Origin of the sequence: Saccharophagus sp. K07 (genome assembly GCF_014336955.1) — a bacterium.
In the GTDB taxonomy this organism is placed as follows: Bacteria; Pseudomonadota; Gammaproteobacteria; order Pseudomonadales; family Cellvibrionaceae; genus UBA5868.
Map to the genome: position 1 here is coordinate 285467 of NZ_QRAI01000002.1, position 56848 is coordinate 342314.

Annotated in this window: 53 protein-coding genes, 2 rRNA genes and 1 pseudogene (2 of these 56 cut by a window edge); 27 read left to right on the plus strand and 29 right to left on the minus strand. The window is 50.1% G+C overall.

What is annotated here, in order from left to right; translation table 11 throughout:
- The 4 genes from DWB84_RS07775 to DWB84_RS07790 all read left to right on the plus strand — a co-directional run.
- A 23S ribosomal RNA gene (locus tag DWB84_RS07775) occupies positions 1–2132 on the plus strand; it begins 747 nt to the left of the window's first position.
- 221 nt (positions 2133–2353) lie between these two features.
- Positions 2354–2469 (plus strand): 5S ribosomal RNA (gene rrf, locus DWB84_RS07780).
- Between the two features lie 511 nt (positions 2470–2980).
- Positions 2981–3694 (plus strand): trehalose-phosphatase, encoded by a 714-nt coding sequence (gene otsB / locus DWB84_RS07785; protein ID WP_187409209.1) that lies wholly within the window; start codon positions 2981–2983, stop codon positions 3692–3694.
- 78 nt (positions 3695–3772) lie between these two features.
- Positions 3773–5161, plus strand: coding sequence for a trehalose-6-phosphate synthase (locus DWB84_RS07790; protein WP_187409210.1), 1389 nt, complete (start codon positions 3773–3775; stop codon positions 5159–5161).
- A 13-nt stretch (positions 5162–5174) separates the two neighbouring features.
- Here DWB84_RS07790 and DWB84_RS07795 read toward each other — a convergent pair whose 3' ends face one another.
- Positions 5175–6464 carry a cation:proton antiporter gene (locus DWB84_RS07795; RefSeq protein ID WP_187409211.1) on the minus strand — a complete coding sequence of 430 codons (1290 nt, stop codon included), beginning with the start codon at positions 6462–6464 and terminating at the stop codon, positions 5175–5177.
- A 179-nt stretch (positions 6465–6643) separates the two neighbouring features.
- Here DWB84_RS07795 and DWB84_RS07800 point away from each other — a divergent pair, with 179 nt between their 5' ends.
- The 3 genes from DWB84_RS07800 to DWB84_RS07810 are packed head-to-tail and all read left to right on the plus strand — an operon-like array spanning position 6644 to position 9847.
- A complete protein-coding gene (locus tag DWB84_RS07800; RefSeq protein WP_187409212.1) occupies positions 6644–7606 on the plus strand; it encodes a hydrogen peroxide-inducible genes activator in 963 nt (320 codons plus the stop codon).
- Positions 7600–9135 (plus strand): tryptophan halogenase family protein, encoded by a 1536-nt coding sequence (locus DWB84_RS07805; RefSeq protein WP_255428896.1) that lies wholly within the window; start codon positions 7600–7602, stop codon positions 9133–9135. The genes DWB84_RS07800 and DWB84_RS07805 overlap by 7 nt, the downstream gene beginning before the upstream one ends.
- 34 nt (positions 9136–9169) lie before the next feature.
- Positions 9170–9847, plus strand: coding sequence for a hypothetical protein (locus DWB84_RS07810; RefSeq protein ID WP_187409213.1), 678 nt, complete (start codon positions 9170–9172; stop codon positions 9845–9847).
- Here DWB84_RS07810 and DWB84_RS07815 read toward each other — a convergent pair.
- From DWB84_RS07815 to DWB84_RS07835, 5 genes are all read right to left on the minus strand, one after another.
- Positions 9822–10448: a methyltransferase gene (locus DWB84_RS07815; protein WP_187409214.1), complete on the minus strand. Its 627-nt coding sequence runs from the start codon at positions 10446–10448 to the stop codon at positions 9822–9824. The two genes, DWB84_RS07810 and DWB84_RS07815, sit on opposite strands and share 26 nt — an antisense overlap.
- A 98-nt stretch (positions 10449–10546) precedes the next feature.
- Complete coding sequence (locus DWB84_RS07820) at positions 10547–10756, minus strand: cold-shock protein (RefSeq protein WP_187409215.1); 210 nt, start codon at positions 10754–10756, stop codon at positions 10547–10549.
- 261 nt (positions 10757–11017) lie between these two features.
- Positions 11018–11689, minus strand: coding sequence for a monofunctional biosynthetic peptidoglycan transglycosylase (mtgA, locus tag DWB84_RS07825; RefSeq protein WP_187409216.1), 672 nt, complete (start codon positions 11687–11689; stop codon positions 11018–11020).
- Positions 11690–11821: 132 nt separating this feature from the next.
- Positions 11822–12844: a hypothetical protein gene (locus tag DWB84_RS07830; protein WP_187409217.1), complete on the minus strand. Its 1023-nt coding sequence runs from the start codon at positions 12842–12844 to the stop codon at positions 11822–11824.
- Between the two features lie 123 nt (positions 12845–12967).
- A complete protein-coding gene (locus DWB84_RS07835; protein ID WP_187409218.1) occupies positions 12968–14572 on the minus strand; it encodes an L-lactate permease in 1605 nt (534 codons plus the stop codon).
- Positions 14573–14722: 150 nt separating this feature from the next.
- Here DWB84_RS07835 and tcdA point away from each other — a divergent pair, with 150 nt between their 5' ends.
- The 3 genes and pseudogenes from tcdA to DWB84_RS18995 all read left to right on the plus strand — a co-directional run bounded on the left by tcdA (position 14723) and on the right by DWB84_RS18995 (position 17366).
- Positions 14723–15529 (plus strand): tRNA cyclic N6-threonylcarbamoyladenosine(37) synthase TcdA, encoded by an 807-nt coding sequence (gene tcdA / locus DWB84_RS07840; RefSeq protein WP_187409219.1) that lies wholly within the window; start codon positions 14723–14725, stop codon positions 15527–15529.
- A 627-nt stretch (positions 15530–16156) separates the two neighbouring features.
- A complete protein-coding gene (locus DWB84_RS07845) occupies positions 16157–16474 on the plus strand; it encodes a hypothetical protein (protein WP_187409220.1) in 318 nt (105 codons plus the stop codon).
- A gap of 128 nt (positions 16475–16602) precedes the next feature.
- Positions 16603–17366: pseudogene (locus tag DWB84_RS18995) on the plus strand (complement resistance protein TraT).
- Between the two features lie 31 nt (positions 17367–17397).
- Here the strand turns inward: DWB84_RS18995 and DWB84_RS07855 are convergent.
- Both DWB84_RS07855 and DWB84_RS07860 read right to left on the minus strand, forming a co-directional pair.
- Positions 17398–18705 carry a HAMP domain-containing sensor histidine kinase gene (locus DWB84_RS07855; RefSeq protein WP_187409221.1) on the minus strand — a complete coding sequence of 436 codons (1308 nt, stop codon included), beginning with the start codon at positions 18703–18705 and terminating at the stop codon, positions 17398–17400.
- Entirely contained in the window at positions 18695–19435 is a 741-nt protein-coding gene (locus DWB84_RS07860) for a response regulator transcription factor (protein WP_187409222.1), read from the minus strand. Before DWB84_RS07860 ends, DWB84_RS07855 begins: the two co-directional genes overlap by 11 nt.
- Positions 19436–19609: 174 nt before the next feature.
- Here DWB84_RS07860 and DWB84_RS07865 point away from each other — a divergent pair, with 174 nt between their 5' ends.
- Positions 19610–20104 (plus strand): Spy/CpxP family protein refolding chaperone, encoded by a 495-nt coding sequence (locus tag DWB84_RS07865; protein ID WP_187409223.1) that lies wholly within the window; start codon positions 19610–19612, stop codon positions 20102–20104.
- Positions 20105–20249: 145 nt separating this feature from the next.
- On the opposite strand, the gene DWB84_RS07870 is transcribed toward DWB84_RS07865, so the two are convergent.
- Genes DWB84_RS07870 through DWB84_RS07880 form a run of 3 tightly spaced genes read right to left on the minus strand, consistent with a single transcriptional unit; the run spans position 20250 to position 22845 of the window.
- On the minus strand, positions 20250–20675 hold the full coding sequence (locus tag DWB84_RS07870) for a SufE family protein (RefSeq protein ID WP_187409224.1): 426 nt from the start codon (positions 20673–20675) through the stop codon (positions 20250–20252).
- Positions 20676–20679: 4 nt separating this feature from the next.
- The gene (locus DWB84_RS07875; protein WP_187409225.1) at positions 20680–21483 is read right to left on the minus strand and encodes a TatD family hydrolase; all 804 of its coding nucleotides are present in this window, start codon (positions 21481–21483) and stop codon (positions 20680–20682) included.
- A 42-nt stretch (positions 21484–21525) separates the two neighbouring features.
- Positions 21526–22845: an NAD(P)/FAD-dependent oxidoreductase gene (locus DWB84_RS07880; RefSeq protein WP_187409226.1), complete on the minus strand. Its 1320-nt coding sequence runs from the start codon at positions 22843–22845 to the stop codon at positions 21526–21528.
- Positions 22846–23093: 248 nt separating this feature from the next.
- Here DWB84_RS07880 and uxuA point away from each other — a divergent pair, with 248 nt between their 5' ends.
- A complete protein-coding gene (gene uxuA, locus DWB84_RS07885) occupies positions 23094–24284 on the plus strand; it encodes a mannonate dehydratase (protein WP_187409227.1) in 1191 nt (396 codons plus the stop codon).
- A gap of 85 nt (positions 24285–24369) precedes the next feature.
- Positions 24370–25014, plus strand: a complete 645-nt coding sequence (locus tag DWB84_RS07890) for a hypothetical protein (protein WP_187409228.1) — start codon at positions 24370–24372, stop codon at positions 25012–25014.
- A gap of 48 nt (positions 25015–25062) precedes the next feature.
- On the opposite strand, the gene DWB84_RS07895 is transcribed toward DWB84_RS07890, so the two are convergent.
- Positions 25063–26028 (minus strand): hypothetical protein, encoded by a 966-nt coding sequence (locus DWB84_RS07895; protein WP_187409229.1) that lies wholly within the window; start codon positions 26026–26028, stop codon positions 25063–25065.
- A 190-nt stretch (positions 26029–26218) separates the two neighbouring features.
- On the opposite strand from DWB84_RS07895, the gene DWB84_RS07900 reads away from it, so the two are divergent.
- The 3 genes from DWB84_RS07900 to DWB84_RS07910 are packed head-to-tail and all read left to right on the plus strand — an operon-like array spanning position 26219 to position 27840.
- Positions 26219–26677 carry a YaiI/YqxD family protein gene (locus DWB84_RS07900; protein WP_187409230.1) on the plus strand — a complete coding sequence of 153 codons (459 nt, stop codon included), beginning with the start codon at positions 26219–26221 and terminating at the stop codon, positions 26675–26677.
- Positions 26678–26681: 4 nt separating this feature from the next.
- Entirely contained in the window at positions 26682–27398 is a 717-nt protein-coding gene (locus tag DWB84_RS07905; protein WP_222868086.1) for an NYN domain-containing protein, read from the plus strand.
- A 13-nt stretch (positions 27399–27411) separates the two neighbouring features.
- On the plus strand, positions 27412–27840 hold the full coding sequence (locus DWB84_RS07910; RefSeq protein ID WP_187409231.1) for a thioredoxin domain-containing protein: 429 nt from the start codon (positions 27412–27414) through the stop codon (positions 27838–27840).
- 36 nt (positions 27841–27876) lie between these two features.
- On the opposite strand, the gene DWB84_RS07915 is transcribed toward DWB84_RS07910, so the two are convergent.
- Entirely contained in the window at positions 27877–28704 is an 828-nt protein-coding gene (locus DWB84_RS07915) for an MBL fold metallo-hydrolase (RefSeq protein WP_187409232.1), read from the minus strand.
- Positions 28705–28898: 194 nt separating this feature from the next.
- On the opposite strand from DWB84_RS07915, the gene DWB84_RS07920 reads away from it, so the two are divergent.
- Positions 28899–29276: an SRPBCC domain-containing protein gene (locus DWB84_RS07920; RefSeq protein WP_222868087.1), complete on the plus strand. Its 378-nt coding sequence runs from the start codon at positions 28899–28901 to the stop codon at positions 29274–29276.
- A gap of 119 nt (positions 29277–29395) precedes the next feature.
- Positions 29396–29716, plus strand: coding sequence for a helix-turn-helix transcriptional regulator (locus DWB84_RS07925; RefSeq protein ID WP_187409233.1), 321 nt, complete (start codon positions 29396–29398; stop codon positions 29714–29716).
- 104 nt (positions 29717–29820) lie between these two features.
- On the opposite strand, the gene DWB84_RS07930 is transcribed toward DWB84_RS07925, so the two are convergent.
- The 3 genes from DWB84_RS07930 to DWB84_RS07940 form a co-directional block, all read right to left on the minus strand.
- Positions 29821–30234: a CBS domain-containing protein gene (locus DWB84_RS07930; protein WP_187409234.1), complete on the minus strand. Its 414-nt coding sequence runs from the start codon at positions 30232–30234 to the stop codon at positions 29821–29823.
- 128 nt (positions 30235–30362) lie between these two features.
- Positions 30363–30785: a DUF2934 domain-containing protein gene (locus DWB84_RS07935; RefSeq protein ID WP_187409235.1), complete on the minus strand. Its 423-nt coding sequence runs from the start codon at positions 30783–30785 to the stop codon at positions 30363–30365.
- Between the two features lie 203 nt (positions 30786–30988).
- Positions 30989–31483, minus strand: a complete 495-nt coding sequence (locus DWB84_RS07940; RefSeq protein WP_187409236.1) for a hemerythrin domain-containing protein — start codon at positions 31481–31483, stop codon at positions 30989–30991.
- Positions 31484–31817: 334 nt separating this feature from the next.
- Here DWB84_RS07940 and DWB84_RS07945 point away from each other — a divergent pair, with 334 nt between their 5' ends.
- Complete coding sequence (locus DWB84_RS07945) at positions 31818–32201, plus strand: general stress protein (protein WP_187409237.1); 384 nt, start codon at positions 31818–31820, stop codon at positions 32199–32201.
- 187 nt (positions 32202–32388) lie between these two features.
- Here DWB84_RS07945 and glgX read toward each other — a convergent pair whose 3' ends face one another.
- The 7 genes from glgX to DWB84_RS07980 form a co-directional block, all read right to left on the minus strand.
- On the minus strand, positions 32389–34572 hold the full coding sequence (gene glgX, locus DWB84_RS07950) for a glycogen debranching protein GlgX (protein WP_255428897.1): 2184 nt from the start codon (positions 34570–34572) through the stop codon (positions 32389–32391).
- Between the two features lie 29 nt (positions 34573–34601).
- Entirely contained in the window at positions 34602–34964 is a 363-nt protein-coding gene (locus DWB84_RS07955; RefSeq protein ID WP_187409238.1) for a hypothetical protein, read from the minus strand.
- Positions 34961–37789: a malto-oligosyltrehalose synthase gene (gene treY, locus DWB84_RS07960; RefSeq protein ID WP_187409239.1), complete on the minus strand. Its 2829-nt coding sequence runs from the start codon at positions 37787–37789 to the stop codon at positions 34961–34963. Before treY ends, DWB84_RS07955 begins: the two co-directional genes overlap by 4 nt.
- Before the next feature lie 51 nt (positions 37790–37840).
- Entirely contained in the window at positions 37841–39607 is a 1767-nt protein-coding gene (treZ, locus tag DWB84_RS07965; RefSeq protein ID WP_222868088.1) for a malto-oligosyltrehalose trehalohydrolase, read from the minus strand.
- Positions 39608–39639: 32 nt separating this feature from the next.
- Positions 39640–40026, minus strand: a complete 387-nt coding sequence (locus DWB84_RS07970) for a Rho termination factor N-terminal domain-containing protein (RefSeq protein WP_370589690.1) — start codon at positions 40024–40026, stop codon at positions 39640–39642.
- A gap of 48 nt (positions 40027–40074) precedes the next feature.
- Positions 40075–40779, minus strand: a complete 705-nt coding sequence (locus DWB84_RS07975) for a DUF4142 domain-containing protein (RefSeq protein ID WP_187409240.1) — start codon at positions 40777–40779, stop codon at positions 40075–40077.
- 249 nt (positions 40780–41028) lie between these two features.
- Positions 41029–41802, minus strand: coding sequence for a Crp/Fnr family transcriptional regulator (locus DWB84_RS07980; RefSeq protein ID WP_187409241.1), 774 nt, complete (start codon positions 41800–41802; stop codon positions 41029–41031).
- Between the two features lie 617 nt (positions 41803–42419).
- Here DWB84_RS07980 and DWB84_RS07985 point away from each other — a divergent pair.
- Positions 42420–43301 carry an SDR family oxidoreductase gene (locus DWB84_RS07985; protein ID WP_187409242.1) on the plus strand — a complete coding sequence of 294 codons (882 nt, stop codon included), beginning with the start codon at positions 42420–42422 and terminating at the stop codon, positions 43299–43301.
- A 159-nt stretch (positions 43302–43460) separates the two neighbouring features.
- On the plus strand, positions 43461–44207 hold the full coding sequence (locus DWB84_RS07990; RefSeq protein ID WP_187409243.1) for a dienelactone hydrolase family protein: 747 nt from the start codon (positions 43461–43463) through the stop codon (positions 44205–44207).
- A gap of 86 nt (positions 44208–44293) precedes the next feature.
- On the opposite strand, the gene DWB84_RS07995 is transcribed toward DWB84_RS07990, so the two are convergent.
- The 3 genes from DWB84_RS07995 to DWB84_RS08005 all read right to left on the minus strand — a co-directional run bounded on the left by DWB84_RS07995 (position 44294) and on the right by DWB84_RS08005 (position 47171).
- On the minus strand, positions 44294–45556 hold the full coding sequence (locus DWB84_RS07995) for an integrase core domain-containing protein (RefSeq protein ID WP_222868089.1): 1263 nt from the start codon (positions 45554–45556) through the stop codon (positions 44294–44296).
- Between the two features lie 101 nt (positions 45557–45657).
- Complete coding sequence (locus DWB84_RS08000) at positions 45658–45975, minus strand: hypothetical protein (RefSeq protein ID WP_187409244.1); 318 nt, start codon at positions 45973–45975, stop codon at positions 45658–45660.
- Complete coding sequence (locus DWB84_RS08005; RefSeq protein WP_187409245.1) at positions 45972–47171, minus strand: helix-turn-helix domain-containing protein; 1200 nt, start codon at positions 47169–47171, stop codon at positions 45972–45974. Before DWB84_RS08005 ends, DWB84_RS08000 begins: the two co-directional genes overlap by 4 nt.
- A 279-nt stretch (positions 47172–47450) precedes the next feature.
- Between DWB84_RS08005 and bglX the strand changes: the two genes are divergently transcribed.
- Positions 47451–49715, plus strand: a complete 2265-nt coding sequence (bglX, locus tag DWB84_RS08010; RefSeq protein WP_187409246.1) for a beta-glucosidase BglX — start codon at positions 47451–47453, stop codon at positions 49713–49715.
- A gap of 350 nt (positions 49716–50065) precedes the next feature.
- On the opposite strand, the gene DWB84_RS08015 is transcribed toward bglX, so the two are convergent.
- The gene (locus DWB84_RS08015) at positions 50066–51007 is read right to left on the minus strand and encodes a nucleotidyltransferase family protein (RefSeq protein WP_222868090.1); all 942 of its coding nucleotides are present in this window, start codon (positions 51005–51007) and stop codon (positions 50066–50068) included.
- Positions 51008–51146: 139 nt separating this feature from the next.
- Here DWB84_RS08015 and DWB84_RS08020 point away from each other — a divergent pair, with 139 nt between their 5' ends.
- The gene (locus DWB84_RS08020) at positions 51147–51881 is read left to right on the plus strand and encodes a metallophosphoesterase (RefSeq protein ID WP_187409247.1); all 735 of its coding nucleotides are present in this window, start codon (positions 51147–51149) and stop codon (positions 51879–51881) included.
- Positions 51882–52014: 133 nt separating this feature from the next.
- Here the strand turns inward: DWB84_RS08020 and htpX are convergent, their stop codons facing one another.
- Positions 52015–52896: a protease HtpX gene (gene htpX / locus DWB84_RS08025; protein WP_187409248.1), complete on the minus strand. Its 882-nt coding sequence runs from the start codon at positions 52894–52896 to the stop codon at positions 52015–52017.
- A 206-nt stretch (positions 52897–53102) separates the two neighbouring features.
- Positions 53103–53924, minus strand: a complete 822-nt coding sequence (locus DWB84_RS08030; protein WP_187409249.1) for a glutaminyl-peptide cyclotransferase — start codon at positions 53922–53924, stop codon at positions 53103–53105.
- Positions 53925–54293: 369 nt separating this feature from the next.
- On the opposite strand from DWB84_RS08030, the gene DWB84_RS08035 reads away from it, so the two are divergent.
- From DWB84_RS08035 to DWB84_RS08050, 4 genes are all read left to right on the plus strand, one after another.
- Positions 54294–55118, plus strand: coding sequence for a class I SAM-dependent methyltransferase (locus tag DWB84_RS08035; protein WP_187409250.1), 825 nt, complete (start codon positions 54294–54296; stop codon positions 55116–55118).
- A gap of 93 nt (positions 55119–55211) precedes the next feature.
- Complete coding sequence (locus tag DWB84_RS08040; RefSeq protein WP_187409251.1) at positions 55212–55724, plus strand: hypothetical protein; 513 nt, start codon at positions 55212–55214, stop codon at positions 55722–55724.
- A gap of 124 nt (positions 55725–55848) precedes the next feature.
- Positions 55849–56544, plus strand: a complete 696-nt coding sequence (locus tag DWB84_RS08045) for a response regulator transcription factor (protein WP_187409252.1) — start codon at positions 55849–55851, stop codon at positions 56542–56544.
- A 254-nt stretch (positions 56545–56798) separates the two neighbouring features.
- Positions 56799–56848, plus strand: the beginning of a protein-coding gene (locus tag DWB84_RS08050) for a DUF2218 domain-containing protein (RefSeq protein ID WP_187409253.1). It continues 313 nt past the right edge of the window; the window shows 50 of its 363 coding nt (coding positions 1–50); its start codon is at positions 56799–56801; its stop codon lies beyond the right edge, outside the window.

The window sequence follows — 56848 nt, forward strand, 5'->3', positions numbered from 1 at the left end:
ACTTGTGGATCGGAGTGAAAGGCTAATCAAGCTCGGAGATAGCTGGTTCTCCCCGAAAGCTATTTAGGTAGCGCCTCGGACGAACACCCAAGGGGGTAGAGCACTGTTTGGGCTAGGGGGTCATCCCGACTTACCAACCCCATGCAAACTCCGAATACCTTGGAGTGATATCCGGGAGACACACGGCGGGTGCTAACGTCCGTCGTGAAGAGGGCAACAACCCAGACCGCCAGCTAAGGTCCCAAATGTTAGTTAAGTGGGAAACGATGTGGGAAGGCATAGACAGCTAGGAGGTTGGCTTAGAAGCAGCCATCCTTTAAAGAAAGCGTAATAGCTCACTAGTCGAGTCGGCCTGCGCGGAAGATTTAACGGGGCTAAAACTAGCAACCGAAGCTGCGGATGCACGTAAGTGCGTGGTAGGGGAGCGTTCTGTAAGTCTGCGAAGGTGAGTTGAGAAGCTTGCTGGAGATATCAGAAGTGCGAATGCTGACATGAGTAACGACAATGAGGGTGAAAAACCCTCACGCCGGAAGACCAAGGGTTCCTGTCCAACGCTAATCGGGACAGGGTTAGTCGGCCCCTAAGGCGAGGGCGAAAGCCGTAGTCGATGGGAAACGGGTTAATATTCCCGTACCGTTTGTTGCTGCGATGGAGTGACGGAGAAGGCTAGGCGAGCGTGGCGTTGGTTGTCCACGTTTAAGCTGGTAGGCTGGGGACTTAGGCAAATCCGGGTCCCTAAGGCTGAGAGGTGATGACGAGCATCCTTTAAGGAAGCGAAGTCGTTGATGCCCTGCTTCCAGGAAAAACTTCTAAGCTTCAGGCAACAAAGACCGTACTCGAAACCGACACAGGTGGTCAGGTAGAGAATACCAAGGCGCTTGAGAGAACTCGGGTGAAGGAACTAGGCAAAATGGCACCGTAACTTCGGGAGAAGGTGCGCCGACTTTGGTGATGGGATTTACTCCTTAAGCTGAGGTTGGTCGAAGATACCAGGCCGCTGCGACTGTTTATTAAAAACACAGCACTCTGCAAACACGAAAGTGGACGTATAGGGTGTGACGCCTGCCCGGTGCCGGAAGGTTAATTGATGGGGTTAGCGAAAGCGAAGCTCTTGATCGAAGCCCCGGTAAACGGCGGCCGTAACTATAACGGTCCTAAGGTAGCGAAATTCCTTGTCGGGTAAGTTCCGACCTGCACGAATGGCGTAACGATGGCGGCGCTGTCTCCACCCGAGACTCAGTGAAATTGAAATCGCTGTTAAGATGCAGTGTTCCCGCGGCTAGACGGAAAGACCCCGTGAACCTTTACTATAGCTTTGCACTGAACTTTGAACCTACTTGTGTAGGATAGCTGGGAGGCTTAGAAGCGAGGACGCCAGTCCTCGTGGAGCCGACGTTGAAATACCAGCCTGGTATGTTTGAGGTTCTAACCTTGGCCCATAATCTGGGTTGGGGACAGTGTATGGTGGGTAGTTTGACTGGGGCGGTCTCCTCCCAAAGAGTAACGGAGGAGCACGAAGGTTGGCTAATCCTGGTCGGAAATCAGGAGGATTGTGTAATGGCACAAGCCAGCTTGACTGCGAGACAAACAAGTCGAGCAGGTACGAAAGTAGGTCATAGTGATCCGGTGGTTCTGTATGGAAGGGCCATCGCTCAACGGATAAAAGGTACTCCGGGGATAACAGGCTGATTCCTCCCAAGAGTTCATATCGACGGGGGAGTTTGGCACCTCGATGTCGGCTCATCACATCCTGGGGCTGAAGCCGGTCCCAAGGGTATGGCTGTTCGCCATTTAAAGTGGTACGCGAGCTGGGTTTAGAACGTCGTGAGACAGTTCGGTCCCTATCTGCCGTGGGCGTTGGAGATTTGAGAAGAGTTGTTCCTAGTACGAGAGGACCGGAATGAACGAACCTCTGGTGTTCGGGTTGTGTCGCCAGACGCATTGCCCGGTAGCTATGTTCGGACGGGATAACCGCTGAAAGCATCTAAGCGGGAAGCCTCCTTCAAGATTAGATCTCCCTGGACTTTAAGTCCCTAAAGGGCCGTTTAAGACCAAGACGTTGATAGGTTGGGTGTGGAAGCGCTGTGAGGCGTTGAGCTAACCAATACTAATTGCCCGTGAGGCTTGACCATATAACAGAAGCGATTGATGGCAAGCTTTGATGAACGAATGAAAGCGATGACTGTAGTGACTGATCCAACGCGGATAAGTAGCAGACCATCATCTCAGCAGGTTACAACTTTATTGACCACGATTTATTACGATGAGTAGAGGCATTCCTGAGGGAAGTAAGACCGAAGCTTATCAATGCTAAGCAAACAGAATTCGCTGATGAACATCAGCAACCGGTTTGCCTGACGACCATAGAGCATTGGAACCACCTGATCCCATTCCGAACTCAGAAGTGAAACGATGCATCGCCGATGGTAGTGTGGGGCCTCCCCATGTGAGAGTAGGTCATCGTCAGGCTTCTAACAAAAACGCCCTGGTCAGAAATGGCCGGGGCGTTTTACTTTGAGCTTTGAAAACACAAACTACCAGATGCGGGAATAGGACTGCAGTTGGGGAAAAGAACACCTACATCCTTCACATCTTCTTCTCCTTGCATCCCTTCCTAACACACCAATCCGTGTTTGGTCTTGACCTCAGTTCCTGCTTCAATCCCAGCTTTACCAATCTTCTCTCATGCCTTCTCGTGACAGCAGCATCGCTGATTCGCCGCACAATATCTTCGTTTTTGCCAATTTTACTTTGTTTCGTTCAGCTAGGCTTTGCGGCAATATTTCTTTGGGAAGATTCTTTATTCATTTCTAATTCTCATTAAAGGGCAGTAGCTGGGGCGCATTTTTTAAATTTGTTATTTGCTTGATCATTTGGTTTAAGCGAGGCATATTTGAATTTAATGCGAAAAAATCCCCGATATTTTGTTTTCATTTGCTTCGCCTGTTACCATCTCATTTTTCAAAATGAAAAATGCATTATGTTGAATTTAAATTTCCATGAAATGGCGTTTTTTCTCGATTTTGATGGGACGTTAGTGGGTTTTTCCGCAGATCCTGAGGGTGTTATTGTTTCCGCGGAATTGCGAGAGTTGTTGGTTAAGCTGCATGCAAAATTGAATGGTGCTTTGGCAATTATTTCTGGTCGGTCTATTCGTTCTTTGCATTCTCTGTTGCGGTTGCCGCAAATTTCTCTTGCGGGAGGGCATGGTGCAGAGTGGTGGTTTCAGGGTGAGTTGCGCCAAGTTGAACTGAATTCTCCCAATTATTCCGTTGCGCTTGAGCGGATTTTGGCTTTTGCAGAGAAAAATGGCTTGTTAATGGAAAATAAGACGCATTCTTGTGCTCTCCACTTTAGGCGGCAGCCTGATATGAAAACGGTGGTGGATAAGTTTATTGCCGAACACATCGAAACTCTCGAGGGTTTGAGAGTCATTTATGGAAATTGTGTAAGAGAGATTCAACCTCTCGGAGTGGATAAGGGAAAGGCAATAGAAAGGTTTTTGAAGTATCAACCATTTTTAGGTAGGCGGCCTGTTTATATTGGTGATGACACTACAGATGAAGACGCATTTCATTGGGTCAATGTAAATCAGGGAGTCTCTTTTAAAGTCGGGTCTGGAATGACTGCGGCTCAGTATCGATTGGAAAATATTACAGCGGTGATGGATTTTTTACAGAAAGTGTTGCGGTAGTCGTAATGGCTTGGTCGGCACGAAGACGCTTTTATATGGTCTATTGCAGATAGATTTAAAAATATAGGGGTATTTAACATGGGTCGATTGGTGGTGGTGTCAAACCGGGTTACTAAATCTGACTCTAGCAACAGCGGATCTAAAGGAGGTTTGGCTGTCGGCGTGACAGCTGCGATGAGTCGCGATGGAGGATTGTGGTTTGGTTGGAATGGCAAGGTGGAAAGTCGCGATGAACAAATCCCGAAGGTGGAAAAATCGGGCGTGATTGAATATGCCACAATTAGTCTTAAACCCGCCGAATATAATCAGTATTACAAAGGATTTGCGAATAGCGTATTGTGGCCGCTTTTTCACCAGCGTCCGGATTTGATGAATTATGATGTTTCTGATTATCAAGGTTATCTGAGCGTCAACCAAAAAATGGCACAAAGCCTTTTGCCATTACTCAAGCCCGACGACATTATTTGGGTACATGACTATCACCTGATTCCAATGGGGAAAATGTTGCGGGACGCTGGTGTGAAATCACCTATCGGCTTTTTTCTTCATACCCCCTTTCCGCCATTTGATTTATTGCGCACGGTTCCGGATTACAAAAATATTCTGCACTTTTTATTGGCCTATGATCTGGTCGGACTGCAAACGGAAGCAGATTATTGTGGCTTTTACATGAGTATCGGCTATGGCTTAAAAGGCGAGGCGTTGCCTGGGAAGCGCTACAGAGTTGGCGAACTCAGTTGTACCGCTGGCGTATATCCGATCAGTATCGAAACTGAAAATCTCCGCACAGCAAGTAAAACAGGTGAATCCTCTGAAGAATTTAAGCGTTTGAATTCGAGTTTGTCCGGGCGCCAATTAATTATCGGAGTTGATCGACTGGATTATTCCAAAGGTCTTGCTCAGCGTATGCAGGCTTACGAGCGCCTTCTAAAAAATTACTCGGAATTTCTGCGCAAGGTTGTGTACTTGCAGATTGCTCCTATTTCCCGCGGCGATGTGGAAGCTTATCGGGATTTGGCGCAAACCATAGATCGCCATGTCGGGCATATTGTCGGCGGTTATGCAGACTTTGACTGGATGCCGCTGCGTTATCTCACACGTGGTTTTCGCCGCAATACTATTCTTGCTATGTATAACCGCGCTCGCGTAGGGTTTGTAACACCACTTAGAGACGGCATGAATCTAGTCGCTAAAGAATATGTCGCTGCTCAGGACCCGGAAGACCCCGGCGTGCTGGTGTTATCTCACATGGCAGGCGCGGCGGACGAGCTTGATGCCGCGGTGCGTGTAAATCCCTACGATATAGATAACGTAGCGAAAAGCTTGGCAGAGGCTCTTCGTATGCCAGCAGATGAGCGTATTGATCGATGGAAAAAAATGATGAGTGTTCTACGCGCCAATAATATTCACACTTGGCAGGCGACATTCCTGCGTGACCTGCAGGCGGCGGCCTTATTAAGGCTTTAGTGAATTCCCGGAATTAAATTCCGGGTGAATTTTCCACAGCGTCCAATTCACCGCTGGCTCGCGCTTGCCGGCCGTAGACGAGTTCGAACAAAGGTGATGCCATCAGCGTGGTCACAATTGCCATCATCACCAACATTGAGAACAGGGCCGGGCCAATGACTCCGGCTTGCAGTCCTATATTGATGATGATCAGCTCCATCAAGCCACGAGAATTCATCAAAGCGCCAATGCCAAGCGCCGTGCGGTTGTCTTGACCGCTCAGTCGTGCCGCGGCCCAGCAAGCGCCAAATTTTGCCGCTATAGAACCGGTTAAAACCACAGCGGCGACCAGCAGAAGCTCCAGGTTATTGACCATGGTCAGCTGCGTATTAAGGCCGGAATAGGTGAAAAACATCGGCAACAGCAGAACAACCGTAAAAGGTTCCAGCAATTTTCTAAGCTGATCGCATAGAGCGCCGCGTGGCATTACTGTGCCCAACAAAAATCCGCCGAATACTGCGTGCAGCCCTATGGCATCTGCAGTAAAGGCGCTCAGCGTAAACAGCATTAATACGATGGACAGCAAGGTGTGACTCAATGGGCGGCCAAGCGCCTGTTCGCGATTAGCCATACGGCCCAAGGGAGCGAGCAGCTTGGGACCGAGGAAGATCATAAACGAAGCGAAAATGGCGCCGCCCACTATGGCTTTGATCGCTACTCCGGAACCAGCACCGAAGCTGGCAAGGACTATGGCAAGCAAACACCAGGCAGCAGCGTCGTCGATGGCTCCGGCGGACAAAGATAAGGTGCCAAGAGAGGTATGGCTCAGACCGCGCTCGTGGATGATGCGGGCGAGCATCGGGAACGCGGTGATGGCGATGGCGGCGCCCATAAACAGGGTGGCGTCAAACCGGCTTGCCGATTCCGCAAATAAGCCGGGAACTGTCATTAACCAAGGCGCCATGACGAGAGCCACAAGAAACGGGGCCGCCATTCCTGAGATGGATACAGTCGCTGCCCGCAGAACATTGCTTTTGAAATGATCCGAACGAAATCCGAGCCCAACCAGGAACATGTACAGGCCCACGCCAAACTGCGAGCCTACGTAGAGGATTCCTTTGGTTTCGGCGGGAAATATGTGCTGCTGAATTTCCGGAGCGAGCAGTCCAAACAGGGATGGCCCCAGAATCACGCCAGCGATCATCTCTCCGACTACTTGCGGTTGGTGCAGATACTTGCGACCAAGCCAGCCCACGACGCGGCAGGTGAGCAGTATCACGAACATCTGGAGGAAGAAGGTTACGGAGAGCTGAGCAATAGACATGCATCTACCTTAGTCAAAATACTATGGCCGTCGCGGCACATCGGAATTTAAACGCAGTACGTCGGCACAAAAGGCGTTTTATAGTGACGTCTAAGCTTGTGGGCAATTAAAATCCCATAAATTTTGGCTATGGCGCCTCCGCCAGTGAATAAAGTCTCGTGGCGGCGCGGAGCAATGGTATGACCTTAACAGAACTGCGGTACATAGTGACCTTGGCGCAAGAGCAGCATTTCGGGCGGGCGGCGGAGCGTTGTCATGTGAGTCAGCCGACCCTGAGCATCGCTGTAAAGAAGCTGGAAGAGGAGTTGGGCGTAGCCTTATTCGAGCGCGCCAAGACGAGCGTTCAGCCGACGGCAATTGGTTTGCAGATTCTGGAGCGGGCGCGGCGTATTCTGGAGCAGGCAGCGGATATCCGCGATCTTGCCAACCGCGGACAGGATCAGCTTACTGGCCCGCTGGCATTAGGGACGCTTCCAACCGTTGGACCCTATTTGCTGCCGCAGTTTGTTCCTCTGTTACAGCGCATGGCAGCGCAGATGCCATTGCGGGTAGAGGAAGATCTGGCTCCGGCGCTAGGCAAGAAGCTGCGTCACGGAGAGCTGGATGTAGTGCTGGTTACAGCACCTTTTCAGGAAGTGGATGTAGTAACTCAGGTTTTGTTTGAAGAGCCTTTTGTGCTGTTGATGCCCGCGAGCCATCCTCTGGCAGCTAAAAGTGAAATCAATGCAGAGGATTTGGAAGGGCAGGAAGTGTTGTTGCCCGGGGAAGGGCAATGCTTCCGCGAACAGGTGTTGGCGGCTTTTCCGTTGCTCAAATCTGTCGAAGATCGCCCGGGCGTCGGACGCGCTGGGACATTGGAAACCCTGCGCCATATGGTGGCCTCGGGTCTGGGAGTAACCATATTGCCGCTCGCTGCGGCGCAGATGCCTTTGTATGCTCCTCAGGTATTGACCATGCGCCCGTTTGCAGCGCCTTCGCCCTCCCGACAGCTGGTGTTGGCATGGCGCGCAAGTTTCCCTCGTCATCGAGCAATTGACGTTCTGCGTCGGGCAGTTCAGGCTTGTAGCCCTGCGTATTGGCGGTTTAGTACAGAGCGCGAACCGGATTTGACTGGTTTGATGGTGGAAAATCGCGAATGGTAAGCGCTGGCAATAATCGAGAAACCTATGCAATGAACCCTATTCGCAAGATTGTCATCGTCGGTGGCGGTACCTCGGGCTGGATGGCTGCGGCGATCTTGTCACACCACTTGAAGCAGAGCGTGTGTCGCATCCAGTTGGTGGAGTCTGCGGATATAGGCACCATCGGGATCGGTGAATCCACCATTCCTCCTTTTGTTGGTCTGATCCGGCGCTTGGGGATCGACGAACAGGATTTTATGCGCGCCACCCAGTCCACCTACAAGCTCGGTATTCGATTTGTCGACTGGCGTCAGCGCAACGAGCGTTATTTCCACCCTTTCGGTGTAATCGGCAAACGCATAGGTAGTCACGATTTTTATCAATGTTGGCTGCGTGCACGTCAGGCTGGCGATACATCATCTCTATCTGAATTCTCCCCATGCGCCGTTATGGCGGAAAACGGCCGCTTCTTTCGCCCGGGTGAGGCTCTGAATACGCCGATCGGCGGAGCTGGGTACGCATTTCACGTCGATGCCACTCTGGTTGCGCAGTATTTGCGCCGTTACGCTGAAGAGCGCGGTGTTGAACGTCTGGAAGGCAAAGTTGTGGCGGCACAGCAGCGGGATAACGGTTTTCTCGATGCGGTGCTATTGGATGATGGCCGCAAGCTGGAAGGCGACTTTTTTATCGACTGTACCGGCTTTCGCGGTGAGTTGATTACGAAAATTCTGGGAGTGGGATACGAGGATTGGTCGGAATTTCTCCCTTGTGACCGCGCCGTTGCGGCAAAAACTTCTTCCATCTCGCCGATTCCCCCTTATACCCGGGCAACGGCGCGGCGTGCCGGCTGGATGTGGAATATCCCGCTGCAACACCGGGTCGGTCAGGGTTATGTCTATTCCAGCGCGTTTTGTTCCGATCAAGAAGCCCGTTCCACCTTGCTGCGCCACGTAGAAGGCGAAGTTCTGGAAGAGTTGAAGATGATCAGATTTACCTCGGGCAGACGTAAGGAAATCTGGCGGAATAACTGTTTAGCCCTGGGTTTGGCGGCAGGTTTTATTGAGCCGTTGGAATCGACCGCGATTCATTTGATTGCCAGAGGAGTGGACTTCTTTTTGCGCTATTTCCCGGATCGCGACTGCGATGCTGCGCTAGTACGCGAATACAACCGGCGCATCTCGGCCGATTATGAGGAAGTGCGCGACTTCATTGTGCTTCATTATTGCGCCACCGAGCGGGAAGATACGGAGTTCTGGCGCTGGTGCCGGAATATGTCTTTGCCCGATTCGCTGCGGGAACGGATCGAGCTGTTTGAAGGTCATGGAGCTTTGCGGGAAGGCACAGATGAGCTGTTCCGCAGTTCAAGTTGGCAGTCAGTGTTCGAAGGTATGGGGATACGCCCGCGAAAACATTGCCCGCGGGTGAATAATCTCGAATTGGAGCAGATCTCCACAACCTTACGGATGGCCAAGCAGGCGATTCGAGGCATGGTCAACAATCTGCCAACGCACGAGGAATTTATCCGCAGTCAGTGCCAGTCGATGGAATAAACCGGGCTGGCGCAAACCTTTTAGCGAGGTGTTTGTGTTCAGTCCCCGAGTTATCGCCTGGCTCAATACCCTTGTCCCTCTGATTGCCGTTATCGGCGGTTATCTCATCTCTATTCATCAACAAGTCGCGGAAGCCTGTTTTCCATTAATCGAGGGCTGCACCTCTATCAGTCGCGGTGTGCGCAATGGCGACGCTTTATTTTGGTTTCGCGGGCTGATGATGCCCATGAGCATGCTGTTTGTATTTTATTGGGTATTGCAGTGTCGCTGGTTGGATCAATTGGTGGGTGTGCGCAAGCGCCATAAAGTGATATTAGGTCTAGGAATTATTTCCGCTCTTGCTCTGGTTCTTTACGCGAATTTTCTCGGCTCGCAAGGCGGTTTTTACCGTTTTATGCGCAGTTTCGGCATTACGTTTTATTTTGCATTTGCGCTCTTGGCGCAACTGATCAGTATGCAGTCGCTCAGCACCTATAACCAATCAATTTCGCCACAGGCAAAACGGTGGTTGCAAGCGTGTTGGTTTGTGGTGATTGCGCAATGGTTGATTGGTTTGGTATCGCTGGCGGTGACGATTAGTCAGCCTGAAAATAAATTTCAGGCTGAAAATATCGTGGAATGGAATTTTGCGTTGGTGATGATTTTATTCTATGGATTAAGTGGCGAGCTTTGGCGCCATTTGAAAATCAGCTCGCCTGGGGATTTTCGATAATCAGCAGCATGCCTTTGGAGGTCGTTTGTTCCGCTGACTGCCAGGGCTCGAGGCGCGTGATGTAATTTTCCTTGCAATGCTCAGCTAATTGCAAAAACGTCGAGCGGCCTGGGTCGGCGAGAATAATTTTTTTTACGCCGGCGCGAATGGCTTTGGCAATTAAGGTTTTCAGTTCTCTCACCATGGATGGCCAAAAACAAATATCGGCTCCAATTACCATGTCCTGCTGGGCAAAATCATCGACTTTGAGTTGATCGAAGCTTGCCTGTTCCGTTTTTACGGAAACTTCATTTAATTCTTCGTGCGAGTGTACGTAGGGAAACACACCGCTATCGGCGTCCACCGAAACTATGTCGCTATTAAAATGTTTGGCGCAATAAATTCCTAATAAGCCCCATCCGCATCCGATGTCCATAATGCGCTGCCGTTCCGGCAGCGGGTGCTGTTTGAAGTAGTCCATAAGCAAAAAGCTGGAATGCCAAACTTGATCCCCGTATAGGGTTGGTTGTGGTGATTCCTTTTTCAGTCGTTTGATGACCTGATGCTTGTGTTTGAGTATTCGGATGCCATGAATGGAGCGCACGTGAGGTGAATTCATCATAAGGCTGGCTCCAGTGAGGGAAAAAAAAGAGGCTTTGGTCACTCAGGTGACCAAAGCCTCGGGATCTGGTTCCGCCGATCAAGCGGCGGTAATACTACTTAGAGGGGGATAACGTTTTCAGCTTGTGGGCCTTTTTTGCCTTGGGTCACAACAAATTTAACTTGTTGACCTTCTTTCAGAGTTTTAAAACCAGTGCCGGAGATGGCGCTGTGGTGGACGAATACATCTGGACCGCGCTGTTGTTCGATAAAGCCAAAGCCTTTGCTGTCATTGAACCACTTAACAGTTCCAGTCGTTTCATTTGCCATATTCATTAACCTTTTGTTCAAAAAATCGTAAAAACCGCGTACTGCGGGGATGCTGGAAATTCTGGATTACTTTATTGCAACTGACGTGGAGCTTCGGGTCTGGAACTGCGAAAGACAGGCGTCGAGGAGGAAAAAGTATACTTGCAGGATTTTCAACGACTTGGATTCTACAGGAATTACCCGGCAGTGCAAGGAATTTATTGTGCTGCTTAGCACCATGCGTGATTCATCCCGCAATTGCCAGCTTCGGTGGGTGCCGGGCTAGGGAATGCTGGTCTTTGGCATGCGCTGTAAAACAACGCGGGAATAGCGCTGCGCGTAGTCCGGCAGGCGTCGTTCATGCTGACGAGGATTGGGTAGAAGGACAGCCAGATGAGCCGCTTGAGCCGGTGAAAGGTGCACTGCGCTGGTACGATAATGACGCCATGCCGCTGCTTGCGCGCCAAAGGTTCCATCGCCCCATTCGACGACGTTCAGATACACCTCCAGTATGCGTCGTTTGCTCCAGCTGGCTTCGATCATCACTGTGATAATCGCCTCCTGCGCTTTACGGATATAACTCTTCGAAGGCGAGAGAAATAAATTTTTGGCGAGTTGTTGGCTGATGGTGGAGCCTCCAGCCGCTCGTTTGCCGCGTTGCTGATTCTTTTTGATCGCTCGCTCCATGCCGTCCCAATCAAACCCTCGATGTTGGAGAAATTTTCCATCCTCCGCGGCAATGACTGCGCGTTTTAGGTGATTGGAGATCTGCTCGTACTCTATCCATTCGTGGTACAGCTCCGCGTCTGGGTTGTGCTCACGCAGCTCATTCAGACGAATCCTCATAAAGCTGGTTTCGCTTGGATTGTTCTCTTTCCACCAGAGCACATGGGCAAATATCCAGAGCTGGTAAGACAGAAAAAGCAGCAGTGCCCCGAGGAGAATTCGTTTCATCGCGATAAACAAATGGGCATTAAAAGATTTCCGCAAACGATGCGCAAAATAAGGCTAAAAGAGGGCGCATATTCAATTCGGAAAGATTTATTCGGTCAAGCGTAGCGTAAAAAACTTGGGAATAAGCGCACTTTAAACGGCGAGATTAATTTGCTGAATTATTCCGCTCGATCCATCTTCGCGCAGATAAAAGCCGCTAGACACAATTTCACCTAGCGTCGTGTTGTTGGCATCTTTTAATTGCATTGGACTGGCGGCGTGGCCCAGATAAATTGCGCCTATATTTTTATCGCCGAGGGCAAACAAACTGCTGGTCCCGTCGCTATGGTGCTGCCAAATGCGCAGTTGGCTGTAGATGCTGTCGCCTTCATCGATAAAGCCGTTGCCGTCTTCGTCGTAAACCGCTAGTTCGGCAAAACCGTTATTGCTCATAGGGCCGAACAGTTCCTGTCCATTGTTAATGATGCCATCGCCGTTGCGATCCAGGGCCAAATAACCGCTGTTGGGGCGCAAGCTGGCAATTTGTTCGGGAATGCCATCGCTATCCAGATCGAAATCAAACCGGGTGTTGTCGAGCTGTGCTCCCGTGCCGTCGAAATTGATGACCAGCGGGTCGGTCATGACCGCATTGCCGCCGAGCACTGTGAGGGAGGATGTCTCAACGAACGAGCGGCTCATACTTAAGCTCGCGCTTATATTGATTTCCCGGCCATCCTGGGTCGTCACCTTGCCTTGCGCGAAAAACTGTAGTTTTTCCGTTTCCTCGTAGCGGGTGTGGCGTTCGTAAACCAATGCGGGTGCGGAGACCGATGGATTGGATATTTCCACGATCGCTACTGTTGGCGCGGCGTTGATCTGTTCTGGGGTGAACAAACGCATTTGTTTGCCGGTGATTTGTTTGAACAGCTGGGCAATGATCAGCATCTGCAGTCGATCATTTGCCCCTATGGGCGAACCTAAATTCAACGACTGTTTTTGGGGGGCTGCAGCCAAGCGGATTCCGCTGGAAACCACATTGTTTTGCGGCGGAGTCTGCGCTGCTTCTTGTGGCTCTGCATGCCGCGCATTCAGCACTCTTACTCGTTCCTGCACTGTGCTTTTTTCTTTGTAACTGTGCTGCGCGGCGAGTTGAACCTGGGATTGGCTGATGATCATGTCGGCGGCCTTGGAGATTAGCTTTTTTGTCCTATCTTTATCGGCCGCCCGCTATGGTTGGTTTAAGTCTGATTGGTATCAAGAAAGATGAAAATCGTGCCAAAGGTTTCTAATAAATGATTGTCAGCTTGGCGCCAGACCCAAAGTCAGTAAGGTCAACGCCAGCAATCCTGCAAGCCCGCAATACAGCAGCATAGGCCCAAGCGTAAAGCGGATGATCTGGCCTTCACGACCGTTGATATTAACCACCGATGCCGCCGCGACCACGTTGGAGACAGCCACCATATTGCCGGAGTTGGCGCCGATCACTTGCAGGGCGATGACCAGGGTGAGGGGAAAGCCGGAGTGCTCTGAAACGGCGGCCTGGAAGCCGGAGAACATCATGTTGGAAAAGGTACTGGAGCCGGCGATAAAAGAACCCAGGCCGCCAATAAAGGGGGCAGCCAAAGGCCAGTGTGCGCCCATGGCATCGGCCGCCAGTGCTGCCAGTTCCAAGGGCATGGACTGTAGGCCGGCGGTGTTGATATCGGAGCGCAAGAAGACCCGGACCATCGGGATTGCCGTCATCAGAGCTATGCCGGTGGGAATCACTTTGATAAGGCTGGCACGCCAGGCGTTGATCAGTTCCGCGCGCTGACCCTTCTGGAACCAGCCCGCTAACAATGACACCAGCAAAAACACAGTGCCCGGCAGATAGAGCGGTTTCAGTTCATTGCGGATCCCGGTATTGAGAATGTCGCCGGTGCTGATCACCACTTGGTTGAGCCAGTATTTCAATGGCAGTGCATCCACGCGAGTGATGATCAGCAGCACCGCAACCAATGCATAAGGCAACCAGGCGCGCAGCAGGCTCATGTGCTGAGTGGGAAGGTGTTCTTGCTGCGCATCACCAGCAAAACCCCAGACGTTACGCGGCGTCAGCCATTGGCGGCGAGCACAGAACGTCGTGATCAGCAACCCGACGAAGCCTCCGACGATGGAAGGAAACTCAGGGCCGAGGAGCCGCGCCGTCAACCAGGCGGGGACGGTAAAGGCAAAACCCGCCAGCAACGCGAAGGGCCAAACGGCCAAGCCATCGCGCCAGCGGCGCTGTTCGCCGAAAAAGCGTGTGAGCATGGCACTCATCAGCAAGGGCAGAGCGCTGGCGAGAAAAAGGTCTAAGGTAATGGTGGCGACGCCAATCTGCTGGATCAGTTCAGGTGAGGGATCAGCCAAACCCTGGCCGACGCCAATCAGGAGCGGGGTGCCCACTGCGCCGAATGACACTGGGCTGGAACCGGCTACCAGTGCCATTACCACTGCCGCCATGGGTGGAAAGCCGAGAATCATCAATAATGGCGCAGCTATGGCTGCCGGCGTGCCGAATCCCGAAATGCCTTCCAAAAAGGCACTGAACAGCCAGGCGATGATAATCATCTGCACCCGGCGATCGGGCGAAATCGAGATAAAACCGTGGCGGATCACCTCGATGGCCGAGGTGGCTCGCAATACATTCAGCAGGGTGATGGCACCTATGACGATCCACAAAATGGAGAGAGCGACGAACCAACCTTCAATGACTGCAGCGGCGATTCGCACGGGCGAGACTTGCCAGATAAGCCAGGCACTTGCCGCGGTGGCGAACAGGCTGAGGGGCATGGCGCGCGTAGCCGGCAAACGCAGTATGACGAGCAGGAGCAATATGGCGAGCAGAGGCGTAAGTGCGCCGAGCAGTTGCAGCAATGTCATGAGGAAAAGTCGCAATAAAACGGGTCGCATATTGAAAGTGAGAAGCGAGCGAAGAGCAACAGGGACAGGGACATGAAAATCGTCTTGCGCACATCCGGCAGATTGCGCTAAAACGCGCGCATTTTTTGTGCAGAGGTAGAGTGAGGTTGTATGGCGTTGTCAGACGAATACCGGCAGCGTTTCGGCGGTATTGGCCGACTTTATGGTGAGGCAGCTTTGGAGGCGCTTGCTCAGGCGCATATGGCGGTTATAGGTTTGGGTGGCGTGGGAAGTTGGGCGGCGGAAGCCCTGGCGCGCTCTGGCGTTGGTGAGCTGACTCTGATTGAAATGGACGAAGTGTGCATTACCAACACCAATCGGCAAAGCCATGCATTAAAAGCCAATGTTGGCCAATCCAAAAATCAGGTGATTGCAGCCCGTCTCAAAGACATTAATCCGGAAATTCGTCTGCACCGTATCGAAGATTTTCTCGATTCCAACAATTTGCCGACCTATATAGGCCCCCAGCATCACGTGGTAGTCGATGCGATGGACGCGGCTATTACCAAAGGCGCGCTGGTCGCTTACTGCAGCGCGCGCAAAATTCGCCTAGTGACAGTTGGCTCTTCTGGCGGCAAAACGGATCCAACCCGTATACGCATTGACGACTTGGCGCGTACGGAGGGGGATCCTTTACTCGCAAAAATTCGCACTCAATTATTCCGCCGTCACGGCTTTGCCCGCGATGGCCATCGGAAATTTCGCGTGGATGCGGTGTTCTCGCCGGAGCAGATGGTGTACCCGAAACCCGATGGAACCGTGTGCATGGAAAAGCAAGTGCTGCAGGACGGTGTGCGGCTCGACTGCGCAGGCGGCTTTGGCTCTTGCGTAATGGTGACCGGCGCATTTGGATTTGCTGCCGCCGCACGCGCTGTAGAGCGTTATCTCCAATTGGTGGAGCGAATTGGATCTAAATAAGAAGAATATTTGGGGGCCGATTAGCTCTGGCATGAATATAAGCTAGTTTGCGTAAAAATTTGCTTGACTTGGCTACCGCGGATTACTAAATTCGCCAAATCGCGCCCCGATTAGCTGTAAAGGGAGCTACCGCGAGGGCATCTTCGTCACGCGTTCTGTTCTGCGATATCTCTCTTAGTCATCGGTCGGGAAGGCCGTGTAGGTCTGTCTATCTTTCATTTTGCAGTGACGGCGGTTAAACCCGCAGCAAGGTTTAACCGTTTCAATAAGTTTTGGCGGCCCTGTCCTTATAACATCCAAGTTATTTGTTTTGTGGGCACCGCTCAAATCAATTACAAAAAGCACAAGAAGAATCAAGGATTATTGATTTAAACATTTGTTTAACGGATTTCGCCGATGCAATTCCGACTGGAGTTGGTTCTAGCATTTGGATGTTATTGCGGGCGGCTGGCTTTCCTCAAACTTCCTCAAGTTAATAAACGTCGGTTGCACACCAGAGGTGCGCATTTTCCGTTTGGCAATTTTGCTTAATTATCAAGAAGGAATTTTGGTTGGCAATGGAGTTGTATTAAAGCTTGCTGAATAAGTCGGCATGAATAGGCAAATCTTTTGTAAAATGGAGGCAAAATGAAATTGAAAGTCAGCATTCTTGCGGTGGTATTGTTATCGGCTCATGGTTTGGCATTGGGGCAATCAGAAGAAGAAATGATGGCAATGCAGAGACAGTTAAATGCGCAGGTTTTGGAAAAGCCATTTTCTGTCGAAGATGAAGCGAAAATTGATGAATATATTAAAGGTGCCATGGCTAAGGATTTGAAGCCAGAAGTGCAAAAGGCGCCGAGTTACTGGAAGCCCGGTTATACCTGTGCCGATATTTATAGTTATGGTTGGAGCGCTTACCAGAATTGTCGTTATTATCGCTACTACTACGGTCGGTATTGGTAGTATCTCTATTTAAGTCCAGGTCATACCCCATTTAAAAAGATTCATGTCAATGCGTACATCTTGCGTGTGCGCGTTGACCGTGAAGGATCGTTAACATCAACTCGTCCGAAAATAAGGGATGTATATCCATGAAAAAGCATATTAATTCCATCTTTAAAATCGGCTTTTTGCTGAGCGTGTGTTATTACTTGGCAGGTTGCGCCGCGACAGGCGTGGCTCTGTCCAAAAAAGATTTGGATGTGCAAACGCGCACCAGTACAGCCATATTTGTCGATCCTGTTGCCAAAGATAAACGCACTATTTATTTGGATATTAAAAGTGGTGTAATGGAGTTTGATCGCCGCGCGTTCAAGACGTATGTCAAAGAGCAGTTTGCGTTGAACGACAACGGTTATCGCATCGTAGATGATCCAGATGCTGCTCAGTTCGTCATGGTGGCTTACGTATTGAATCTTGAAAAAGCGAGTCCGACAGCAGCCGAAGCCGCTTTGAATCAGGGCTATCTGGGGGCTCGGTAGCTGCTGGCGCGGCAGTGGGTGCAGCCACGTCCCGCCCTGGTGGAGCTTGGAGGGGAGCCGCCATAGGCGGTGTCGCTGGGGGTGCAGCTGAATTTATTTCAGGTGCCTTGGTGAAAGATGTGACTTATATGTTGGTCTGCGATATCCAGGTTACGGAAAAAACCAAATATGGCGCAATCGTTCGTAAAGATACCCAAGTAGATACCAAAGTGTCCGATGCTGGTTCCAGTCGCCAGACGGTGTCTGAAGTATCAAATCGAAAAGAATATCGCACACGCATTGTTACCACTGCGAACAAAGCGAATTTGAAACTTGAAGACGCTCAAAATCTGATGTTCGAGAAAACAGCGTTCGCAATGTCAGGATTCTTCTAATCTTCATCCGTTCCTTGAGCGTCTCTCCTTTCTAGGAAAGACGCTCAGGAATTGTCATGACAACCTGCAACCCACCTTCCGGATGATTGCCAAGAGTTAAAGTCCCGCCATGTTTTTCCATGGCGCGGCGCGCAATGCTCAAGCCCAAGCCAAAGCCGTCCCCGTGCATGCGGTTGTCGGAGCGATAAAAAGGTGTAGTGAGTTTTGCCAAATCCTCGGGTGAAACGCCTGAGCCGTAATCGCGAATTGTACAAATGACGTGCTGATGGCTTTGTTTGATTGCCAAATCGATTGGGGCGTTTTCCGGCGTGTATTTGCACGCGTTGCGCAGAATATTATCGATGGCTTCGCCGAGCAGGTTTTTATCGGCGCTTATCGATAGTGTTGTCATATCGTGAGAGAGGCGAATTTCGCGCTGCGGATATTCAAACTGAATATTGTCGATATGGCTTCGCAATAGCTTAACCAAGTCAAAAGTCGCAAAAGTCGCTGTGGACTCCTCCAGGCGCGCGAAATTCAAAATTCGTTGAATGAGTTCATCCATGCGCTCACATTCTGCGTGTATGCGTTGAATATACGAGGAGGGTTTTTCTTCCTTCTGTTGAATCAATTCCGCCGCTACCTGCAAGCGTGCCAAGGGCGCGCGCAATTCGTGGGAAACATCGTGGAGCAATTGTTTTTGCGCGCTGATGGTCTGCTGGATCTTGCGCATCATGTAAGAGAAATCCTGAGCCAGATCGCCCAGTTCATCCGCTCTCTTCAGTAATTTCGGATCAATTTCCGTATGCAGATCGCCTTGAGCAAATTGACGGCTGGCGACGCCCAGTTGTTTGAGCGGACGTGTAATGCTCCAGCTCAGCAACAAACTCACCAGGGTCGAAGCGAACAGAATAATAAAAAACTGCAGGGTATTAACCCGTTGCAGCATATTCATTAATTGCGGTGGCGGCCTTGGTGTCAGGGCTTCAACCGTATAACGATTGCCTTTGGCGGAAATAACGTCAAAGGTGTAGGTCTCGCTCTTGCGTGAATTATCCGTATCGCGCTCGTAGATAATGGTGTCACCGCGACGGACGCTGACGATATGTCGATGGTTCACCATGTTATAGGGTGGTCCGTAGCTGCGCAGCAGACTCTTTTTTATCTGGCTGTCCGGCGGCAGATTTTCGTAATGCTCGATGGTGCGCTCGGCCAGATTGCGGAGAATTTTTTCGTGTTGACTGCGAAATTTTTCCGTTTCCACGGACGCGAGAATCGCGTAACTGGTCGCCAGCATGATGGAAAGACTGACTAACCAGAAAGAGGCAAATATTTTCCAAAAAAGTCTTTTAATTTTCATCGCCGTTCGCGCCCGTCAATAATTGATAGCCCATGCCGCGCACGGCTTTGATATGCAAACCTTCATTGGAGGTTTGCAATTGGGCGAGTTTTTGCCGGATGCGACTGACATGTACATCGATGCTGCGGTCGTAGCGGGTGAGTTTGCGCTGCAACACCTGCTCGGTCAGAAATTCTTTGTTGAGCACTTGGCCAATATGCTCAACCAATAATTGCAAAACACGAAATTCCGCTCCGGTAAGTGATAAGGGGTGACCGTCCAGTGTTGCGCTTAAAGCGCTCGGGTCCAATTGTAGACCGGCGACGGTTTTAGGTCCGTTAGCGCTATCGTTAGCAGAGGGGCGAGTCCGGCGCAGAACGGCTTTGATGCGTGCGCTTAATTCGCGCGGATTGCAGGGTTTGGCGAGATAATCGTCCGCACCCATCTCCAGCCCCAGAATGCGATCAATATCATCGCCGCGCCCGGTAAGCATAATCACGGGTATATCGGAAAAATTCCGCAGTTGTTTCAGCACATCCAAGCCGGAGATTTTCGGCATCATGATATCCAGCACCACAACATCAGCACTGATGTTGTCGCGCAGTTTGCTCAGTGCTTCTTCGCCATCTGCTGCAGAGTAAACCGTAAAACCCTCGCCGCTTAAATATTCGCTGAGTAATTGAGTTAAAGACTGGTCGTCGTCGACGAGCAGTATGGTGGATTGTGCTGGTGTTGATGAGAGTGTCGTCATGTTGAGAACTTGTTGTTGCCGCTGCTTTTCATAGTAAACCATCTTTATGGTCAACAGCCTTCCATGGTGAAAATGTAACCGGGCTTTACACAACTTTACACCAGCTTAACCCTACTTTGCAGGCGCTGGGACGATACTGGAATCGTGGCAAACAGACACCCCGGAGAGAAAATCATGAAACGTTTAGTGACTTCAGTATTGTTGAGCACCGCTTTGTTAACTGGCGCAGCTGCCTATGCCGGCCCCGATCATGGCCCTGTGGGTGGTGGTAGAGAGCACGTGCACTTCCTGGCGAAAAAATTGGATTTGACTGACGAGCAAAAGGCAGCCATTGCCGAAATTCATCGTTCCTACGCCAAAAAGGACAAAAATCCTGGCGTGCGCGGCTTCAAGCGCGGTTTGACCAATCTGGATCCGACATCGCCAGATTACAGCGCAAAAGTCGCAGAGATAGCCGAAGCGCACGCTAACGCCGTTAAACAACGAATTATTGAACGCGGTGAAATCAACGCAAAAGTTTATGAAGTCTTGACACCTGAACAGCGTGAAAAATGGCAGAGCCTGAAAGAAAAACGCAAAGATCGCCCCTTTAAACACGGTGAGCACGGCAAGAAAGGCGAACATTTTAAGCGAGGAGAGCACTTTAAGCGTGGAGAGCCTTCCGCTTAATTGAGAATAGCCTTCAGCTTAATTGAGAATAGCCTTCGGCTTAATTGAAAAGAGCCTTCAGCTTAAACCGAGGAAGTCTTCAGTTAACCAGGCTAGGCGTAATAAAAGCTTTCAGCGTAAGAAATAATATGGCGACCCCTGAATCTCAAGGATGAGATTTTTTTAAATCAGTAAGCTCATGAGCGCGGCGTACCAAAGCGCGAAAGCCGTTGCTGCGCGAAGGACTAAGGTGTTTTTGCAGGCCAAGCTCTGTCAACATTTCAGCCCAAGCCAATTCATCAATAACTCCCTCCAAAGAATTTCCTTGCTGCAGCGCGCGTTCCACCTGCGACAGAAACAACACCGCAAGCCCATTGATAATGCGGCTGTCGCTATCGAAAAAAAATCGCTTTCCATCAAAACTCAACCAAGCATCTGCGGCGCAACCGCGAATTTTATTGTCCGCCAGACGCAATTCCGGTTTGGGTTGAATCAGATTTCCCCACTCCATTAACTGGCGATATTGCGCTTGCCATTGGCGGTTTTGCCGTAACAGATCCAGGTTTACGGAAGAAAAATCATCGGGTGTCATATTTTTATATCAGTCCAAAAAGCTGCTTGGCATTCTGTGTGGTTTGGGTGGCAATGTTTGCCAGGGAGTCGCCGCGCAATTCGGCCAAGGTTTTGGCAACTTCTAGTACATTCAGCGGCGAATTGCGTTCTCCTTGTTGGCCGAACAAAGGCATATCGGGCGCGTCGGTTTCCAACACCAGGGCGTTTAGAGGCAGATGTTTTACGGCGGTACGGGTTTTATTGGCTCTTTCATAGGTAATAGTGCCGCCTATGCCGAGAAAAAATCCCATTTTCCAATATTGTTCGGCTTGTTCCTGGCTGCCGCTGTAAGCGTGCAAAATACCGCCGCGTTTTAGCGGAAATTGTTTCAGGCAGCGCAATAACAAATTGTGAGCGCGGCGACAGTGCAAAATCACTGGTTTTTCCAATTCCTGAGCCATTTCCAATTGGGCGCACAACACGGCTTCCTGCAGCGTTTCGTCGCCGTCGATGTATTGGTCCAAACCGCATTCGCCAATCGCAATGCAATGTTCGATCGCGGCTATATCGCGCAACGCTTGTTGCAGCTGGGACAAATTTTGATCTTGGGGTGACTCGAGCCAGCAGGGGTGCAATCCCGCGGCGAAATAAATTCCACGATTAGCTGCACACAGATCGCGCATGCGCGGCCATTGTTCCGGTTGCACGCCGGGCACCAGCATATGGTGAATGCCGCGGTTTTGGCATTCCGCCCAAATTTCATCGCGATCGCTGTCGAAGTCTTCAAAATCAAAGTGGCAATGAGTATCGAAGAATTCGAGCGGCGAACCATCTAAAATGTTTTGCATTTGTCTTATCCATAAATACAGCACCGTCCTTGGCGCAGACTGTCAGTGCAGTTTAAGCGATGGACGCAATAAGCGATTCAAGCCGCTCGAAAGAACTACAGCGCCTGTGCGCAAAAAACCGTGAATCGCGAATTGGTGCATGCGATAAAGCGAGATATAGGCTACGCGCGCCAGTTTGCCTTCAATAAATAGGCTGCCGCGGCTTAGATTGCCCATCAGATTGCCGACGGTGGAATATTCGGACAGCGAAATCAGTGAGCCGTGGTCGCGGTAGGCATAAGCTTTCAGCGGTTTCTGGCGCAAGCTTGCCACCAGATTGTGATAACAGGTTGAGGCCATCTGATGCGCCGTTTGCGCGCGCGGCGGCGCTTTTTTTGAATCCGGCCCAGTGAACTCCGCACAATCGCCGATGGCGAAAATATGCGGGTCACGCGAGGTTTGCAGGTAGGAATTGACCACCAGTTGATTGATGCGGTTGGTTTCCAAGCCGCCGATTTCCTTCATGAACTCCGGCACTTTGATGCCTGCTGCCCAGACAATCAGGTCAGCCGGTATGACTTCACCGTCTTTGGTTTCCAGACGGTCTTCAGCCGCTTTGGTAACGGCGGTACTCACTTTGACGGTGACACCCAAGGCTTGCAGCTCGCGGTGCGCGGCCTGGGAAATGCGCTCGGGCAGGGCGCCGAGAATACGTGGGCCAGCTTCTATTAGAGTGACTTTGAATTTGTCGTTATTGACGGCGCTGAAGCCGTAGTTGTGGATCTCCTTCGCCGCGTGATGGAGCTCGGCGGAGAGTTCCACGCCGGTTGCGCCCGCGCCGACTATCACGACTCTGACCTCATGGTACTGTTCCGGCAGACGCTGCAGGCGCAGAAAGGAGTTGATCAACTTGCTGTGGAAGCGACGCGCCTGTTTGGGGCTATCGAGGAAGATGCAGTGCTCTTTCACTCCAGGTGTATTGAAGTCGTTGCAGATGGAGCCTATGGCCATCACCAGATAGTCGTAGTTGATGCGAGTTTCCGGCAGGAACTGTGAACCGTCTTCATCGCGCATAGGCGCGAGGATCACTTGTTTGTTTTCGCGGTCAATACCCGTCACAGTGCCAACGCGAAAATGGAAGTGGTGGTTGATGGCATGAGCGCGGTAGCTGACCGCGTCCAGACCGTCGTCCATAGCGCCTACTGCCAGTTCGTGAAGCAGGGGTTTCCAGAGATGGGAGGTGTCGCGGTCGATCAAGACGACTTCCGCTTGCTTGCGCTTGCCGAGGGTGTCCCCCAGTTTGGTGACCAGCTCCAGACCGCCAGCGCCACCACCTACTACGACGATTTTGGGAACAGTCTTTTTATCTCCGGACTTACGCATAAACACCTCATTAAAAAGTAAAAAAATTTGTGAGGGACATCATACCCTCGGTAGATCGGTGTTCCTATGTGGCCATATGGCGCGGGGTTGGGTAGCATGCCCATTTTCTGCGCCGAATAAATTTTCCGCCCCGGCTGGCTGGCGCTGACTACTATTTATCTTCGCTGGCACTGTTGCCCGCGACTTATGAAACTGATCACTTAGTTGTATGGCTTGTGTTCGGGCAAGCCAATTTAAGAGAGGTTGTTATGCAAGAAACATGGCGTTGGTTTGGTCCAAATGATCCCATCAGCCTGGAAAAAATTCGCCAAGCTGGCGCCACAGGGATAGTGACTTCGCTGCACCACATTCCTACGGGGCAGGCCTGGACTGAGGCGGAAGTGACTAAACGCAAGCAGGAAATTGAGCGCGCGGGGTTGCAGTGGGCGGTGGTAGAGAGTATCCCGCTACACAACGACATCAAGCTGCGTACGGGCAATTACATTGCCCAAATCGAAAATTACAAACAGTCCATCCGCGCTGTAGGTGCCGCGGGAGTGCATACAGTCTGTTACAACTTTATGCCGGTGGTGGACTGGACGCGCACCAACCTTAGCTATCGCCTGGCGAACAATGCCCAAGCACTGCGGTTTGAGATGACCGACTTTGCTGCCTATGACATCCATATTTTGCAGCGCCCAGGTGCTCTACAAAGCTACAGCCCAGAAGTTATCGCCCGGGCGGAAGAGCGTTTTGCGGCTATGAGCGAAGAAGAGAAGGCTCTGTTGGAGAAAAATATCATCGCCGGTTTGCCCGGCGGCGAAGGTTCTTATGACCGCGAAGGCGTGCGCGCCGCGATCGAAGCCTTTATTCAGTTGGGCGAAGAACGTTTCCGCGAAAATCTCATCCTGTTCCTCGAAGAAGTCATTCCGGTCGCCGAAGAAGCGGGCATCAATATGTGCATCCACCCGGATGATCCACCGTTCTCTCTGTTTGGCCTGCCACGCGTTGTGTCGACTGCGGACGATGCGCGCATCATCTTCAAACGCGTTCCCAGCCCGAATAACGGTTTGACCCTATGTGCCGGTTCGTTCGGTGCGCGCGGTGATAATGATCTGGTGGCTATTGCGCGGGAATTTGGTCCGCAGGTTCATTTTGTTCATTTGCGTAATGTGAAGCGTGAGGCAGACGGCTCCTTCTACGAATCAGATCATCTGGATGGCGATAATGATATGGTTGGTTTGATGTCGGCTCTGCTGGACGAAGAAAATCGTCGCAAGCGCGAAGGGCGCAGTGATTGGCAAATCCCCATGCGCCCTGACCATGGTCATCTGTTAGCCGATGAAATTGGCCAGCCTGGTGTCAACCCGGGTTATTCCTATCTCGGCCGATTAAAAGGCCTGGCGGAACTGCGCGGAGTGCTGGTAGCGCTGGAGACGATTCGCAATCGGAATATTTAACTGACAGTCGAAATGCCGGATTCGCGGCCGAAATATTTGACGCAGGTGATTGTTTATTTCATTTAAATCGAAAAGGAAACAAGTAATGAAACAAAAAATTCGCATTGGTGTTCTGGGAGCGTTACTGACCTGTTCCGCATCCGCTTTAGCGGATGGTCAGGTATTTTTATCGGCCTCTTCCGGCAAGTTCGATCACGATCAAACTCTCGTGACCATCACCGATTTTGGTGAAAAACCAGAGACGCCTCCCGCTGAACCTATCAAACCTGTTGTGACGTCCTTCACTTTGGATAATGAAGAAAGTGACCTGATCTCAGTCAGTTGGGGGGTGGCGGACGACAATGCGCGGTTTGTGTTTGAGTACTACTACCAGAATACGGACCTTGTGGGCTTGTCTGCTGAATACACTAAGCATGCAATTTTTTACAGCGGTTATTGGACACCTAATTTATATCTGCCGAGACTGCACGGAATTTTAGGTGCTGGTATTGGGGGTGCAGAACTCACTCTGGATAGTGAAGAATCGTTGGTGGATGACTTTAAGGACCGGGAAATACAGTACAAGCTCACCGCCGGACTCGAATATCGCTTGAATAACACAATCGCTATTTTCGGCACTTACGAACAACATTACACGCGCAAATATTCCCATTGGGCGGAGCGCCGACAAGTCGACGTAAAAGAAGGAGACCAGACACTTGTGCAGATCGGTCTTACTGCACGGTTTTAATCGCCAATAAAAGCGCGGTTTTGGGCCGCGCTTTTATTATTCCAGCCGTTATTTCCAGTCAGAAAATTCTCTGCAAGGCGCCCAGTTTGGCCGTTGGAAAATATCCCTCCGGCGCGTTGCTTCGTGACAAAAACCGCTTTTAAAAATTTCCACGGCTGTGCGAATCCCGGTTTCAATTCCATCATGATCAAAAGAACGGGTTTGTGCACCTATAAGGTATCTGTCCGCTTGGGTCCAATAAGTGTAGGTGGTGACATCAAGAGAATTGGGCTTTACTGCGCGCATCGCCTGCAACACACCATTAAGATCGTATTGAAATTCGATGGTTTCATTGGTGTTAACTATGCTTTCCAATCGCTTGCCGTCGGGTGCGCGATAAAATGTTTCTGACCAAGTCGACTCCTCTTCAATATCCATTCTTTTGCTAGTTGAGCGAGTTAAATAACCCTGTGCGTTGAATTCTTTGCTAATAGCAAAGAATATACTGGTCATTTGCCCATCGTTGTAATAGATGTGTTCCTCGATATCGTCTTGCCAAACAATGGTTTGTGTATGTGCGCCGGAAGATTGGTCGCTCCATGCATCCCACGTATCCTGAATGGCAAATTCTTCTTGCGCAGGATCTGAATCGCTATAAGTAAATTCGATCGAATAAGCTATAGCGCCAGTCGGCGGAATATTGGATGTGGGAGATTGAGGCAGGGTAACTATGGCTTCCCGCAAGAATCTGCCCAAGTCGTCGTACTTGTAAAGATTTATATTTGTAAGCGCATAATCGGGATTCGCGTTCTCCAAAACCTCTTCCAAGCTTATATTGAATGTGTAGGCCTCCATTTTCATCGCCATGGTCTTGCCAGCGAATGGACCGGTATCGGCGGGTGGTTGGGCGGCAGGCGGTTGCAGCTGCGATTGCGACTTGCCCCCTTTCCCGCCTTGGCTGCAGGCACCAAGAACTAGACAGGAGGTGAATAGCAATAAGACGGGTAAGCAAACTGCTCGGGTAATACTCTTCATAGCATCTCCAATACTCTGATTTATCTACTTCCATGAAGTAGAGATACTCTCGAGACAAGCCAGCGGCCAAATACCTCCAAAGTTACGTTTGATTATAGAGAAGCGCACTCGAATGCACCGCAGCATTGAAACCCTGTTAGCAGTTACCTACCATGAGCGCCTTATACGAACTGTTTAAGGTAAATCCCATATGACCATCTGGGTCGACGCTGATGCCTGCCCGGTAGCGGCTAAAGAAATCCTCTTTCGCGCGGCTGTGCGGACGGAAACCCCCGTGGTGCTGGTTGCCAATCAATACATGCGTGTACCGCCGTCGCCGTTTATCAAAAGTATCCAGGTGGTATCGGGATTTGATGTGGCGGATAACGAGATTGCGCAAAATGCCCAGGCAGGGGATTTGGTGGTAACCTCGGATATTCCCTTGGCGGCGGAAGTGGTGGCTAAACAATGTGTGGCGCTGAATCCTCGCGGCGAGTTGTACACCAAAGAAAATATCCGTTCGCGGCTTAATATGCGCGATTTTATGGAAACATTGCGCAGCAGTGGAATTCAGACAGGTGGCAGTCCGCCTTACGATCAAACCGACCGGCAAAAATTTGCCAATCAGCTGGATGCCTATCTCGCCAGACAGAAAAACAAACGAGGATAAACCGATGAACGACATTATTGCGGGAAAACATAAAATTGCGATTTTTATCGATGCCGACAATGCGCCCGCCAGTAAAATCGATTTTATTCTCGCCGAACTTGCCAAATATGGTGTCGTCAATATTCGTAAAGCCTATGGCAACTGGGCCAGCGCCAATCTAAAAAGCTGGACCAATATTCTGCAGGAATATGCCATTCAACCTATGCAGCAGTTCGATCTCACCAAAGGCAAAAATGCGACCGATATAGCCTTGGTGATTGACGTTATGGATGTGCTCTATACCAAACAGGTGGATATTATTTGCCTGGTTTCCTCCGATTGCGATTTTACACCACTGGTTACGCGCATTTTGGCCGATGGAAAATTTGTGATCGGTTTCGGCGAACGCAAAACACCTGAGGCGTTTGTTAACGCCTGCTCGAGATTCCTGTTTGTCGATGAAAAGCCCGCAGAGCAAATTCAAGCGGAAACCAAGGTGAATTTAAAGGGAGATACCAAACTGATCAATCTCCTACGGCAGGGAATGGAGGCCTGCGAAAACGACGAAGGCTGGACGCATCTTGGTGCACTCGGTTCCCATATTGCCAACCATGCGTCTTTCGATTCGCGCAATTACGGCTACAACAAATTAAGTGATTTATTGAAGGCGATTGACCTGTTTGAAACCAAAAAAGATGGAAATATTTGGTGGGTAAGGGACAAGAAGAAATCCAAAATTTAAGAGGAGCAGAACCATGATCCGAGTATGCACTTCTTGCGGTACTAAAAATCGCATCCCCGCTCGCCATCTCGCCAGCCGAGGCCGCTGTGGCCAGTGCAAACAAGAATTGGCGCCGCAATCGGAGCCGATTGACGTCACGCAAGCGGAATTTGAAGACATTATTCGCGAAGCGCCCGTGCCGGTTTTGGTCGACTTTTGGGCGAGCTGGTGCGGCCCTTGTCGTATGGCCGCGCCGGAAGTAACCAAGGCTGCGCAATTGCTGGCGGGAAAAGTGTTGGTATTGAAAGTGAACACCGAGCAGGAGCAGCGCCTTTCGCTTGAATACAATATCCGCAGCATTCCGAATTTTGCGGTATTTGTCGCTGGCAAATTGCAGTGGCAACAGGCGGGATTGTTGAATCATAGGGATATAGAGCAGATCCTTGCTCGCTGGATTAAATAGACGTTGGAAGGCGTTTACCTACATGGCGGGTACGCCTTATGCTGACGATTTTTGTTCAATATCCTTGATGGCGGAGAGAACCATATTTTTATAGCTCACATCGCCCATAGAAACGATTTTAACCAGCCAGGATTCCCGTCCTCTTACCAATTCTTGCAGAATTTCCTTGTGCGATTTTCCCTGAGTATAAAGATACTGCACGTTGCCGATGATATTCTCCAAATGATCAATTTTGCGTTGGATGGCCTCATGAGGTTGTTCAAGTTTTGGATTGTGTCCACAAAACAGTTTGTCGAACTGAAGTGATGTAATTTTCTTTAAAGAATCAATGGTCTGGCTAATGCTCTCGTCCGCACGAAAATATTTAATGCGGGAACCGAGATACATATCACCGGAAAAAAGCCAGCCTTGATTTTTCTCCCAATAGACAATGTGATCGTCGCTGTGACCCGGTGTGTGAATCAATGTGAAGCGATAGTTCTCTGTTTTCACTGAATCACCTAAAGGGTGAATATCGATAGTCTCCAGATTTCCCCAGATATATTTTTCGTAAGGTTTTAATTTAACTGGTTTTTTTAAAATTTCGGCGGTCAGAGCATGGCCGTAAACAGGAATATTATGATGTTTGCTGAGGTAAGCCGCGTTGCCGGCGTGATCTTCATGATAATGAGTCAGGCAAATTCGGCTAATGGTTTTGGGATCCAGAAGACCCATCAGGGCGCGGCGTGAATTGGCGGGGCCGGTATCAATCAGCAATTCATCGATTTGGTAACAAATGACGCTCATATAAGGTTTGCCCACCGGTGCGTATCCGATGCGATAGCCTTTAATGGGGGAAAAATCCAAAAGCAGTTTGGTTTCCATCGGTTTGCTGCCTTGCAAAAGTCGCAATTTTACCTATCAGGGAGCATAAGGTCGATGCGTTGGGAGTAACCAAACTGAGTCTAGTCTCGTTCCGTCAATACAGTACGGTCGATAATAGTTAAGTTTTTTCTTGGCTATTGAATGGGGTGGTCAGATACTTAAGTAGAAAATAAACTAACTGGAAGGAGTTTGTTATGGTTGAGTCAACGGTTACTTATGAAAGCTTTACTTTGGCGAGAGAATATCCGCACAGCCCGGAGAAAGTCTTTAGAAACTTCTCGGATCCCGCCAGGAAACGCAAGTGGTTTGCGGAAGGCGAGGGGTCGATTCTGCAATCCTTTGAGATGGACTTTCGTGTAGGTGGTAAAGAAACCGGTGTTTTTCTTATGAATCATGGGCCAGTTGCGGGTCTGGTTTGTCGTAATGACAGTTGGTATATGGATATTGTGGAGAATAAACGGATCGTGATTGCCTACACCATGACGCTCGGGGAAAATCGTATTTCCGCCTCTTTAAGCACAATAGAATTGCTACCGCAAAACAGCAAAACGCTATTGCGCTTTACTGAGTAGGCCGCCTTTTTTGAAGGTGCTGATGGGGCTGATATAAGACGTGCGGGATGGCAGGTGTTGCTGGAGCAATTGGGTGGAGCGCTGGACGCAGAAGTAAAGTAAATAGGAGCGCAATTTGTATGGGAGCCTCTTTGGATATCAGTCGCATATTTCACGCATTGGGCGATAATACGCGGCGGGCGATGGTGGAGCAGTTGAGCAAAGGATCTTTAACCGTCTCCGAATTGGCGAAGCCGTTGGATATGACGCTGGCTGCAGTCGTTCAGCATATTAATTTGCTGGAAAACTGCGGTCTGATTAAAACCTGGAAGGAAGGGCGCGTGCGAACGTGTGAGATTCAAACTGAGACGCTTTCTGCTGCAGAAAAATGGCTGCACGAGCGCCGGCGCTTATGGGAACGCCGCTTTGACAGACTGGGAAAATTGCTCGACGAAGAATAATTTGGCTTTTAAGGCGCAGCGAGAATTTCCTTGCTGCGCCTTGAGCCTTAAATATTGACTTCGACAAAGAATTAAGTCGTTAATGGGCTAAGTGCCGAGATCTATTAATGTGCTTGCGCGACTCCCCGCAGAAGTGTGCTCCCCGCATTGACATTGGCCCCGCTGGCAAAATTGCCGAGGGAAACAATGCCGACCAAACGTTTATTGCGATTCATAACGGGTAATCGGCGCACATGCAAATCGGCCATATTTTCTGCGACGTGTTGAATATCTTCGTCTTCGAAACAATAGAGAATGGCATCCGTCATAATTTGGCTGACAGGTGTGTCACAAGGTAAATCCTTAGCAACACATCGAATAACTATATCGCGATCGGTTATTACACCCACGAGTTTGTCATTATCGCGAACGAATAATGAGCCGCAGTCGCTTTTGAGCATGGTGCGTGCTGCTTCAGCTATGGATTGATCGGGTGTAATGGTTTCTACTTCGTGGGTCATTATGTCGCTGATTCTCATGCATTTGTTCTCCGCTTGAGGTTTACAGAACCTCCGCTGGTCAAACATGTTGCCTCAAAACGCGAAAATGAACGGACGCCGATAGACGTCGTTGATGCGAGTTTAAGATGGCTGGCCAGCGGAGTAAGTCAAACCAGAATATTGTTGTCGGAAGTCTTTGGCTTGCGGGAATTTTTCCGCGGAGCTGGAGACGCGTTCTGGTCTGCAAAGGTTTCCTCGTTTTTGGCTTTAGCTTTTTTGCGCTTACCAATTTTTTCCTTATGGCCGGCAAAAGACTGCTGAACATTTTCCGGAAGACTTGCGTCCAATTCCGAATCACTTGATTCCAGCTCACTTTGGAAGGAATAATCGTTTGAGTCGGGCACCAGAGGCGCCACTCCATCGTTTATTCTTTCACCCAAAAAGCTGTCGCCAGTGGTTTTTTGATCCGCAGATATTTGATCCAGCGCCATGAGCCAATGCCGCTCAGCCTGGCCGATTGGACGACCCTCGCTTTCCCATATCCGGTATGCGATTTCGCGCAGGTTGCTCTCGTTGATGCCTGTGTTCATTTTATTTGCCTCTGACATTTTGGTTGCTGAGTGTTTAGGCGATTGGCGAATGAAATTCGCAAAAGAGCGATAATTTCGAGTTGGCTCCAAGTTCCGTCCGGGAGCCATTTCAAATATTGATTATTCAAAAATCCTTTTAACTAGCAGCTTCCCTCTTGCTTGACGATTTTCGCAGGATATTCACAAGAATATTGCCAAATCATCTATTTGAGTTTCGCCATTAATTCTTCCTTGCGTTTCAATAGTTGTTCGCCTAATTCATAAAGGTCGAGCTTGGTTTCCTTAACTTTGGGAAAAAGCTCGTTTTGTTCTTCCTTGACGTGATGTTTCACATACTCCGAAAGAACAGTAACTTTGGCGTTGTAATCGTCTTTATCCTGCTCTATGTCCTGGCTTTGCAGCTGAGCAATCAATTGCTTTACGGTGTCATGCTCAACAATCGCTTCTGGTACCAGCTCATGGTCTTTAAGAGCTTGCTTGACCTTCGGATAAAAAATTTCCTCTTCGATTTGAGCGTGCACTGTTAACTCAAGACAGATTTCATCAATGATGGATTTTTTCTTGGCAAGACTGCGTGCGTTTTCATATTCCTCAAAAAGACTGTTCACAAGTTTGTGGTCAGCGCGCAAAAGCGCTGTCGCTTCAGGGGCTTTGCTGATTTTTGTGTCACTTTGAATTTTTTTCGCTGTGGCTACCATAATATTTCTTCCCGTGTTTTAAATTGTTTTAACGTTGAAAAAAATTAGTTCTTATATATTCCTACCTCTGTTCGTTAACCAACACACCGGACGCAAGCAATTGAGTAAAGTTTCCTAAACGCCCATAGAACCGTGCTGTTGCAGTAGACAGTAAAAAAAGACTTTTGTTGGTCTAAATACGGAAGAAAGTGAGGTGTTTTTGTAGCTCCGGGACAAATCGCCAATATGGCTTGAATTAAGATGATTTAGAGGCCATGCATTACAGGAAAAAGGAGATTTGGTAACGCCTTGAGTAGGTAAACATAATGATCTTCTTCAGCATGAGGATATCGAAATGAACGAGCGAGACGACAACATTCAAGCAAGCGAAGGCTCACAAAACGCACAGCCAGCAACAACCACTCAGCCAAAGAAAAGTGGGCGCGGATTCGCAGCAGATCCGGCACGGGCAGCAGAAGCTGGACGCAAAGGCGGTCAAGTCAGCAGCGGCAATTTTAAATTCAATCCGGCGCGCGCAGCGGAGGCCGGACGCAAGGGAGGTCAACACAGCGGAGGTAATTTCAAAAATGATCCAAAACGCGCAGCAGAAGCTGGCCGCAAAGGTGGCCATGAAAGCGGCGGCAATTTTCGCAATAACCCAGAGCGCGCAGCAGAAGCTGGTCGTAAAGGCGGTCGCGCAAGCCATAGCCACAGCACCACTAATCACGCCTCACCTTAATCAAGCAATCGCTTGAAACAGATGCATTAGGCATAAGAAAAAGGGAGCTTAGCTCCCTTTTTTATTGCCCTGGTGCTTGTCTTAATTTATCTGCCTGTCATGCATTAAATTATCGCGATCGCTGAAACTGACAGCCCATCAACCAATGTCTGATATTTGTTGTAATCAGCATCCCTGCCGAAGATGTTTATTTTTCCACAGGTGCCTTGGTTTCTTTTTCGTGCTTAACGCGTGAATTCTCCAGTTTAAAAAGCAGCAAACATCGACTGGGAACCTGATACTCATGGCCAAATTGATATTTTTCCGCTAATTCCAAATCCGGTCGACTGGTATCGATCAGGCTTATCCAAGTATCTCCCTGAGCGGTTTCTGGGAGAATGAAAGGAATACCTTCAAAGTGCGCATTGACGATCAGTAATACTGTTTCATCTCCGCCAGTTTTGTGGATGCCTGTTGGCTGAGCTCTTCCATCCAGTAACATGCCTAAACAAGCGCGTCCGGGATCGCGCCACATTTCTTCCGTCATGGTTGAACCGTCCGGGGACAGCCAAGTGACGTCGGTGACGCCGAGCTCCTCGTTGTGCTCTCCCACCAAGAATCGACCGCGACGTAAAATCGGATAATTTTTTCGCAGCTTGATTAATTTCTGGGTAAAGGCAAACATTTGTTTGCTTGCGTCGTCGAGTTCCCAGTTCAGCCAGGTTAAAGCATTGTCCTGGCAATAGGTATTATTGTTACCTTCTTGCGTATGGAAAAATTCATCGCCGGACAAGATCATCGGCGTGCCCTGGGAAAATAACAAGGTCGCCATAAAATTGCGCATTTGGCGCTGACGAATTTCAATGATATCCGGATCATCTGTCGGACCTTCGGCACCGTAATTACAGGAAAGATTATCGTTGGTGCCATCTTTATTATCTTCGCCATTGGCCTCATTATGTTTGTCGTTATAGCTGACCAGATCGTGCAATGTGAAACCGTCGTGTGCCGTGACAAAATTAATGCTGGCGGAAGGGCGTCTGCCTCTTTGATTAAAAATATCGCCGGATGCTGTCATACGAGTTGCCAATTCCGGCAATTGCCCTTGATCACCGCGCCAGAATGAACGAACGGTATTGCGATAGCGATCATTCCATTCAAACCAGCCTGAGGGAAATGCGCCGACTTGGTAACCGCCCCAGCCGCAATCCCACGGCTCGGCAATTAATTTTTTCTGACTCAGCACGGGATCTTGCAGACATGCCAAATGAAAGCCGTGGCTTTCATTAAAACCAGTGTCCTCACGCGCTAATATGGTTCCAAGATCGAAGCGGAAACCATCAACTCCCATATCTGTGGTCCAGTAACGCAGGGAATCGGTCACTAAACGAAGAACGCAGGGGTGGCCTAAATCCAAGGTGTTGCCGGTGCCGGAATCGTTGACGTAATAACGCGGATTATCCGGCATAAGGCGATAATAGGTTGAATTATCTATGCCGCGCATAGAGAGTGTCGGGCCAAGTTCATTACCTTCAGCCGTGTGGTTGTAGACTACATCAAGAATCAATTCTATCCCGGCTGCGTGCAGCCGAGCTGCCATCTCCTTAAATTCATTTAAGTGACCGCGAGCGAGATAAAGTGAGTGCGGAGCAAAAAATGCAAGGGTGTTATAACCCCAATAATTTTTCAGACCTTTATCCAATAAATGTTTGTCATCCACAAATGCATGGACAGGCATTAATTCGATACTGGTAACGCCAAGTGATCGTAAATGGTCAATGGCCGCAGGGTGGGTAATTCCGCCAAAACATCCGCGCACATCTTCCGGGATTGCCGGATGCAGCATGGTAAAACCGCGCACGTGAGTTTCGTAAATAATGGTTTCATCTGCGGGGATTATTAAGGATCTATGTTCGCCCCAGGTGAATGCCGGGTCGATGACACGGGCTTTGGGCATATAAGCCGCACTATCGCGATCGTCAAAACTGAGGTCGGCATCTGGCGAGCCGATCTTGTAACCAAACAGACGATCCGACCATTTTAACGAACCAACAAGTTCTTTCGCGTAAGGGTCGATCAGCAATTTGTTCGGATTAAATCTGTGTCCTGCGTCGGGTTCGTAGGGGCCGTGGACGCGGTAACCGTAAACCTGGCCGGCGTGCACATCGGGCAGATAACCGTGCCAAATTTCATTGGTGTATTCTGGAAGTTCGATTCTTTCCAGCTCTATTTCGCCTGTGTCGTCGAATAAACACAGTTCGACTTTGGTTGCATGGCGGGAAAAGATTGCAAAATTAACTCCTAGCCCATCCCAGGTGGCGCCGAGTGGAAAGGGACGACCTTCCGTTATGCGTGATCGAGTCATGATTTCTGGTGCAACTGTTGTGGTCATAAAAGCTCCCGAAAGTCGGTTGGTGATATTCACAAACCGGAAATAGTCGATCTCATTGAATAGTTATGAGTGGAATAAGTGGGTATCCAGGTGATTGCACCCGAATACCCGTAAATCGAGTAGGACGCATCTTCCATGGGATAGGTATTTAATTCCTGCGGCGGTTCGATTTCTGGTGCGGGGTCGCTGCCAGGAACAGGAATTTCCACCGGGTCTTGATGCGGCACCGGATCTGGAATTTCTGTTGGGTTGGGAATTTCAATGGGCGTTGGATACTCTGGAGCGTTTGGAGTTTCGGTCGGCTCGTCTCCCTCTTGGTCCAGCGGTGCATTGAATTGCACAGATGTATTGAATTGCACAAATGCATTGAATTGGTGAGTGGGGGATTTCATAAAAGATTACCTCCGGATTTAACGAGTGCGACGTTCACCGGGAAATCCTGTAAAAGTTCGCGCAGATTTAGGAGACCATTTTCAGCCTGCCATTGATTATTTGTAATCACACTAAAAAAATGACTCGCATAAATATCCTCTGGCAGAACGATCGCTGTGTCAGCCCATAAACCGGGTGGAACATGAGGGATCGTTGAGTCGCGCAATAAAGTTCCCGTCAGGCGTGGAGCCAGTGCCACGCATATTTGCTCGGAGTTTGAATGCGAATCCTTTAGTCGACGTAAAAATGCTACGCAGTGACTGGCCATTTCGCCGCGCAGCTCCAGTGGTTGATATGAGCCATCAACAAACAAAGATGGATATTGCTGTCGCGCTGCAAGAACGCGACTAATCAAATATTGTTTGATGCATCCATTGCGCCAATTCGTAATTAATTCGGCGGGATTGGCCTCGTCGAATAATGCTTGCTCGCGCGCAGCAAAATCCACCGGCCGGCGATTATCCGGGTCGACCAAGCTGAAATCCCAGAATTCGGTGCCCTGGAATAAATCTGGAATTCCCGGCGTAGTGAGGCGCAGTAGAGTTTGGGCGAGGCCATTGAGCGCTCCTGCAGGGGCGATTTGCATGGCGGAGCGTGCTATATCATTGCGCAGGTCAGCCAAATCAGCATCTTCAAATATGCGGTTAAGATATTGCTGGCACGCTTGTTCATATTCGCCGTTGGGGGCATTCCAGGTACTGCGTAATTTTGCTTCACGCAGAGCTTTTTCCTGCCAGCCCCTTAAACGTTGCAAATAAACATCGAGATCAGGTGAATCTTCCAACGGCCAGGAACCCAGCAGTGTTTGCAACAGGATCCATTCATCACCGGGGGAAGGAGCAGGACCATCGTTTAATTCTGTGCGCAGCGCGCGGGTCGACATTCGCCATTGGCGTACTTTTTCCATAAACCAATCGGGTCGTTCACTCAAAACAGCGAGGCGAGCGCGAGTGTCTTCGCCACGCTTATGGTCATGCGTGGCAGTGGTTAAAAGATTGCGTGGAAAATATTGCTGGCGCCATGCGCAGTTTTGATGAAAATCCTTAAAGGATATTCCGGTGTGTTCCGGATCAAAGCCCACATCGTTGCGCGATAAAAGTGCTGCCGAGCGGTAGGTCGCAGTATCTTCCACAGCTTTGGCAGCCGTTGGCGAAGTGAGCTGCTGAAAACGCGCGATAGTGCGAGCGCGCAAAGAGCGATCCGGTCCTGGAGGTAATTCGTGTAGGGCTTCTCCACCCAGCCACTGCGCCAATCGCTCCAGCAGCGGCCATTCGGATTCCTGCAGCGCGCTGCGCGCACCTTCGAATGCGCGTTGGAAGAAAACCTGATCCTGCTCCGTGCGCGCACAGGCGCTGGCGTAGGTGCGGTAAACCGGAAAATACACCAGGAGTTCGGTCAGCACTCGTCGGATCGCCGCGAGTGTTATATCGCGTGTATGAATATCAGAGCGCGCAATCAATAAAAGATTTTGTGCAACCGTCTCAAAATCGCCTGCTAATGAAGTGGCGAGAATTAAGCGGCGCGCTTCCAAAACCTCTTCCATAAAATCCGCTGGCCGACCGCTCACCTGATGCCAGTAATTGGCCATTTGCCGGCCGCCGGCCTCGTGATGCTGTAATAAATTCACCTGGTTCATAAATTCATAACCAGTAGTACCGTCCACTTGCCAAGTGGTAGGCAGTTGTTCGCCGGCAGCAAGAATTTTTTCCACATAAATGGGAAAGCGGGAAATAGCGGCGCTTTCTGGTCGGGCCGGTAGCAGACGCTGGACCCTGCGGCGCAACTTGCGGCAGTAGGCGCGCGGATTGGCGAGGCCGTCGACGTGATCTATACGCAAACCATCGATCCAGCCTTTGGCTACCAGATCAAAAATCTTGGCATGAACTGCTTCAAATACATCGTGGCGCTCCATACGCAAGCCAGCGAGTTCATTGATATCGAAAAAGCGACGCCAATTGATATCGTCCGCGGCGGTGCGCCAGCTGGCCAGACGGTAGTTTTGCAATTCAAGTAGCCGATGCAGATTTTCCTTTTGTTCTTCATCCAGCTCTTGCTGTTTTTCATTTGGAAAGAAACGAAGCAATTCCTCCTGAATGGAGGATGCCAAATGGTCGCGTTTTACCTGATCGGCAAACTCTCGGCGCAGGGTTTTGGCTTCCTCCCAGGCAGAAGGAGAATTCTCCAGCGCAGCAAAGCTCTCGCCGAACTGGCGCAGAGTCGAATTAGGGCTGGCACTTAGAATTTCGCCGTAGGTGCTTGGGCAAATAGGAAATAGATGATCAAAATGGCTAGCGTAAAATGAACCTGTGTCAGCGTTATAAGCAAGTTCTATCTGGCCTTTACACAAAGCTTCACCGTAGTCAGATCCCAAAAACGGCACCAGACATTGGCCTTTTAACAGCGGATCAGGTGAATTCCAATGAATATCAAAAAATTTCGCGAATGGGCTTTGTCGCCCCCATTCCAATACGTCCAGCCACCAAGGATTTCCTTGGCCACCCACTGCCATATGATTGGGAACCAGATCGACGATCAGGCCCATATTATGACGGCGCAATTCTTCAACTAGTCGCCCAAGCTCACTTTCGCCACCCAATTCCGGATTAATACAGCTGGGATCGACAACGTCGTATCCATGTGTGGAACCCGGCCGTGCTTTTAATATGGGTGAGCCGTAAATATGACTGATTCCAAGGCGGGAAAAATAATCCACCAACGGTATAGCGTCGGTAAAAGTGAAACCCTTGTGAAATTGCAAACGCACGGTCGCACGAACGTCGATCATACAAGATGCGTCCTATGTAAATAAAAGTTGTCGTCAGTCATCATAAAAATCTCAAACGGAAACCAATATGCTGTAGGGCGGCAGTACGCGTTGCCGCTCGTTTTGATCATCGACCCTGTGGCGGAAGATTATTTTGCCATGTTGCTCAGCCGATTCGTTTTTCACACTGCTGCTACTCAAATTGATATCCATACGCAGCTGGTTCCCGTCGCCCAAGTGCCAAGTTGCACTTACTGCGCCTTCCGCAAGGACCACGGCGTTTTCCGCGCGAGTGCCCGGCAGGCGCGGAATAATTTCCAGATGGCGTAGCGCCAGCAGCTGGCGATAAAAATCATTCCATTCCATTTGCAGTGGCTGGCGCGTGCATTCGTAATCCAAAATGCAATCTGTAAAAGTGGCTTCGGCGTTGGGGTCGGGAATACGATCGCGAATTTCCTTATCGACAAAATGAGCAAAATCGGCAAATTCGTTGCGCCGGCCTTCGCGCACTGCAACAGCAAGTTCATCGTGATGATCGGTGAAATAAAAGAACGGCTGCTCTGAGCCCCATTCCTCCCCCATAAACAATAAAGGAATCATGGGGGAGAGCAGCATGGCAGCTGTGGCGGCTTTTAATGCGTCGCGATTTGCCAGTAAGGGCAAGCGCTCGCCAAAAGCGCGATTGCCAACTTGATCGTGATTCTGCAAAAAGAAAATAAAAGACGTCGGCGGTAGATGACCGCTGGATTCTCCACGCGGTTTACCGTGGCGGGTGTTTTGCCCTTGGTAAATAAATCCTTCTTTTAAGCTGGTGGCGAGCTTTTGTGTGGGGTTCTCGCAGAAGTCACCGTAATAGCCCTGATCTTCGTCCGTGAGCAGATGATGCAGAACATTGTGAATGTCATCATTCCACTGCGCGTCAAAGCCTTTTTCCAATAAAAGCGCATTGTTTTCTTCATTTTCCAGCATCAGATGGATATGCCGCCCTTCTGTAACGGAAGAACGCAGACGTCCGGCCATCTCCACCAAAAAGTTCTTTTCGGAAATCGCATGCACTGCGTCGAATCGCAAACCATCAACGCGGTAATCCAGCACCCACATAAGAGCGTTTTCACAAAAGAAATCACGCACCTCGGTGCGGCGGAAATCTATGGCAGAACCCCACGCGGTTTGTTCGTCGGAGCGGAAAAACGGACTGGCGTACAAGCTTAGATAATTACCGTCGGGGCCAAAATGGTTGTACACCACATCCACAAACACCATAAGGCCGAGTTCGTGCGCGGTGTCGATAAGACTTTTTAAATCGTCTGGTGAGCCATAGACGTTGGCAGGAGCGAACAAAAGTGCGCCGTCGTAGCCCCAATTGCGTGTACCTGGAAATTGATGCAACGGCATCAGCTCGATAGCGGTTACACCGAGGCTGGCTAAAATAGGCAAGCATTTTTCCACATTTTTAAATCCGCCCAGCAAACCAACATGCAGTTCGTAAATGATGGTGCGATGCCAGGGGCTGCCTTTCCATTCGGTACATCGCCAGTTGTAGCTGTTGTGATCGACAACTTGGCTGTAGCCATGCACATCTTCTACTTGAGCGTGGGCGGCGGGATCCGGAACCTGATGTTTGCCGTCGATGAGGAAACAATATTCTGCCCCCGCACCACAGGGCGCATGCACACAAAACCAACCATCTCCCTGCGACTGCATGGAAAAATCATCAAGATCGCGAATTTTTACTACTACTTCATGGGCGTCCGGTGCCCATAAATTAAAACGTGTCGTCCCATTATTGACTTGAGCGCCATAGCGCTGTGCGCGCGTCGACATAGTGTCTGTTCTCATTTAATTAATAGCGTCTCTTCCCACAAAACACATTACGCTCGCGGACTGCGCAGCGCCGCGATCAAATCCTGCTTTTTCATATGTGAACGTCCAGGGATATGATGGGCGCGGGCAATTTCCAATAGTGATTCTCTGGTCTGTTTTTCAAGTGATCCCTGTTTTTTCGCTTTCTTGCGGGTTTCCGCTGCTTTTTGCGCGGAGTCATGGCGATCATTAGCTTTTGCTTTAGCACTTTTTTTTGTTCCCGAGCCGGAGCGCTCCCCGCCACCGGATTGTTTGTTTACCGTTGCCCAGGCAATTTGCTCTGCTTTTTTGGCAGAGACTCCCTTTTTCTCATAGCTCTCTTCAATATGTTCAGCCTTGTGTTTTTGCTTTTCGGTGTATTTTGCTTTGCTACCTTGTGCCATCGTTATCTCCACAAATCTCTTTTTGACCCTGGCTGTCAGCTTAGTCAGGTGATCAGTGTTTTATTTGCCATCTGCTTTGGAATCTGTGCTTTTGGGGTTATGAGAGCCTTTGCTGGTGCGATCGCCGCTGGAGTGAATTTGTGATACTGAATCGACCAATCCTCGAGCCAGTGTCAGGTGATATTCCAGCGTCGGCAATTTGGCCTCGGCAAATTCTTTAATTTCGTTAGCAGATGAGTTGGTGGCAAGGCGAAACAATTTGACGGTTTTTTCGTGAGCGGTGACTTGATGTTTTGCATAGGCCACATCAAATGATTCGCCTTCTTTTTGCTGCAGCACGAAAGCTTTTGCTTTTTGCGTCAGCGTCGCTTCGTCGGCGATAGTCAAGCCGGTGTGCTGCGCTAATTCGCGCAATTCGGTATTGGCGCGCTGGTGATCTTCGATCATGGTTTGGGCAAACTCTCTTACATCGACTTGTGTCGATTTTTGCAAAGCGAGTTTGGCCAGTTCGATTTCTGCTGCGCCGGACGCCGATGCCTGTTCAACAAATGCTTGTGGTTCGATAGTTCCTTCTACATGTTTTTGCAGGCTCATTTCATTGCTATTGCTTAATTTATTTTTATTATCGTTATGTTGTTTGTGAGCGTGCTCTTTATGATTTTCAGCGCTTTCTGCTTGGGATGCAGTAATTGCAAGAGGAGCAAAGCTTGCCAAAAAGGTGCAAAAAAGCAGTGGTAATTTTTTATTTCTCGATTGGGATTTCATATTTTGCTCCGCAAATCGCCAAATTTAATTGTGATGGCGAAACCGTAGCAAAATCGGCTCCAGAATGAATTAAATGAGATTTTTGGATTGGAATGGGGTTTTGGAGCTAGCGAAACAAAAAATACTAAAGATGACCAAAATTAATTAGTGCAGACTTATCGGATGTTGAAAAAGGTGAAAAAGCTTTGATCAATTTGTACGAGGACAGAAAAATGAGACGCCCTAGCGGCGTCTCTAAAGGACCATCTCTCAGGCAGATCGAACTAACCGGTGGAACGTTGTGTGAGGTTGCTGATGTGGACGGTGATGCAGTGGCACGTTTGGCAACAAACGATCTGTTTCAGTTTTGACGACGCTATAGCATTCGCAGGCCAGGAACTCCATTTCGTCGCGGTCCAACACGGTTATGCGTCCGCGCGAGTACTCGATAATTCCCATGCGTTGCAGCTTGCCCGCAGCTTCTGTGACGCCTTCGCGGCGCACACCCAGCATTTCCGCAATAAATTCCTGTGTCAGTGACACTTGGTTTTCTTCCAGGCGATCCAGAGTCTGGAGCAACCAGCGGCAGAGGCGCTGTTCAATGGAATGGTGGCGATTGCAAACGGCAGTTTGAGCAGTCTGGGTAATCAGCGATTGGGTGTAGCGCAGCATCAAACGGTTCAGGTCGCCGTGCTGATTGATTTCCTCTTTAAAACGGCAGGCCTTTAATCGGTAGGCGTACCCGGATTTCAACACAATGGCGCGCAAAGGACTGCTGTCGCCGCCCATAAATAAAGTGACACCTACGACACCTTCATTTCCTACAGCTGCCAAGCCGGAGGATGCGCCATCGCGGGTAACGTAAACCAATGAGGCAATGGCGTTTGCTGGAAAATATGCATGACTCAACACATCGCCAGAACCACACAGCACTTTGCCGAATTCCAAATGGACAGGTTCCAAATGTGGCAGAAGACGGCGCTGAGTTTCAGGGGACAGAGAAGCCAATAGCTGATTTTGCTGCGGATGTGGTAATGAATTCATGATGGATATCTCCGGTAACCTTGCGTTGACTGCTGCTGCGTTAACTGGTCAGGTCGAGCGCCCAACATCCTGTTGTGATAACCCGTATTTAATGAACCGATTAAGGAACTGAAATCTTGACGTTCCACAACACCTTTCCCTGGTGTAGAACTTGTCGACCCTCGTGCCGGCTACCGGTTTTGGTAGTGGCTCTATAAAAATGGACGCAAATTTTGTAGTGGAATTTGCAAATCCGTAGAGACAGAGAAGTCGAATTGCTCGGTGTCACTTTGGTCTGTGGTCAATAGCACTGACCGTGCCAGCCTGCCGTTGTCCAAAATTTAATGCGCAAGACAAAACGTAAAAATCCCTGAGACGCCGGATTTACTAGTATGCAGCGCTGTTGTGGAGCGCATCTTGCTGAGCTGGCGGGAGTTCAAAACGAGTTTTGCCGGGCATCTACTTTGTAAAAAGTCACCAAGGCCACTGTAAAAAGCGAAACGTATTGCAAGATTTACAAGCCTGCCAGACGTGTTTTGGAAAACGGGATCTAGCGGGCAGGGTATACAAGCTGATTGGCTAAGGGTGACGCGGCAAAAGTGATTGAAAAATATACGAGAATAACCAGGAGATAACCTATGAGAACGATTTTTCATGACCCACGTACGAAATACCCGACCTCTTTGTTTCCCAAGCAAGAGCAGGAAATGCCAGGTTTTGAGAAAAAAATGCAACCGCTGGCGGATCACGGTGAGGCGACATACAAAGGCAGTGGAAAATTGGCAGGCGCTTCTGCTCTGATCACGGGAGGGGATAGTGGAATTGGCAGGGCGGTAGCCCTTGCCTATGCGCGCGAAGGAGCGAATGTCGCCATCACCTATTTGGACGAGGAGGATGATGCGCAGGAAACAAAACGCTTGATCAAAGAGTGCGGCCAGGATGCACTGACAATCCGAATGGATCAGACAGATCGGCAGGCTTGCGAAAAAGCGGTGGACGCCTGCATCGAAAAATTCGGTCGTCTGGATATCCTGGTAAATAATGCGGCCTTTCAGAAAACCTATGACTCTCTGGAGTCAATTCCGGACGAGGATCTGGATTACACATTCCGCACAAATATCGAGGCTTTTTTCTATTTTTCCCGTTATGCCTTGAAGTTTATTGCTCCAGGCGGGTCCATTATCAACACTACCTCGATTCAAGCCTATTCGCCCAGTTCGGCCCTTGCACCTTACGCCGCCACCAAAGCCGCCATCGCCAACTTCACTGTGTCTCTGGCGGAAGAGGCGATCAAGCGCGGTGTGCGCGTCAATGCGGTCGCGCCAGGCCCAGTCTGGACCCCCCTTATTCCCTCCACCATGCCACAGGAAAAAGTACGCAATTTCGGCGAAAACACGCTGTTCGAGCGGCCTGCGCAACCGGCGGAACTAGCGCCTCTGTATGTATTTTTGGCAAGTGATGAAGCCAGTTACATTACCGGTGAAATCTACGGTGCAACTGGTGGTCGTAAGCAGGTTTAAACGCGAGCAGAAAAACCGTACACAATCCGGCGATAAATATAGTGGCCAGCGGATGGCCTCTTCATTAGGCTAACTCGTTTTCAGTGTGTCGCCGATTTTTGGATGATGTCGTCTCACTTATAAAACTTACCTCACTCACAAGCGATTTTGGGAAACACTATGCTGATTCAAAGTCATTATGCCGATCTACAAACGCCAACCGGCGTTATGCGGACCTATATCTATCGCCCGAAAGAGACGGCAGAACTGAAAAAATATCCTGCCATTATTTTGTACTCGGAGATTTTTCAACAGACTTCGCCGATTCAGCGCAGTGCGCAAATCATGGCGGGCCATGGTTTTATAGTGGCGGTGCCTGAGGTATTTCATGAACTGAATCCCATAGGAACCGTTTTGGGTTATGACGATGCTGGGCGCGATAAAGGCAATGCGGATAAGGTTGCCAAATATCTGGAAGCCCACGACACGGATACCCAGGCCATAGTGGATTATTTACAACAATTACCCTATTTTTCCGGCAAACTCGGCGCCATGGGATTTTGCCTCGGCGGCGGTTTAGCTTACCGCGCGGCTATGCATCCACTGGTTCTGGCGACTAGCTGCTTCTATGCAACCGATATTCACTCCGGCCTTACTCCCTCCAAACCCGGCAACGACAGCCTGACTCGCACGGAGGATATTCGTGGTGAGTTGCAGATGATCTGGGGTAAACAAGACCCCCATATTCCACCAGAAGGCCGCGCGCGCATTTACCAAAATCTGGTGGAGAAAAAAATCAATTTCACCTGGCACGAATTCAACGGCGTGCATGCGTTTATGCGCGATGAAGGCGAGCGTTATGATGCGGAATTGCAGTTGCTCGGATATCAGATGGCGATTGGGTTGTTTAGGCGGTGTTTGTATTAAACAGTAGAGATCTCAGTTTTGTCGGGGTTTGGCCCTCAACCCTGTGCAACCGGAACATAGGTAACACTTTAAACCGGCAACATGGGTTACACCTTTTCCCCTGCATGCCACTCGCATGCAGTTTCCAGTCGCGAAGTTTTTAAGTTGATATGACCAAGTAGGTGGAAGCTGTATCTCACTTCCACTCGGTCATTATCAATTTCTCTCATGCCTACATGGTTGAAAGCGAGTAGCTCGCTGATGTAGATCAACTTGCCGCCCCATTTAATTTCACCGTTTTGGCGAATGCTGCGGACCTTCTGGTCTGCGTCATATTCAATTGGCTTTAAAACAGGTGAGTAAGCTCGCCTTGATGGCTGGTAGACGCTGGCTGGCGTTTTTCTTCCCAAGGCTTCATGGCTGCGCTCGGAATTGTATTCGTGTCGAAACGACTCCAGCATTGCTTGTTGTCGGCTCAAGCTGGAACCTCGCAGCTGATCACCTATCGCCTGATTCAGTGAGCCGTGCATACGCTCATGCCGGGCGTTTTGAGTGGGTGTACCCGGCTTCGTACGATGCACGGCGATTCCCAGATCAATCCACCATTTTGATAATCGTGTTAACCCTCCTGCAGCACGGCTGGCGAAGGGTGATCCATTGTCAGACAAAATGCCTTCAGGTAACCCGTATTTCTTGAACGTCCATTCAAGAATGGGCTTGGCCTGCGCATAATCCGTAGCCGTTACACCTTGAGAACACAGCAGATAACGACTGCCATTGTCGGTCAGCGTCAACGGGTAACACCAACGACCATTGGTTGTCGGGTATTGTCCTTTGTAATCCACGCTCCATAACGCATTGTTGCGGTCTCCCAACTCAAAAGGTTGAGGGTCAGCTGGATAAGGCTTCTTGTAGCGCCGATTTTTTACCAGTCCCGCAGCCTTCAGCAGGTCTCCCGCCGTACTATCTGCTGGCCAGCTAACCTCAGGCTGCTTGCGGCGCAGCAGGTCCATAACCTTCTTGGGCCCAAAGCTTGGGTGGCTACGTTTTGCGGCTAATATTTTGTCTGCCACTTCATCTGCCACCGCGTGCGGGCAATGCTTGGGAGCACGTGAGCGCTCTTGCAGGCCAGACGCTCCTTCATCCTGATAACGCGTCACCCACTTATAAACCGTTTTGCGGCTTAAGCCATAACCTCGGGCTAATTCACTGATGCTGCTTTCCTGTCGCAGCCAGTCAGCGATCAACTGCATCTTCAAATCCATCACACAAGTCTCGTTCCAGGGCATAAGCAAGTCCTCCTTGCTCATACGATACTTGTGTAACCCATGTTCCCGGTTTGTTTTGTTACCTATGTTGCCGGTTTGCACAACCCTAGCCCTCTCCCTCCGGGAGAGGGCTAGGGTGAGGGCATCTTAAAATGATGGTTGTACACAGCAGATCGAACAGTGTGAAATGGAATTCTACGCAGTTATAAATTCCCAGAACCATCATAAAAAACCACCGCCTCCGCCCGCACAAAATCCTCCTCCCGCAAAGAAATCTCCAGGTAAATCCTTCCGGCAAATACCAGTGTCAATTGATCGGCAGTGGTGTAAATGTCCGTCAGGGTAGTGCCAGCAAGGTTTTCTAGCGAGAAAGGAAAACCGTTATCGCAAGTCACTTTTAGTGGATTGAAGATACGCAAAATCCCTTGGGCAAACTTTAGTTCCACATCACCGCTGGATAAGTCCGCACCGATCAGGGTGACTTGCTCGACTTGGGCTCCTTTTAACTGATGGAGGTTCATATGGCGGAGTTTTCCCGACGGAATTCGGTTGGGGTTTTGCCGGAGAATTTTTTGAAGAAGCGGTTGAACGCCGATTTGCTGTTGAACCCGGCCATTTCGGCGATTTCCAGCACGGATTTATCCGGCTCGGCCAGCAGCATGGCTTTGGCGGTTTCCACCCGCTGATAGTTGATAAAGTCAAAAAAGCTCATGCCGAAGTGGCGATTGATAATGTTTGAAGTTACACGCGTCGGCAGTCGTGCGCTGCTGGCCAGCTCTTCGAGAGTCAAATCCTGTTGCAGAAACACCTTGTCCTGGTGAATGGCTCGTTCCACCGCGGCAATTTGTTCAGGCGAAAACTCCTCTCGTTTGTTATCGATTGCGCTGACTTCTTCCTCCGGTTCGTCAGGTTCTGGTGGCGGAGCAACTGGCTCCCCCTGAGGATCGCGTACACCTTGAACCACGTTGGAGTGCAGCAGGCTGTAGAACACCAGGCAGTTGGCAAACAGAAACGCCAGGTAATTGCCGAGCAGGCCGAGCAGGGCGGGCAGGTCGCCGGAGCTGAGCCAGCTGACTATATGGCCGAACAGGTTCCACAGGCAGATCAAGCAAAAGCCTATGATCAGGATCTTCAGCCAATTTCGCCCGATGCTATCCAGATTGGAGTAGTTTTCCTTCAGCTGCTTTCTATAACCGAGGATCAGTCTCAAAGACGCAAAGGCATAGACCGGTACGATCAGGGTCTGAACCAGTACCAGAGTGCGGAAAAATGGGTTGTCCCAAAAAGCGGCGTAGTCATGGACCCCTGCATGCAGGTTTTCCGCTCCCAGGCTAGCAATCACTCCCAGACAGTAGAAGGGCGTGACCAGTGCGGGTAAAAAGTGGAGATAGTCGCGCTTGTGTAGGGCGAAGTCGGTGTAGATAACCGACTTTATATAAAGGAAGAGAAGCGGGCCTTGCAGCAGTATGGCGAACTTGAAGACGAAGAACACAAGAGGTACATCGTGCAGATAGGCTTGCTTCAGCGGGTCACACCAGTACATCAAGGTATCGAGGGCGGACAGACCAATTGACGCCACAAAAATTGAAAGTAAGCGGTTGCTTACAATCTTTCCCTGGCGGACCGTCATCAACAGCAAAGCGAGCAACAGGTTTTGAAACACCACCAGAATCAGGGCGATGTCATGGAAATTGAAAAGCGGTGTCTGTAAGGACATTAGTCGTTATTTTTTCTTGGTGAAGGTCGCACATTAGTCCATCCAGTAGGGGTCGTACAAACGCTAACCACGGATGGCACTGAAACATTAGAACAACCAAGTGCCACTTTCCGCCTCGACCACAAATTTGGCACGATTCCGGACGATTCTGGCGCGGCCCACTTTTTGTTTTGATCGCAATCTGGGGCGACGCACGGACGGACCTGTGCCACTCTTCATTTAATCAGCGGCGATCGATTCGCTGACCTAAACACACATTACATAATAAAGGAGCCATCCATGCTTCGATTCTCACATCCTTTGCGCCGTGATGGTTTGCGGGGTTTGATTTTTCTCGCGATAACGGCGGCCAGCTCTACTGTTTGGGCGCAGACCTCGCCCGCGGCGAAAGTGGATCCTCTGGTGGATTCCCTTACACTGCGCCAGAAGATCGGCCAGTTGCAGCAGTCCAATGCTGAACCCAAAACAATAGCGGACATCTCCGACGAGCTGCGGGCGGCCATTCGCGAAGGGCGAGTGGGTTCGTTCTTGAATGTGCCTAATCCTGAAGTGGCCAACGAACTCCAGCGCATCGCCATGACCGAGAGCGAAGCCAAGATTCCTTTGGTATTCGCCCGCGACGTGATCCACGGCTACCGTACCATCTTCCCGACACCCCTTGGCCAGGCGGCGACCTGGAATCCCGAATTGGTGGAAAAGGGCGCGCGCGTTGCAGCGGTGGAAGCATCCAGTATGGGTATCCGCTGGACTTTCGCTCCTATGATCGACATCTCCCGCGACTCGCGCTGGGGACGTATTACCGAATCCTTTGGTGAAGACCCGTATCTGACCTCCGTACTGGCCGTCGCATCGGTGCGCGGCTATCAAGGCAAAGAGGGCGATCCCACCAGTATCGCGGCCACGGCCAAACACTTTGTCGGTTACGGCGCAGCGGAAGGTGGTCGGGATTACAACGTCACCTATATCCCGGAACCTTTGCTGCACAACGTCTATCTGCCGCCGTTTAAGGCCGCGGTGGATGCGGGCGTGATGAGCATCATGACCGCCTTCAATGACCTCAACGGCGTTCCGGCCTCGGGCAACGACTACATCATCGACCGCGTATTGCGCCGCGAATTTGGCTACAACGGCGTCATCGTCAGCGACTGGGATTCGGTGCTGGAATTGATTCCCCACGGCTTTGCCGAGGATAAAAAGCAGGCGGCGCGTATCGCCTTCAATGCCGGTATGGACGTGGAGATGGTCAGTACCACCTTCCAGGAAAACCTGTTCAGCCTGTTGGATGGCGGCAAGGTCAGCGAGTCGGAACTCAACGCCAAGGTCAGTCGCATCATTGATATGAAGCGCAAACTGGGTCTGTTCGAACAGCCTTATGTGTCCGGGGATCCGGAAAAAGCCATTCTGACCGATGAGCACAAAGCGCTGGCGGAACAAGCCGCACTGGAAAGTCTGGTGCTGCTGAAAAATGACAAACAAGTGCTGCCACTGGCGCGCGGCAAAACCGTTGCCCTGATCGGTCCACTGGCGCATGCGGCCCATGACCAGCTCGGCTCCTGGGTGCTGGACGCCAAGAAGCAGGATTCCGTTACCGTGCTCGATGCCTTCCGCAAAATCCTGCCGGAAAGCAAGTTGCTGTACTCCCAAGCCATGTACAGCAGCCGTTCACGCGAAACCGACTTTAGCCAAGTGCTCGAACTCGCGCGCAAGGCAGACGTAATTGTATTTGTTGGTGGTGAAGAAGCCGTATTGAGCGGCGAAGCTCACAGCCGTGCGGACACGCGCTTACCCGGAACTCAAGAGCTCCTGGTGCGCGAACTGAAAAAGACCGGCAAACCGCTGGTAGCTGTGTTGATGGCGGGCCGCCCGCTTGCGCTGAACGACGTGATCAGTGAAATGGACGCGTTAGTTATGGCGTGGCATCCGGGCTCAATGGGCGGCCCGGCCATCGCTCGTTTGTTGATGGGCGATGCTGAACCCGTTGGACGTTTGCCGGTTACCTGGCCGAAAGTAACTGGTCAGCTGCCCCTTTATTACAATCGCCCCAGCTCAGGCCGTCCGGCAGAAGAGGGCAACTTCACACAAATGGACGATTTCCCTCTGGAAGCCTTCCAGCATTCCACTGGACATAAAAACCACTACATCGATATAGGCTTCAAACCGCAATTTCCATTCGGTTTTGGTTTGAGCTATTCCAATGCGGTGTACAGCGATCTGAAACTCAGCAAAAAAACCATAGGTGTAAACGACACCTTGGAAGTCAGCGCCAAAATTCGCAACAGCGGCAAACGCCCGGTTACCGAAACCGTGCAGTTGTACATTCGTGATCTGGTAGCATCCAGCGTTCGCCCGGTACGCGAATTGAAAAACTTCCAGCGCGTCACCTTAAAACCGGGTGAAGCCAAAGTGGTGAAATTCAAACTGACCAAAGATGACTTAGCGTTCTATAACCAGCAACTGAATTGGGTTGTGGAGCCGGGTGAATTCCATGTGTGGATTGCGCCTAACGCTGAGGAAGGATTGCAGGGGCAATTTACTGTTCGCTGATAAAATCCGTTAACGATAAAAAAGCCGGCCCTTGTGCCGGCTTTTTTATTTGTGGTGATCTGTTCTTAAATAAAGTTGGAATTTTTACTTGCTCCTATGCCCATGGTTTTAACTGTTACCTATGTGGCCGGTTTTTACCCACCCTAGCCCTCTCCCAGAGGGAGAGGGGACATAATTGCCCCGCCTAAAATTTATCCCAAAGGGAAACCTGGAAATTAATATTGCTGGACTCGAAATGAATATCTATGAATATGGAGCTATGCCAATTCAGCGCGCGGAATCCTAAATCCCCTCTCCCTGTGGGAGAGGGCTAGGGTGAGGGCATACGTAATTTATTCAGCTTGAGATTTTTAAATCCTTTTCGGAATCGCTTCCGTCCAGAGATTGGTTTCCGATGGCGTCATATTTCCGTGCGGCCATAAACGCGCGTCTTTAAATCCCATGCTTTGAATATCGTTTAAATATTGCTCGCGCGATAACAAGGTTCCACCGCAAATTTCTTCCATGGGCGGCGGAGTGTAGGATTCCTGTTCCAGACGTTTTAATAATTGCTGCATAACCCAGCGCGGAATCGCATCGCGATGTGCGGGATAAATCATGCCGAATAAAATCAGATGACTTAACAATAAACGCCAGTGAGGGGCGAAGCGTCGCATCAGTCGATTCCAATCCAATTGGTCCTCGCGCGCCAAAATCAAATGGGCAATATCAGCACCGTCGAAACGTTCACGTTCCATAATAAAGGCTTTCGACCAGATAATTTCTTCTGCCGGGCACACTTGTGTCGGTATGCCAAAAATATGGGTGTGCTCCGCATGCTCAAACCAAGCTTCGTCAACTTCCGCAACGCCATTGCCGGAACTGAAAACCAAATCGATAAAATCGCCGTTGTGATGCGCTTTGGCAAGCCTGTGTGGATAAGTCACTTCCGTCGGATATCCAGCTTGGGTCAAAACAAGGCTGATTTTTTCGTAATCTTTACGCGCAATAAAAATGTCAAAATCCTTAGTGTGGCGATTGATTCCCGCGTAATGATTCAATGCATAAGCGCCGCCCACCAAATACGGCAAATTTTCTCGATTGAGAATTTGCAATACGTCGCGATAAAAGCCGAGACTTTCTGGTGGTAGGTCGGGGTGTGCAAATTTTTTGTAAGAGGCCATTTTATTTTCTTTTTGTAGAGGGTCTTCGAGTTGTAGAGAATCAGTGAGAGAAAATCCTCCCGCTTCAAATTGATTCTCGGATTCATGAAGAAAAGAATTGCTCTCCTCAATGGGTTCTGCGTGCTGCATGATCGTCCTGCCCAGTAATAACCAATAATAAAAAGTCACTAAATTTAATTGAGCAAAACACGTGCCATTGAAAAGATCGAATTGTTTCAATGGTATAGATGTTGCAGTTTCTACTGCGTCCGTGCCGGTGAGGTGAGTCATGCCAAAAAAGACAATAAAAGTTGCGGCGGTAGGCGATTTGCATTGCACCAAAATGATGTCCGGCCAGCTGCACCCGTTGTTTGAGCAGGTAGCGGAAGAGGCGGACATACTTTTGTTATGTGGCGATCTCACCGATTACGGCTTGATCGAGGAAGCGCAGGTTTTGGCGGATGAGTTATCGATTGCAAAAATTCCAATAATTGCAGTATTGGGAAACCACGACTACGAATCGGACAAGCCGGACGAAGTTAAACAGGTGTTAACTGCGGCAGGTGTTCAAATATTGGATGGCGATGCGTGCGAAATTTCCGGAATCGGAATTGCCGGAGCGAAAGGTTTTGCCGGTGGTTTTGGCCGTCATGCGTTAGGTCCGTGGGGCGAGGTAGGCATTAAACAATTTGTAAACGAAGCTTTGCAGGAAGCGATGAAATTGGAAACCGCTTTAGCAAAATTGCGTACGCCGCACCGAATCGCTCTGCTGCATTACTCGCCAGTGATTGACACTGTGAAAGGCGAACCTGAAGAAATCTATGCCTTTCTCGGTACCAGTCGGTTGGAAGATCCTTTGGTGCATTATCCTGTGGATGTGGTTTTTCACGGTCATGCGCACCGCGGCACACCGGAAGGAAAAACCATCAATAATATTCCGGTTTACAACGTTGCTAAACCGTTATTACAGCGAGCCTATCCGGATAAACCGGCGTATCGCATAGTGGAGTTTCCGGCTTCGTAATTTAGGCGGAGCACGATCGCCCCCTCTCCTCTGGGAGAGGGGGCGAGGGCAATACCCTCGATTACTGTAGAAAAGCGCCCCTTTATTTAGGGCAATAAAAAAGGGGCCGAAGCCCCTTTTTCGTAAATTCCAATTAACGACCGCTTTCCAATGTGGCGATACGCACATCCAGCGGTGGGTGGGTGGCGAACAGTTCCATTAGCTTACTGGTGGCGCCGGAGGAGATCCCGAACGCAACCAGGGTATCGGGCATTTGGTTCGGCACTTCGGTCTCGGCTTTTAAGCGGCGCAGCGCGCTGATCATGCTTTGACGATCCGCCAGGGTTGCGCCGGCGTGGTCGGCGCGGAATTCGCGGCGGCGTGAAAACCAGGCGACGATCATGCTGGCGAGGAAGCCGAGAATAATTTCGGCAACGAAGGTTGCGATATAAAAGCCCATGCCGTGACCGCGCTCTTCTTTGAAGATTGCTTTGTCTACCACATAGCCGATGATACGGGCGAAGAACATAACGAAGGTATTAACGACACCTTGAATCAGCGCCAGGGTCACCATATCGCCATTGGCGACGTGGCCGACTTCGTGGGCGAGAACAGCGCGAATTTCGTTTTTGCTGAAGCGGCGCATCATGCCGGCGCTGACCGCGACCAATGCCGCGTTTTTATTCCAGCCGGTTGCAAATGCGTTGGATTGATCGGCGGGGAAAATACCGACTTCCGGCATTCCTATATTGGCTTTGGCGGCGAGCTCGCGCACCGTTTCCACCAGCCAGCGCTCATCGGGCGTGCGCGGGTTTTCGATGACATAGACCTTGGCGGACATCTTGGCCATCCACTTCGACAGAAACAGCGAGACAATCGCGCCACTGAAGCCAAAGACAGCACAGAAGGCGAACAACGCCCCCAGATCCAACCCCTCTGCCGTAAGAAACCGGCCAACCCCCAAAAGGTTAAGGGTGATACCAGCAACGGCGAGTACCGCCAAGTTGGTGAGCAAAAACAGACCTATGCGTAGCACAGAAACTTCTCCTGTAAAGTGAGTAATCAGTTGTGGGCGATTATGGGTATGCGCGCAGCAAATTCAACAGCACTGCGGAAATTTCAACGAAGTGAAACGTCAGTGGGCGTTGCAACGCGAACGCTTTGCCGCGATTCGAAACGCTATGACTTCTATCGCGCCCAAGCGTTCGATGGCCAAACATTCAACGAATGAAGATAAAGCGGTTAAGGCTGCTTGATGCGGATCCTGTAGCGGTTGGGCCACAGTTTGCCGGTGATCCAGAAGGAGTCTGTAGCTGCATCATAGGCGATGCCGTTGAGCACACTTTCTCCTGGTCGATGATTGTTGGCGCGCTCCAGTTCCGTCAGGTTCAAAATGCCGGCCAGGGATCCATCTGTCGGGCGAATGGCCAGCATATAGGGCGTTTGCCAGACATTGGCCCAGATAAAACCTTGGGCGTATTCCAGCTCGTTTAACAGTCTCCAGGATTGTGAGCCGCCGTGGACGCTGATGCGTTTTACCACGGAAAAGTCTTGCGGCTGGCGGAAGCTCAAAGTATCCGAGCCATCGCTGGTGATCAGATGTTTTCCGTCGTGAGTGATGCCCCAGCCTTCACCGGTGTACGTCAAGATGGTCTCCTGTGAGAGGCTCTGGGCATCGAACACATAGGCCTTTTCATTGTGCCAAGTGAGCATGTAGAGGCGCCCGTCGAACAGGGTGATGCCTTCGGCAAAAATATCGCGTGGCAGGGCGAGACGCTTTAGTACCTCACCATTATCCGCTCGGTACTGCACCACAAACGACTTGGCGTACAGCCCCGAGACTTCCGTGATCACACCGTTGTGCACCACCAAACCCTGGGTAAAGGTGTTGCTGTCGTGGGGGTGGGTTTCCAATATTTCGTAGGCGAGAGTGGCCGGGGCGGGATGGCTTTCCGATGCGCCGCAAGCCGCCAGCAGAAATAGGGCAAGGAAAAAAAACAGCGCTAATCGCCAAGAATGTTGATGGAATGATGGCGGTTTTTCGTTGGCGTTTAACAAGATCATAGGTAATAGCGAATTTATTCCATCGAGATAGCCACACGCGAAAGGCGATCGCCCACATGCGAATAGTCACACACGAATGCGAATAGTCACACACGAATGCAAAATAGTCACATGAAAGCCGCGTTGCGGTCCGCATCTGTATTGGCCGGAGTATAGCACCGGGTTTCCGGCTGATATGGCGGTGCTAGGTCGCGCAAGTGATCAAGGTCGCAAAACTCGCTCAGCTCGCGGAACGGCGCAAAACTTTTCTTTTCCTCGTTTTACTAACGAGGCGTCATATTTCGCTTCCTTCCGAAATAAAAGTTGTATATGCAAATGAGAATCTTTATCATTTAAGGCGGTGGTGCTGAAAATCTGGGGGGCGAGGAAATGACACCAAATCAAGCAGAACATCTGTTAACGCCTTTATTGGTGCGCGCAAATGCAGTGCATGCTTGGCCGCACTTGGGGTTTGTAGATCAAGCGGCTGAATATCTCGTCCGCAAGTTGGAATTGGACCGCTCGGACTTAAGCGAAAATTGTTTCGCAGCCAAACATCAGTTGGAATTGGAACGCTGTAAATGGATTGATCGGCGAGTTCTGTCATTTTTGGAACAATTCCCGCATGCAATTGGAGTAGAAGTCGGCGCGGGATTGAGTACGCGTTTTCAGCGTCTATCTGCCATCACGGATTGGCCTCGCTTTGCTTGGGCAGATATTGATTCCCCGGATGTTATCGACTGCGCCGATTTGATTTTTCCGCACACAGATAATTATCGATTGGTGGCGTGCGATGTTCTTAGGGACGATTGGTTGAGGAAAACTGGCTGGACCTCAGATTGTCCATTAATTGTGGTCGTCGAATCGTTACCAGGTGAAATAAATGATTTGCACCGCTTTTTGGTTCCGCTGATTGACGCGGCAACTCAGAGTAACGCTCCGGTCCATGTGATTTTGGATTACGTGAGTCCAGTTTTGCAAAAAATTCGTAAACAATTAAAGAGTATGCTCTATGGAAAAGCATGCAATGTTTTTATTGACGGACGACATTTGCTTGAAAAACTCGATTTGCACGCTGATGTGCTGGTCGAAAAAGATTTGGCTGCTGATGCGCAGGGCCCGTTGCTACATCGTTGGACGGCGAAGCTGTACCATCGTTTGACAGGAAAATATTTCTGGGGAGCGGTGGAATTGCGCATACGCGGCCGAGTATAGAGGGTCTCTGTAAAAAACAGCGGCCCTGAAATAGGCTGGTATTCCAGCGATCTGCTCCCGGCTAAACGCCTGGAGTAATGAGAGGGCGGCGATATGCACAAGTGCGAGTTTTACCGTGGCAGAACCCCTGCAGAATCCTTGCAGAGTGACGAAGCACAGGCTTGGCGCCTTTGGAATGCAACGGCGCGCCGCGCTGTTGCCGCCGCCCGACAAAAACGCACCGATGCAGAGAAAATCTATTGGCGCGTCGCCTTTGAAATTGCAGTGCTGCGCATGGAGTGCTGCAACGAAATTTTTAAACCTGTCCATGTTCTGGAATCTTTATCGGGTCTGGTAAATGGGTTTATTGCCGAAGGCAATTGGATGGCAGCGCGCAGTCTGGTGGATGAAGTGGCGGATTTTTTCCGCCGTAAAAGCATAGAGCTAGATTCCATGGCGGAAAAAATGATGCGTTTGATTGTCGCTCGGGTCGCTGCGTTTCAACGCGGACACGAAGCCTCTGTTATCAATAATGTTGAAGAATTATCCGTAGCTGCGGTAAGCCGGACTGAAAAGGTAACTCGGACTGAAAAATCACAATCTCGGTATATCAGAGCTAGTTCATAAAAGCCAGCAATAGACGCGTTTTGGCGCAAAGTAAATTCTCAACCTGTCTGACAGATTGAATATCATGGGATGGGCCCGCCGCTCGGCGCTGCCCGATTGAAAATCGGCAAACAGAAAAAACACTATGTCTCCTGCATCCGCCAACATTTTGGTGATCGATGAAGATCCGCGTTTGTGCGAACAATTGCACGAGGTTCTGCGTGAGCACGGACATCACGTTGCGCAGTGCTGCGATGGCAGCCGAGGCTTATTACAGGCTGTTTCTGAAAAATTCGATTTGATCCTGCTCAACGTGTTTCTACCGGGGAAAAACGGCTTGGAAATTTTGCGCGCAATTCGCAAATCCCGTTGGACACCAGTGATACTGCTCGGGCAAAGCATGGAGGGGCAATTGCGCATTCAAGGGTTTCGCAGCGGCGCTGATGATTTTGTCGAACAGCCTGTGTGTTTAACGGAGCTGGCCCTACGCGTGCAGGCCATTTTGCGAAGAACTTGTTCCGTTAAGGATTTGCGGGCGCCGGAAACCGAATTGCACGTGAGGGATTTATATCTGAATCGGCAGAATCTTCAGGTACTGGTGCACGAAAATCCGGTAGAGCTTACGCCAGTACAGTTCAAATTGTTGTGGTTCCTGGTAGCGCATCAGCATGAAGTCTTGCCAAAACCCTATCTGCATACCTTGGTGCTGGAAAAACCCTTCTGTCGCCATGATCGCAGCATTGATATGCATTTGAGCCGGGTGCGAAAAAAACTGGAAGAAGCCGGCCTGGCTCCAGATAGGGTGCAGACGGTGCATGGGAAGGGTTATTGTTTTGTTTAGTGTCGCACGAAGTGTCGCACGAAGTGTTGTGCGAATAGTGCTTGTTGCGGGAAATAATAATAGTGTTGCGCGAATAGCGCCGCATAAATGGCGTTGCGCGAAGTCAGTCGCAGAACAAACAAGACATTCAAGGTAAAACGTAAAGTTTTGTATCGGAAGGTTTTAGCTTTTATGCGTCGTCTGTATCTTTACCGCGTATTAATGCTTAACATGCTTTGAATTCGTCAATCTCGGTCTTTGTGTGGGTGCCGACCATGATTACTGAAACAGAGATACCTCCTAAACTGAAGCCGAACCGCAAGGA

Excerpts from the sequence above, each read along its gene's own strand:
- otsB (WP_187409209.1), top strand. The coding sequence starts at position 2,981 with ATGTTGAATTTAAATTTCCATGAAATGGCGTTTTTTCTCGATTTTGAT.
- DWB84_RS07790 (WP_187409210.1), top strand. The coding sequence starts at position 3,773 with ATGGGTCGATTGGTGGTGGTGTCAAACCGGGTTACTAAATCTGACTCT.
- DWB84_RS07795 (WP_187409211.1), bottom strand. The coding sequence starts at position 6,464 with ATGTCTATTGCTCAGCTCTCCGTAACCTTCTTCCTCCAGATGTTCGTG.
- DWB84_RS07800 (WP_187409212.1), top strand. The coding sequence starts at position 6,644 with ATGACCTTAACAGAACTGCGGTACATAGTGACCTTGGCGCAAGAGCAG.
- DWB84_RS07805 (WP_255428896.1), top strand. The coding sequence starts at position 7,600 with ATGGTAAGCGCTGGCAATAATCGAGAAACCTATGCAATGAACCCTATT.
- DWB84_RS07815 (WP_187409214.1), bottom strand. The coding sequence starts at position 10,448 with ATGATGAATTCACCTCACGTGCGCTCCATTCATGGCATCCGAATACTC.
- DWB84_RS07820 (WP_187409215.1), bottom strand. The coding sequence starts at position 10,756 with ATGGCAAATGAAACGACTGGAACTGTTAAGTGGTTCAATGACAGCAAA.
- mtgA (WP_187409216.1), bottom strand. The coding sequence starts at position 11,689 with ATGAAACGAATTCTCCTCGGGGCACTGCTGCTTTTTCTGTCTTACCAG.
- DWB84_RS07830 (WP_187409217.1), bottom strand. The coding sequence starts at position 12,844 with ATGATCATCAGCCAATCCCAGGTTCAACTCGCCGCGCAGCACAGTTAC.
- DWB84_RS07835 (WP_187409218.1), bottom strand. The coding sequence starts at position 14,572 with ATGACATTGCTGCAACTGCTCGGCGCACTTACGCCTCTGCTCGCCATA.
- tcdA (WP_187409219.1), top strand. The coding sequence starts at position 14,723 with ATGGCGTTGTCAGACGAATACCGGCAGCGTTTCGGCGGTATTGGCCGA.
- DWB84_RS07845 (WP_187409220.1), top strand. The coding sequence starts at position 16,157 with ATGAAATTGAAAGTCAGCATTCTTGCGGTGGTATTGTTATCGGCTCAT.
- DWB84_RS07855 (WP_187409221.1), bottom strand. The coding sequence starts at position 18,705 with ATGAAAATTAAAAGACTTTTTTGGAAAATATTTGCCTCTTTCTGGTTA.
- DWB84_RS07860 (WP_187409222.1), bottom strand. The coding sequence starts at position 19,435 with ATGACGACACTCTCATCAACACCAGCACAATCCACCATACTGCTCGTC.
- DWB84_RS07865 (WP_187409223.1), top strand. The coding sequence starts at position 19,610 with ATGAAACGTTTAGTGACTTCAGTATTGTTGAGCACCGCTTTGTTAACT.
- DWB84_RS07870 (WP_187409224.1), bottom strand. The coding sequence starts at position 20,675 with ATGACACCCGATGATTTTTCTTCCGTAAACCTGGATCTGTTACGGCAA.
- DWB84_RS07875 (WP_187409225.1), bottom strand. The coding sequence starts at position 21,483 with ATGCAAAACATTTTAGATGGTTCGCCGCTCGAATTCTTCGATACTCAT.
- DWB84_RS07880 (WP_187409226.1), bottom strand. The coding sequence starts at position 22,845 with ATGCGTAAGTCCGGAGATAAAAAGACTGTTCCCAAAATCGTCGTAGTA.
- uxuA (WP_187409227.1), top strand. The coding sequence starts at position 23,094 with ATGCAAGAAACATGGCGTTGGTTTGGTCCAAATGATCCCATCAGCCTG.
- DWB84_RS07890 (WP_187409228.1), top strand. The coding sequence starts at position 24,370 with ATGAAACAAAAAATTCGCATTGGTGTTCTGGGAGCGTTACTGACCTGT.
- DWB84_RS07895 (WP_187409229.1), bottom strand. The coding sequence starts at position 26,028 with ATGAAGAGTATTACCCGAGCAGTTTGCTTACCCGTCTTATTGCTATTC.
- DWB84_RS07900 (WP_187409230.1), top strand. The coding sequence starts at position 26,219 with ATGACCATCTGGGTCGACGCTGATGCCTGCCCGGTAGCGGCTAAAGAA.
- DWB84_RS07905 (WP_222868086.1), top strand. The coding sequence starts at position 26,682 with ATGAACGACATTATTGCGGGAAAACATAAAATTGCGATTTTTATCGAT.
- DWB84_RS07910 (WP_187409231.1), top strand. The coding sequence starts at position 27,412 with ATGATCCGAGTATGCACTTCTTGCGGTACTAAAAATCGCATCCCCGCT.
- DWB84_RS07915 (WP_187409232.1), bottom strand. The coding sequence starts at position 28,704 with ATGGAAACCAAACTGCTTTTGGATTTTTCCCCCATTAAAGGCTATCGC.
- DWB84_RS07920 (WP_222868087.1), top strand. The coding sequence starts at position 28,899 with ATGGTTGAGTCAACGGTTACTTATGAAAGCTTTACTTTGGCGAGAGAA.
- DWB84_RS07925 (WP_187409233.1), top strand. The coding sequence starts at position 29,396 with ATGGGAGCCTCTTTGGATATCAGTCGCATATTTCACGCATTGGGCGAT.
- DWB84_RS07930 (WP_187409234.1), bottom strand. The coding sequence starts at position 30,234 with ATGAGAATCAGCGACATAATGACCCACGAAGTAGAAACCATTACACCC.
- DWB84_RS07935 (WP_187409235.1), bottom strand. The coding sequence starts at position 30,785 with ATGAACACAGGCATCAACGAGAGCAACCTGCGCGAAATCGCATACCGG.
- DWB84_RS07940 (WP_187409236.1), bottom strand. The coding sequence starts at position 31,483 with ATGGTAGCCACAGCGAAAAAAATTCAAAGTGACACAAAAATCAGCAAA.
- DWB84_RS07945 (WP_187409237.1), top strand. The coding sequence starts at position 31,818 with ATGAACGAGCGAGACGACAACATTCAAGCAAGCGAAGGCTCACAAAAC.
- glgX (WP_255428897.1), bottom strand. The coding sequence starts at position 34,572 with ATGACCACAACAGTTGCACCAGAAATCATGACTCGATCACGCATAACG.
- DWB84_RS07955 (WP_187409238.1), bottom strand. The coding sequence starts at position 34,964 with ATGAAATCCCCCACTCACCAATTCAATGCATTTGTGCAATTCAATACA.
- treY (WP_187409239.1), bottom strand. The coding sequence starts at position 37,789 with ATGATCGACGTTCGTGCGACCGTGCGTTTGCAATTTCACAAGGGTTTC.
- treZ (WP_222868088.1), bottom strand. The coding sequence starts at position 39,607 with ATGAGAACAGACACTATGTCGACGCGCGCACAGCGCTATGGCGCTCAA.
- DWB84_RS07975 (WP_187409240.1), bottom strand. The coding sequence starts at position 40,779 with ATGAAATCCCAATCGAGAAATAAAAAATTACCACTGCTTTTTTGCACC.
- DWB84_RS07980 (WP_187409241.1), bottom strand. The coding sequence starts at position 41,802 with ATGAATTCATTACCACATCCGCAGCAAAATCAGCTATTGGCTTCTCTG.
- DWB84_RS07985 (WP_187409242.1), top strand. The coding sequence starts at position 42,420 with ATGAGAACGATTTTTCATGACCCACGTACGAAATACCCGACCTCTTTG.
- DWB84_RS07990 (WP_187409243.1), top strand. The coding sequence starts at position 43,461 with ATGCTGATTCAAAGTCATTATGCCGATCTACAAACGCCAACCGGCGTT.
- DWB84_RS08000 (WP_187409244.1), bottom strand. The coding sequence starts at position 45,975 with ATGAACCTCCATCAGTTAAAAGGAGCCCAAGTCGAGCAAGTCACCCTG.
- DWB84_RS08005 (WP_187409245.1), bottom strand. The coding sequence starts at position 47,171 with ATGTCCTTACAGACACCGCTTTTCAATTTCCATGACATCGCCCTGATT.
- bglX (WP_187409246.1), top strand. The coding sequence starts at position 47,451 with ATGCTTCGATTCTCACATCCTTTGCGCCGTGATGGTTTGCGGGGTTTG.
- DWB84_RS08015 (WP_222868090.1), bottom strand. The coding sequence starts at position 51,007 with ATGCAGCACGCAGAACCCATTGAGGAGAGCAATTCTTTTCTTCATGAA.
- DWB84_RS08020 (WP_187409247.1), top strand. The coding sequence starts at position 51,147 with ATGCCAAAAAAGACAATAAAAGTTGCGGCGGTAGGCGATTTGCATTGC.
- DWB84_RS08030 (WP_187409249.1), bottom strand. The coding sequence starts at position 53,924 with ATGATCTTGTTAAACGCCAACGAAAAACCGCCATCATTCCATCAACAT.
- DWB84_RS08035 (WP_187409250.1), top strand. The coding sequence starts at position 54,294 with ATGACACCAAATCAAGCAGAACATCTGTTAACGCCTTTATTGGTGCGC.
- DWB84_RS08040 (WP_187409251.1), top strand. The coding sequence starts at position 55,212 with ATGCACAAGTGCGAGTTTTACCGTGGCAGAACCCCTGCAGAATCCTTG.
- DWB84_RS08045 (WP_187409252.1), top strand. The coding sequence starts at position 55,849 with ATGTCTCCTGCATCCGCCAACATTTTGGTGATCGATGAAGATCCGCGT.